Raw genomic sequence first — 40,471 nt, forward strand, 5'->3', positions numbered from 1 at the left:
AGCGGGTGAGTATGAACTGGAGCGTTTTATATTTAATTGCACCTAACTACTTAGCTTTGATTAAAATCATTTTTAATTAGAATCATTTTTATTTGCAGTTCAAGGTTTTATCATTTAACGTTTTATAAACTAATCGCACAACCATGAATTTGTTAATTCAGTCTAGGCTTAGAAACGGATATGAGTGAACGGAAATAGATTAAGACCGTCCCTTATACTGCACTAATTCAGAACTTAATGTTCTTTATTTTTCATAGCAATCATGACGATTTCTCCCATTCTCAAAAGCACTACCCAAACGATTCTCCACCCTTTAGAGCCGCTCACGGTTGAAGAAGTTCAGACCGCCGTGACGATCGTTCGCACACAACAAAATCTTGGATCGTCCTTTCGGTTTCCTACAGTCGTGTTGCACGAGCCGCCCAAATCGGTTGTCCTTAACTATGTCGCAGGCGATCCGATTCAGCGATCGGCGTTTTTGATTTTGCTCGACAATCAGACGGGCGCGACCTATGAAGCAATTGTTAGTCTCAGCGATCGCCAAGTCACCTCCTGGGAGCAAATTCCCGATGTGCAGCCCAACATTATGGCGGATGAATTGGGCGAGTGTGAGGCTGTGGTCAAAGCTCATCCAGAGTTTCAGGCAGCGCTACAAAAACGGGGCATTACTGACCTTGATTTAGTCGTCGTTGACCCCTGGGCGATCGGCAATTTTGGCTTTGCAGAAGAAGTTGGGATTCGGCTTTCTCGCTGTTTGTGCTATCTGCGGGCAACGCCAAACGGTAACTTTTATGCGCGTCCAATTGATAATCTAGTTCCCGTCGTTGACCTCAACAAAATGCAGGTCTTGAAGATAGAAGATTTGGGTGTTTTGCCCGTACCGCCAGAGGCGAGTGAGTATGCGCGATCGTTTATTCCCAAGTTTCGAGATGATATTAAACCGCTGCAAATTACGCAGCCAGAAGGGCCGAGTTTTGAAGTGAATGGGCATCGAATTCGCTGGCAAAAATGGCAATTTCGGATTGGGTTTACACCTCGTGAAGGGTTAGTTCTCTACACAGTTGGCTATGAAGACCAAGGCAAACTTCGTCCGATTCTCTATCGGGCTTCGATGGCTGAAATGGTAGTTCCGTATGGCGATCCACGGGTACAACACTTTCGTAAAAATGCCTTTGATCTGGGCGAACACGGGGTCGGAATGTTGGCAAATTCTCTCAAATTAGGGTGTGATTGTTTAGGCGAAATCCATTACTTTGATGCAGTGCTCACCAATAGTCGAGGAGAAGTCGCCGTCACCGAAAATGCAGTTTGTCTACACGAAGAAGACTACGGCATTCTCTGGAAACATACCGACTGGAGACTTGGAGAATCTGAAGTGCGGCGATCGCGTCGTCTCGTGATTTCGTTCATCGCCACCGTAGACAATTACGAATACGGTTTTTTCTGGTATTTCTATCAAGATGGCACAATCCAATACGAAGTTAAGCTCACTGGAATCTTACTTTGTGCAACGCTAGGAGACACGCCAAAATATGGTACTTTAGTCGCTCCCAAACTCAATGCGCTCAACCATCAGCACTTTTTTAGTATGCGATTGGATATGGACATTGACGGACAAAATAACTCAGTCTACGAAGTCAACAGTCAGGCTGAACCGATGGGAGAAATGAATCCCTACGGCAATGCTTTTTACGCAGAATCGACATTGCTAGAAACCGAACAATCTGCACAGCGAATTGTTGATCCGTTGAGCGCTCGCTACTGGAAAATTACCAATCCCAATATTCAAAACCGATTGGGTCAAAACGTCGGCTACAAGCTGATTCCAGGTGAAAACGTGTTGCCCTTTGCCCATCCCGATTCGCCCATTCTCAAGCGGGCCGGTTTCATGACCAAACACCTCTGGGTCACGCCCTATCACGCTGACGAACTCTACTCCGCTGGCAAGTATCCCAACCAACACGCAGGCGGCGAAGGATTGCCCCAATGGACACAGGCAAATCGATCGCTCACCAACACCGATGTCGTCGTCTGGTACACTTTTGGTCACCATCACATTCCCCGACCCGAAGACTTTCCGGTGATGCCGACTGCTTACAGTGGTTTTATGCTCAAGCCGATCGGATTCTTTACAGCCAGTCCCGCGATGGATGTGCCGCCCTCTCCCTCAAACCACGGCTGCCATTCAGACTAAGCAACCCAAAAAAAGAAGACAAAAAAAGGAGACAACTAACGGCAGGAAAGCAGTGAAACATTCCTATCATCAATGTCTCCGATCGGTCTGCATCCCGTGACGGACGCAAGAGAGTGATTAGCTGTTGACTGTTGTTCTTAAGAGATGGCGATCAAATTTCAGCTACCCGCTGTCGATCGCCTGATCCCTTTCAGAACACTTCCACGATAAGCGCCCCCCTCAACAAACTCCATTACCCCCAAGGGTACGATTTCCCAGCCAAAAAACTTCTAGCGTTGTGAATCAGGGGATGAATTGCCCCAAAGCGGAGGGAAGCCCAGTGCTCAAAGTCCCCCAATTTTGGGGGATTTAGGGGGCGAAAAGATTGACACTCCTCACAGATTCATCCCTCCAATCAGCAACGCCAAACTTCTTCATCCCTCATCCCTCATCCCTCCCTCCCATCTACCTCCAGAGAGTGACGAAATGAGTGAGCATGTGAAGAAGACTTAAGCCAGGTGTGAGTGAAACTCAGAATCCGACGGCTAATTTAATTGCCCAAGAATACGATAAGGATGTCTCAATATGGCTGATTCGACTCAAACGGTTGATTTAGATTCTACGATCGCCGCCCTACAAGGTGGATTGACTTCTCTTCCTCCCGAAGCGGCTGTGGGTGCGATCGAAAGTTGGCAACAACAGCTACAAGGAACCGAAATCGCTGAAACTCTTGGCGAACTCAAACAAGCTCTGACGGCGGGTGGCGGTGCCTCGATCAGTGAAATCCTGGCTGATCTCGGTTCTCAGACTTCATCAGCAGCCGGAAGTGCCAGCGGAGATGCAGCGTCTAAACTTCAACAACTTGGACAACTATTGTCTCAGGCAGGAAGTTCTATTTCATAGTTTTAGTGATGTTGAGTTTACAACTTTGGCATTACTTGAAGTATTTCTTTAAGGTTGAAGGCAGCGATCGGTTTGCTCACGTTTGGCAGGCGAACGCTGCTTTCTAGCGGTCACAAAATTAACGTTTGCTTGGTGAATTCTTTCGCCTTGGTGCTCAAATCTTCTGCCCTCAAGCTGCCAATTTGAGGGGCTTTTAGAAAAGCGTTTCGCTTGGAGCTTGCGAGTAGACAATAACAGAGAAGTCTTTTATTGAAACCCGAAGATTTAGTACAGAAAAATTGCACCCGTACTTTCGACTCTCATTGTTGTTGCATCAGCGCTCAAATCGGTCGTGGTGTCTAGGGTGACTTCGAGAGACTCTTTGGCGTTGCTCATTGGAGTGGGAGTAACTTTTAATAAGCCTGCATCTTGACGATCGAGCGTCAGCGTAACGGGAGTTCTCAATTTTTGCAGCAGCACTGTTGAACGCCCTGCCAAAGTCCGAGGTTTGGTGTCTCCAATGACCTGATAGCTGATGGTCGCATAGGTGTTGTTCTTTAAAAGGACAGTCACTCGATCGCTCGTCAGGGCAATTCTTGCTTGAGGAATAAACTGCTGCTCTGGAGAAGGCGTTGTCAGACTGGGATCTGGCTTCTGACTAGCTGGATTTGTAGGTGCCGACAGAGAAGGCCCGATCCCCTGCGGATAACTCAGCAAGATCGCTCCCATCAGCAGCACGCTTCTACCAATCAGCCCCTGCAATGAGGATCGAGTGATTTGAGTAAACATCATGACCTCTTCGATAAAATCGTTAAAAACAGCATCATCCTGGCGGAGTTTATTAAACTCTACCTCTATCGCATGACACTGTGTAGGCGAGATGAGTGCCCTTCTCCCAGCGCTACTTTTAACGAAAAGTCAGAACAAATCGGGCTTGTCTAGGAAGATGGCTCACAGATTTCTTCGATCGCCAACGGCTGGATCAATTCTGCGGCCAGATCGACTAGGGCATCTCGCCGAAACCGAACCACTCGTGAAGATGAACTTTGATGATGTCCAGTGGTCGAAACCGACAGATTGATATTGGTGAGATCAGATTCAATGTGTTTGACCTTGCAGATCTGCATCTTGTTATTGCAGTAAGCAACAATGCGATCGCCTGTTTGGATGTCCGACGCTTGAATTTTCAATTGCAACTCAGCCTCATCAAAGGGATTTAATTTGTTTTGCGATATCAGGTTGGGTAGGTTTGAGAGAAATCACAGACTGCCCCGAAGCCCGATATCCTACTTTTTCTACTCAAGGTATTGTTAGAATACCACAGAAATTCAATTCCGTCTCTACCAAACCCTAGATTCTTTGTCAATGGTGAATTGTACTCAATTATTAGCTATCACCGAAAATTGGGAAAGAGTAGACAAAATCGCCAATCTGAGTACTCAAAAGCTGACGATAGTCTCTTCGACGAATCGTGATAGAGATCACCTTATAGTGTGACTGGGATCGCTAAAAGTATTGGCACCGCCAGACATACTGTAAAGGACTCAACTTTAGCCGAGTCATCAACAGGGAACACACGACTGGCCGACAGATTTCTTACGAAGACTGTCGGTTTTTTATTGCTTAGTAGCGTTGGTCACTAGTTAAGATTGAGAATCTAGTGGCTTGTCAAAAGGGCGACGTTAGATAGACGTTAGATATTGGACAGGGGACGTTGGACTTCAGACTTTGATTCTTGAGCTAGATCAGGTCTAAAGTCTAAACTTTAGATTGATGGCAAGCGTGTGTTAGAGAAGACCGTGAGAATGATGATCTGTGAAAAAGAACAGACTGTAGCTGCTTTTTATCAGTTTGTGCGGCTGCCTGATTTTGCTGAAAAAAGAGCGCCTTTGCTGTCATATTGTCTGGCGCAGGAGTTGAAGGGCACGATTCTTTTGGCGCAGGAAGGGATTAATGGCACGATCGCAGGATCTCAAGCGGCGATCGCAGCAGTTTTGCAATTTCTCAAAGCTGACCCTCGACTCGCTGATTTAGAAGTCAAACAGTCTGTGACGACATCGCAGCCCTTCGATCGCATGAAGGTCAAACTCAAAAAAGAGATCGTCACGTTGGGAATGCCGCAGATCGATCCCACTGAGCAAACCGGAGCCTATGTAAAGCCGCAGGATTGGAACGATTTGATCTCAGATCCAGAAGTGACGGTGATCGATGTTCGCAATCAGCTTGAGATCAAGATTGGCAGTTTTGAGCGGGCGATCGATCCCAAAACGACATCTTTTCGAGAATTTCCTCAGTATGTGAAGCAGCTTGATCCCAACCAACACAAAAAGGTGGCTCTATTTTGCACGGGGGGAATTCGTTGTGAAAAAGCGTCTGCTCTTATGTTGTCTCAGGGATTTGAGGAGGTCTATCACCTGCAAGGCGGCATTCTCAAGTATCTAGAAGCGGTGCCTCCCGAAAAAAGCCTTTGGCATGGAGAGTGTTTTGTGTTTGATCAGCGGGTGGCGGTCGCGGAAGGGGTGACGGATGGAACTCATAAGATGTGTCGCGCCTGTGGGCATCCGATTTCTCAGGTTGACAAGGCTTCTGCTGACTATGAGATGGGCGTTTCTTGTCCTGATTGCGTCGATCGCGCCACTCCCTAGAAAGTGAAATTAACGTAAATTTGGGCGTTGCTGAATCAGGGGATAGATTGCCCCAAAGCGGCGGGAACCCCAAGGTCAAAGTCCCCCAATTTTGGGGGATTTAGGGGGCGAAAAGATAGACACTTCCCACAGAGTCATCCCTCCAATCAGCAACGCCTAAATTTGAGGAGGTTTTCTCGCTTCGTTGCGTAGAACTTTTGCCTCCCAAGCTGCCAATTTTGGGGGACTTCCGGACTTTCAAACTCAACGATGCGGATTCAGCATCAAGATTCGACGATTTACAAAGTGGCGACATCCCCTCTACTGATCTACTGAGACTGAACGATCGCCCCAAACTTCTACTCAAAAGCTTCAGGAGCAGCGCTGTAAAAACTGCTTTGATATTTCCAACGGTAATAGAGCATCGGAAGAATCCCGATCGCAATCGCGCCAATACTTAGATAAACAACAGTACTCTCAAATTGAGTCAGTTGATAAATACCAACGACTAACAAAAAAATCGCTGACGTGAATGGATAAATGCCCTTCATCAACAACGTTTGAAAGTTTTGGCGCAGTTGCCGACGATAGTACCAGGTGCAGGCAAATCCTGTCATCGCGTAATAAAAAGCCACCTGAACACCGATCGTTTGGATCAACCCCGCCATCAACTCATTAATCGTCGAGATCGAACTTGATGCCACTAACAAACTCAGCGCCAGCAAACTGATCACAAACGTTCCTAGCCAGGGGGTTTGAAAGGTTGGGTGAATCTCCTCAAAGCGGCGACTGATCACCCGATCGCGCGCCATCGAAAACAGCGTTCTAGAACATTGAGTGAGCTGAGTCTCGATCGTGCCCACCGTACTCACCAAAACGGCTAAAACCGCAATATTTCCCCAGGGACGCGGCAGCACTATATCGCCCAAAACGCCCAAAAGATTTGCCCCCGCTTTCTCAATCTGATCGGGTGTCATGCCCACCTGCACCAAAACTTGAAACACTTGAAACAGCAGAAACACGCCCACCATCCCGATTACACCACTGTAACCCGGCGTAGAATTTGAGTTTTGCGTTTCTTCAGACACATTAGAGGAGACATCCCAGCCAAAATAGTAAAATGTCGCCACCAGCATTCCAGCCATAAACGTTTCAAGGTTACCAAACTGCGTTGGAGCAAACCAACTCCAGGAAAATGGATTCACGGGATTGGCTGAGAATTTGACTAATGCCCCGATCGCCAGTGCTATTAGACTGATCACTTCAATCCCGGTCATGATTTTCTGAAATCGAGCCGCCAGACTCACGCCCATCACGGTAATGGTCGCTATACTGATTAGCCAAAAACTGCCGACGATCGTCGCTAACACAACATTTTCTGAAAGCGCTGTCGAAAACAATCCCAGCGTGGCTACTCCGATCGGGACGGCTGCGGCCGCCATAAAAATCGTACTTAAACTGAGAAACGTCCAGCCTGACAAAAAGCCAAGAGACGGTTTGAGCGTGCGACCGACCCAGGCATAGGAGGCCCCTGCATCCGATCGCCACTGGTTGAGATACATAAAAGCAAACGAGATGCCAAACATCGGAATCGCCGCATAGAGCAATGCGCCTGGGCCAGCCAGCCCGACAGCCGCAACGAGCGTGGCCGTAGTCGCATTTAATGAATAGGAGGGAGCCGATCCTGCAACGGCAAGCGTTACCGTATCGACCATCGAAAGGGCATTGTGCTTTAACGCTTTTGACGGACTAATGGAGGCTTCGATCGTCATGTAGGTAGTCCCTTTAGTTTTACAGTCTGGAATGCTAGAATTTCCTCGCCTCAGCGCTGAGGGCATTCAATTCTTTCTCTATAGCGTTACAGAGATGGGAATGGGTAAATAGTATTCTTCATTACATAAATGTGAACGGCTCGATCGAGCAGAATTCATCGCTGCAATTGATTAAACAAATTTCTAAGGGATTGTAAGAGACATTTCTAGAGATTAATTTTTGTGTGTCTGCCCTAAACGCTCAATCGCCTGTCTAGACTGGATGCACACTCCCTTCTACTTCAACACAATATGACTTCTGAGAACCGCTTGAGCCTAGACTCAACTGCTTTTTTGGTGTGTGGATTGGGCGGACTGGGACAGTATTGTGCGATCGTGCTTAAAGAATTTGGCATCCAGGTTCATGCAATTGATCGGGTCGATCGTAGCGATTGGGATATTCCTGATTTGTCGGCGGCGATCGATCAGTTGGTCATCGGGGATTGTTGTCAGCCCAAAATTTTGGAGCAGGCTAAGATTCAGCAGTGTCGGGCGATTTTGTTGGTGACGAGTAATGAGCGGGTCAATATTCAGGCGGCGTTTGCGGCGAGGGCGGTCAATCCTGACATCAGGCTAATCGTCCGCTCAGATCAGCAAAATCTCAATCAGTTGCTGGGTGAACGGCTGGGAAATTTTGTGGCGTTTGAGGCGACTCAGCTTCCGGCTGCGGCCTTTGCGCTGGCAGCTTTGGGCGGAGAAACTCGCGGATTTTTTAATTTAGAAGGTCAACTGCTGCGAGTAGTGCGGGTGCAAATCGATCGCCATCATCGCTGGTGCGATCGCGCTCAACTACAAGAACTCAACACCTCAACTCGTCGAATTTTAGCTCATACGCGCAGTGGTAATCAGCCTGCCAAAGGCTTTTATAAATGGGAATCCGACACGAGAATTACAGAAGGCGATACGGTGGTATATGTCGAAGCGATGGCAGAAAAGATAATTCCAGGAATGCAGGCTTCTAAGCAGCGATCGAGGCTGAGAGAATGGAGCGATCGCCTCAGTTGGAAAACACTCAAACCCTGGCTACAACAATTTTGGGCAGATATTCAACAAACCCCCACTCAACAGGTTGCACTACTTTCTGGAATCACAATGTTCAGCTTATTTCTGATTGGTGCGCTGTTGTATAAACTTCAATATCCAGATCTCAATTTACAAGATGCCCTTAATGTATCTCTAGTTCTGATCCTCGGTGGTTATGACAACTTATTTGGGCAACTCAAATTAGCGTTCCCGGTTCCAGTTTGGTTACATCTATTTAGCGTTGGCTTAACTGTAATCGGAACTGTCTTTGTCGGAATTCTCTATGCGTTGCTGACCGAGCGGGTTCTGGTTTCTAGATTTCAGTTTCTCAAGCGTCGTCCTCCTGTACCAAAAGCGGATCACGTTGTCTTGGTTGGGTTTGGGCGAGTGGGGCAACGGGTGGCAAAGCTGCTGCAAGATCTCAAACAGCCGATCGTCGGAATTCACAGCACCTCGCTGGAGACGAGCGTTTTACCCCAAATGCCGCTCATTGTCGGCAATCTAACGACGACTCTCAATCGTGCGAATCTGATGTCCGCCAAAAGCATCATTGCGGTGACTGACGACGAAGTAACTAACTTAGAAATCGGACTGATGGCCTATGCAGCCAATCCGACATTAAATCTGGTGATCCGCACGTTTGATCCTTTGTTTAGCGACAATGTAGCGCGGCTATTGCCCCATGCGAGAGTGTTGGGCGCGTATGCACTGGCGGCCGAAGCCTTTGCAGCGGCAGCATTTGGCGAAAATGTGATCAATCTATTTCGGCTTAACAATCAGACGATGTTAGTCACAGAATATCGAGTAGAGGCGGGCGATACGCTGACTGGATTGCTATTAGCCGAAGTCGCGTATGGCTATGAAGTCGTGCCAATTTTGCATCAAAAAAGAATGCAGAATTTTGCGAAACTCATGCCGCCTGATGATACGCATCTAGAAGAAGGCGATCGCTTAATTATTTTGGCAACACTAGACGGATTGCAGCGCATCGAGCGGAGCGCCCTAAAGCCGCGTCACTGGTTTGTGCAGGTAGAAAAAGCTTTCTCATCTGAGGCGGTGTTTGATGGCGGGGTCGCGATCGCTCGGATTTCTGGCTGTGAGATTGGACTGGCACGATCGCGCATGGCTCACTTACCCGGACTGTTTGACTATCCGCTTTACAAACATCAAGCCCAACGGCTCGTCAGCGAACTAAGTAAGGCTCAAGTTTTGGCTCATCTCGTTCACCAGAGACCAGATTAACGCGAATTTGATGGAAGTTGTTCGCTTCGTTGCTGAGATCTTCTGCCCCCCACCCCCCCAATTCTGCTGCCGTGTACACACAAGTCGATCAGTCTGTCATCGCTGAAATCCTTCGCCCCCTAAATCCCCCAAAAATGGGGGACTTTGAGCCGTCGTCATGGCTTTAAACTTTGGAAATCTTTCCTTTGTCAAAGTCCCCCAACATGGGGGATTTAGGGGGCTGAAGCCGACTGAAACGAAGCGACAACGACTTGTGTGTACACGGTAGCAATTCTGGGGGTTTAAGAGAAGAACTCTGGTTCAAAGTCCCCTACAAGTGGGGGATTTAGGAGGCGTTCCCGGATCTACAAGCGAAGAGTTCATCAAACTAACATGGATTTAGGGAGGCGTTCTTGAGTCTGTAAGCGAAGAGTTTATCGAACTAATGCTCAAACAATCGGCTCTCAACGCTTTGCCAGCGCAAACTTCCAAAAATTAGCAACCGCCTCTCGTGGAAAAAACCGCGGCCAGTTGACCAACACCTGATTGAGTGGATTACCCGGAACGACGATCGCTTCTCGCTTTTCCAACGCATCCAGCGCATCTCGGACGACTGTTTTGGTGGGTGTATAGGTTCGAGAAACCAGGTCGATCAGATAAGAAGGAAAGCCTGCTTCGGCAAAAAACTTCGTTTCACTTGGGCCGGGACACACACCCAAAACGGTGACTCCATAGCGACGATTTTCGGCAGAGAGCGACTCGCTAAAGCTGAGAATAAAGGCTTTAGTCGCCGCATAAATCGAGAAGTAAGGCATCGACTGAAAGCCCGCAACAGAAGATAGGTTAATAATTCCGCCCGATCGCCGTTGGCGCATTCCCTGCAAAAATCGATGAGTCAGATCCACCAATGCCAGAATGTTGAGTTGAATGATCTTGAGTTGAAGATCGCGATCGCTTTCGGCAAAATCACCATAGTCGCCAATTCCGGCATTGTTGATCAGCAAATCGATGCTGTGTCCCTGTTGCTGAACGGTGTCAAATACGATCGCCGCTGCATCCGGTTCCGTCAAGTCTTGAGCAATAATTTGAACTTGAATTTGATATTGCAGTTGTAGCGAGTCTGCCAATGATTGCAGCTTATCTTGCGATCGGGCTACTAGAATCAGATTCGTCCCGCGAGAGGCGAGTTCTTGAGCAAAGGCGGCTCCGATTCCGGCTGAGGCTCCGGTGATGAGGGCGGTGGGCATGGGGGATGAGGGATGAGGGATGAGGGATGAGGGATCAAACGGGAGCGGGGTTCTAATGTGAATTTGATAGAAGGTTTTCGCTTCGTTGTTGGGTGCTTCTGCCCAATCCTCAATTTTGGGGGACTTCTAGATAAGAATTCCAGTTCAAAGTCCCTCACTTGCGGGGAGTTTGGGGGGGGCAGAAGCTTGACATTGAAGCGAAAAACTTCGTCGAATTCACGTCAAATAGGATTGCTATCGCTGCGAGTAGAAGACAGCGAGTAGAAGATGGTTATTGAGCGATCGGGACGGTCTGACGTTGGGCCACTAGAGAGCGATCGTAGTGTGCTAGAAAATCGGCGGGACTGTCGTAAATCTCCAGGGCACCTGCTAACTGAGAATCGTCAAAGTCACCCGTGCGGAAGGCAATTACCTGCACGCCTGCTTTATTTGCGGATTCGATGTCATAGGGCGTATCGCCAAACATGATGACTTGCTGGGGCTGTAGGTGTCCTTTGTCGAGAGCCGCCTGCACGAGATCGGGCGCGGGTTTTGAGGATTCGGTGTCGCTGGCAGTGGTGGCAGGTTCTTGCGTGAGTAGGTCGTCAACCTGGGCTGCTTTGAGTAAAACCGAAAGTTCTTCACTGGTCGCAGAACTCGCTACAACGAGTTGAAATCCTTCTTGTTTGAGTTTGAGCACAAAGTCTCGTGAGCCAGGAGTCGGAGGCAAAGTAGCACCAAACTTGTTGATGATGAGTTCTTTACGGCGATCGGCGATCTGTTTGCCAATGCCTTCTTTTCCAGACAGTTCAGAAACCATGCGGGGCACAACTTGATCGCCACCCATTCCAATCAAAGGGCGCACGCTTTCAAACGCAACTTCGTAGCCATAGTCCGCAAACGATTCGACCCAGGCTTGAGCGTGAGCATCGTTGCTAATCACCAGTGTGCCATCAATGTCGAGCAAGATGCCTTTGACCATTGCATCCGAAGTAGCATTTTGACTGGAATTAAGAGACGAGTCTAGTTGAGAAAGTCCATTACTTACTGTTTCTTGAGTTTTGGCAGCGAGATTAGAAGCGCCTTGTTGAATGCTTTCTCCAGCATCCTCAACGTCTTGAGCAATCTCTTTTCTGGCTTTGTCTGCTTGGGTGGCGAGACGATCGATCGCTTGATTTAACGACGGCAGCGATTTACTTTGATTGCGAGTTGCATAGTAGCCCAACCCCGCAGATTTTGAATTTTGAACTGAGGCACTCAACGCCCCCAAAACTCCACCCAAAAGCGCACCCAAAACGCCTCCAGCCATTGCACCAAGTGTTCCGCCGATCGCGCTGACACCGACAACTCCAACCGCAGGATGTACAGAGGGTGCATTCACTTCTTTGAGGGCAGCATTAGCATTGTGATTGGCAGACTGAGCAATTTGTTCACTTGTATTTGTCATAATCAACCCCCGAATGATTAACGTCGCCTCATTCTAGAAAGTGCAACTCTCGGTGATGTCTGCTTTAAGGGCTATCTTTAGTTAAACGTTAGTAACTTAAGAACGGTGGGAGATGCTAACCACTCTTTATTCGACTTCCAGATTGAATTGATTAGTGATCGCATTCAGCACAATTGCTTCCTGAGACGAGATTTCTCCGCTGCTTTCAGCAATACGACGACATTGGGCAAGTAAGGGAATGGCAAAATCGCGGTTAAGTTGTTGTAGTAGCTTGTCTAATGGCTCAGGTGATTGAATGTTCGTCGCGATCGCTTCTAGAGAATGAGGTTCTAGTTGCAGGGTTTTGAGTTCGGGGAGAACGCTGTCCCAGGTTTTTTGAGGATAACTAGCTAAGATCATATGAACTAGAATCTGATCCATTACTGCTTGTTGAGCGATCGCAACATTCATATATTGTTCGCTCTCTTGCTGGATGGCTTTTAGGGTTTCAGCATTGGGTTCTTCAGTGGCTTCTCTCAACTTGGCTTCATAAAATCGACAAGCCGCATAGCCCAGTGAATATATCATCGTGGCATTGGTGCCCGCTCCGATCGCTGCGCCTGCTAGGGGAATGTTTCTCAGAAAGCCAAAACCTGCTCTGAGGGCATTGCTACCACCGAGCGCTAATCCAAAGATTGCTAATACTTCTCCTTTACGGTTTGGGTCACGCAGATCTAAGCCATAAGCGGCGGCGATTTCATATAACATTTCAGTCTGAATTGCGGTAGTAGCGGCCAGATCGATCGCCAATAGCGCCACTGCAAATCCCGGTAACATACTGGTGAGAAAGCCTGTTCTTCCGGCGTTGATGGCTTTTTTTACCATAATCCGGTGAGCAATCTGGCTAGGAGATTCTTGAGGATGCTGTTGTTGAAGTTGTTTGACTTCAGATTCGGCTCTGTCAAAATCGACGCGATCGGTCATGCCAATTAGCCAATCTAATCTCAGCACCCCAACAATTTTTTGCACGATCGGGTTTCTCAAAAAGGGAATATTGCCCACCAAAGACAGGGCTTCTCCGGCTCCTCGCGTCAGGTTGCTAATCCATTGAGTCGGCTTTTGGGTCAGGGTTTTACCAATCTCGACGGTTGTACTGACGATCGCCATTCCCGCTTGAAAGGTTATTAGCCCGGCGATCGAACCTAGTAGGTTAGCCTGCTGCGAACGGGTCTCTAATGCATGAGGTTCTTCTTTTGAGCGACTTGGATCAGATTTGACCATTGTGATAACTCCTCGTTGCGATGATGGCACTCTATTGAATTGATGAGTTGTAGTAGAGAAAGTAGCCCCTCGACTGTGCTGCCGTGTACACACAAGTCGATCGATCTGTCATTGCTGAGATCCTTCGCCCCCTAAATCCCCCAAAAATGGGGGACTTTGAGCCGTCGTCATGGCTTTGAACTTTGGAAATCTTTCCTTGGTCAAAGTCCCCCAGACTGGGGGATTTAGGGGGCTGAAGCCGCCTGAAACGAAGCGACAACGACTTGTGTGTACACCGTAGCTCGACTGTGAGAGGCTGTTTCGAGGGGCTTCTAGCTGTTCTTGTCGGTGCCTAATACTTCATTGATATCACCCACAATCTCACGCTTAAAGTTCCTCACTTTTTGAGACAGTTCTTGACGTTGAGAAGCAGTCAATAGATAACGATAGACAAACCAGCCTGTGTAAATGATTCCAACTAGCTCAAACAGTGGGGACAGAATTGGAACACTGGTAGCAACTGTCAAAATCGCACCCAACAAGGTGAGAAGTAGATTCAGGGCTACGATCGCCAGCAATGTCCAACCAATTGCTTTCAAGATCGGCCAATAGGGCTTTAGAACAGAAGAACTGTAGCCGATCGGGTCATCAAAAAACGCTGAAATTCTTGCTTTGTCTCTCAGCCACTCTTCGGTGGGAGGGGCAGTAACGGTTTTGTTTTCGATCACTAAAGGATCGCCTGTTGGCAGATCAATCACTGTGGTTTGGGTCGTGACTTCAGGCAATCCTGTGGTTTCGGTCGTCTCGGTTGACATGATGGAATCTCCTAATTTAGAAATCTGGACTGAACGGGACATTTCTAACCTCCCAAAAGCAGAAGGTCGAGTTAAGAATTTTGCAGCTACTTCCTGAAGGTACTCAACCAGAGGGATGACCTCATCTTGCTTAAGAGACAAGCCACCTCTCTCGATCGTCGTATTTTCTCAAGTAAAACTAGACAGACAACTTTAGATCGCAGTGAGTTGCTAAAGGAAATCGATCGCGTCAATTTCTAGTTCTCAAGAAGCCAGTGATCTAAAAGCTTTATTAGACGTGTTGCTTAATAAAAGGCTTTGCAGGCAAGCGCAAAGCGCATTTCCTCTCCCTATCGTAGTTAAGCCACCTCCAAGTAGAAGTTCCACAACCCAGCCGCCGTGAGCATCAGGTGATCATCGAATTCAGGCACACGATTTCTATAGATGTCCGATACCGCACCGTAGCGCTTCATCCCCGCATGGGACTGTTCACAGACGACTCGTTGACGGCTAAACTCTCGGTTGTGCTGTTTTTGAGCCTCGCTGAGTTCTTTGCCTCTGGGTTTTTTGTGCGGCAGATGGACGTTGACAAACTCATTTTGCAATCCCTGAAATCCCAAATCTGCTTCGATTCTGACTGCATCGGGAATCTTGTCCACCCAGTCTGCTTCATCCAGTTGTCGCTTGTCATGGATCTTTCCGGGTTGCGCTTTCGTGAGCAAAATCACTCGCTTTTTTCGCGTGCTGCCCGTGATGTGTTTACGGGTATGCCGTCGTTTCTTGCCCGAATAATGCGCTTTCTGATTCTGAGTTTCCTGAGGGCGCTGCACGGGACGCTCTGTGCCGTCCAAAATCACTTCTTTCACATCGCGATAGCGCTCCAGAAACTGCTCCATACTTTCCAGCTTGCGCTCCGGCAAGACCATCTTTTTGCCTAAAGCCGTCTCTAAGATCTCCTGTAACCGATGCACCCAGCGATTGCTGCGTCCTCTCTCTAGGTCAAATAACCACCCTAAAACATCAAACGTGGGGTAAGTCTTGAAATAGAATAGGCTGAAGAACAGCTTGGCTTCCACACTCCCCAGTCGGGCTTTGCGCCCCCTCCTCTCGCTCGTTTCCGGGGCTTGGGGTCGTGTTGCAGCGCTGCTTGATACCCCTCGTCGAAGACCGGGCACAACTCGTCAAACGCCTTGCGATTGAGTCCGGTTAGCGACCTCAATAGGCGATCATTGTCTAACGCTCGACTAATGTTGAACATCGTCTGCTTCTGCTCCTGAGGTATCACTAATCTACCTTATAAAGCAACAGGTCTAGCGTAGTTTGCTGTATGGTCATCCACCTAAGTTTATCTATCTTCAGGTGAATGGCACTTACTTAAGGTCAATCAACGAGCTAGACTAGCTTTGAGAATTGAGCGAGGCTGCTTCATCAGGGGGAAGGCTTTCGTTCTGCGTTTTCTAACTCTAGGTTCATTGTCAAGTGGAGACTGGTCGCCCTGCACTGGCTAACCAACTGATCACCCGACTCACCGCGTTGCGACAACGCTTGTCGCTGTCGAACACCGGGGATAGAAATGCCCACAGCGTCACGAACGGATTAAACAGACGATCCCGATAGCTCACGGTCTCTTCGACCAAGACCCTGGCTATCACAGATTCAGGCAGGATCTGTTGAAACGGTAAACCGACCCTGTTGGCGAATGTTTGCTTGAGAATTTCAGCAGAGTTTGGCATAGTGGAGCTAGTTATTTTAGTCACTCCCAGCCTGTGACCTCAAAAAGACCAGGGTTGGAGCTTTTTCTTGCTCTATTTTCTCAAAACCCCGACCCTTAAGTAAGTGCCATTCGTTTGAGGTTAGCTTTATGACAACGAATCGAGCTTCAATCTGGTCGCTTCTTTGGCAAATGATTACTTATGCTCGATCGCTGTATTGGACAGACACCATTCTCTGGCTATTAATTGCTGGACTGCCTGCTGTACCCGGTGTGATCATTCGCGAATTCTTCAACACATTGACGCGCCAATCTGCTTTCTCCTTTTCTCCCTGGGTATGGATTGCGATATTACTTGCAACAGGTCTAGCGCAGATTGTTGTTATTTTCAGCGGACGAATTACAAAAACGCAGCATCGTTTCACAATGAATAGTTTAATTCAGCGCAATCTTTTGTCGAAATTGCTAAATCGTCCCGGTGCTGAAGCTTTAACCACGACTGGCGAAAACACAATCTCACCCGGAGAAGTAATCAGCTTTTTTCGAGAAGATGCGAGTCAGATTGAAGATAATGTTGTGGGTACAAATGAAGTTTTAGGTGAAGGCATTTTTGCCATTGGTTCGTTGCTGTTGCTCTTCAGTGTAAATGCCACGATTACGCTGTTTGTATTTTTGCCCCTGGCGCTCATTGCGGTGATTCTGCATCAAGTTAGCGATCGCATTAAACGTTACCGTCGCGCCAGCCGTCAAGCGACACAGCAAGTAACCGGAATGGTAGGAGAAATGTTTACGGCAGTGCAAGCGATTCAAGTAGCTGGAGCCGAAACCAGTATGTTAAGCCATTTTCGACAATTGTGTGATCGCCGTCGTCAAGTGATCGTCAAAGATCAACTACTCAATGCAATTTTAAGTTCTAGCTTCGATAATCTTGTGAGCTTAGGAACGGGTGCAATCCTCTTCTTTGCGGCTCAATCCATGCAGAATAGTCAAACGTTGAGCGTTGGAGACTTTGCGCTATTTGTATATTACTTAGCGTATGTCACCTATTTTCTGGGGTTTTTAGGCGAGTTTATCGCGCTCTCAAAACAAAGCGAAGTGTCTTTTGAACGGATGCAAGCCTTGGTGAATGCAGAGGCGCAAACGCTCGTTGCCCATCATCCGCTCTATCTGCCAAGGTTGACTGGGCGAACTCCTCAACTACCTATCATTCAGCAGGAAACAATCTGCGATCGCTTTGAAGAATTGCAGGCGTTCAATTTGACCTATCATTATCCAAACAGCGATTCTGGCGTTACTAATCTCTCTCTCCAGCTTCAACGCGGTAGTTTTACAGTGATTACTGGATCAGTCGGATCTGGTAAAACGACGCTATTGCAGGTTCTTTTGGGACTATTACCTCTGCAATCGGGAGAAATCCTTTGGAACGGACAGAAGATTGCTGATCCGGCTCAGTTCTTTGTTCCGTCTCAGAGTGCTTACACGCCACAAGTTCCCCAACTGTTTAGTACAACGCTGCGAGAAAATATTCTGCTTGGGCTACAGAAGAGCGATGAGGAAGTCCGAAATGCGATCGCGCTTGCAATGTTCGATCGAGACTTAGCAATGATGCCCGATGGACTCGATACCCAGATTGGCTCTAGAGGAATGCGGCTTTCTGGCGGACAAATTCAGCGAGTTGCTGCGGCTCGAATGCTGATTCGTCAACCGGAACTCTTAGTCTTTGATGATCTGTCGAGTGCTTTGGATGTTGAAACAGAACAAAAGCTTTGGTCGAAGCTATTTCAGCTTAGTTCGCAGTCTTGGACACCTACGTTTCTTGTAGTCTCTCATCGGCGAGCAGTTCTTCAACGGGCTGATCGTATTCTTCTACTAAACAAAGGCAGGCTTGAACTAGAGGGAACTTTTGAAGACTTGCCTCTAGCCTATACTGAGATTCAATAATTGAGAATGAGTTTCATCTATGATACGATGCTCCTATTCATTTTACAGTGCCAATTGTAGAGAATGGCAATTACTCTTTCGCAGCAAGATTACTGGGAACTCATTTGCTCTGAAGTAGAGGCTCCACAAATGTTGTCAAATTTCGACTGCACTTGGAAATATTGTGGTGAGCTTGGAGCGGGCTATTACCGAGAGATTCAGATTCGAGATGGCGTGGAGTTAGCGATCGCGGAAGATTACTTTCGTGAGGAACTTAAAGTAGTTACCTGCGATCGAGAACATCCTCTAGAACTGAGCTATACGCTGATTGGAAGCGCCGCATCTAATTTAGACGCTGCCAATGCGGGTCAATATATTTTTTGTGGGAGCGGCATGGCTCCCGGTGAAGCACTGCAAATTGCAGAAAATCAACGTAATCTGAGAGTAACACTCCATATTGATCCGGCTGTTTTTTGCCAATGGATGTCAAGTCTGACGAAGCAAATTCCGGTCGAAATTGAGAATTGGTTGAAACCCGCTGACCAACCCTACTACACCCAAGTTAGCCAGACGACAACTGCAATGCAAGCTACACTTCAGCAGATTTTGCAGTGTCCATTTCAGGGATTGACTCAGCAGATGTATCTAGAAGGCAAAGTCTGGGAACTGATTGCATTGCACTTTGCCCAGACTGCCAAAACGGATCTAGATCGTGTGCCCAAACCGTTAAGACCAGATGACATTGAGCGAATTCACTATGCTAAAGAAGTGCTAGTTGCTCGGTTAGACGAGCCGCCCTCTTTGATTGAGTTAGCTCGGTTGGTCGGGATCAATGACTGTAAGCTTAAAGTAGGCTTTCGTCAGGTGTTTGGTACAACAGTCTTTGGCTATTTACAGGACTATCGAATGGAGCGATCGCGGCAGTTGCTAGAGTCCGGAGATCTCAGCATTGCAGAGGCGGCGAGAGCAGTTGGATTGGTGAATCGCAGCCACTTCGCGATCGCGTTTCGCAAGAAGTTTGGGGTCAATCCCAGAGATTACCGTCAATCGGTTTTGAATCGATGCAATGTAAGTTAAAACTCCGTTCACCGTTCAAAAAATTCCGTTCACCGTTCACGCGATCGCAGAATGCTCACGATTATTCGGTATGCTTCTGAGAATATTTCCTAAGTATTAGGCGGCGAGTGGAGGAGTGATGGCAAGTTATCGATCGATCGTTTTAGTAGGAATCAGCGTTTTATTAGCAACACCCTGCATTGCGGCAGAGTTTGAAGCGGATCAGCCCGTTATTTCTCAAGCGGAGCATTCTGCACCAGCTAAGACTGCTGATCCTCACATTTCAACTGTAAACGATCGGCAGCGTCCTGCTACTACTGTCAAAGAGTGGAAAGCACAGATCCAAGCACAACAGATTCAAGCACAGCAAATTCAAGCGCAACAGATGGAGGTTGAAGAACCCGATGAAGAAGTGGTAGTCACGGGTGAAGAAGAGCCTCGCTATCGGGTTCCTCGATCGAACACAGGAACAAGAACAGATACGCCTGTGCGTGACATTCCTCAATCGATTCAGATTGTGCCCCGACAGGTATTGCAAGACCGAGGCATTAATACAGTTGGTGATGCGCTTGAGAATGTGAGTGGTGTTGTTCAACGAGACGCAACCGGAAGCATTTTCGGGGATTTATTCACCATTCGGGGCTTTTTGATTCAATCGGGCATTACTAGTAATGTGTTTCGAGATGGCGTTCCTTATGTGGTTCCAGGAAGACTGACCACGGATGATATTGAGCAAGTAGAAGTTCTCAAAGGTCCAGCCTCAATTCTATTCGGCGCAGGACAACCGGGAGGGGTGATCAATCTTGTTTCTAAAAAGCCGCTGCCCAATCCTTACTACAATGCTGAATTGACTATCGGAAGCTTTGACACTTATCGCGGCGCGATCGATTTCTCTGGTCCGTTCGATGAGCAGAAACGCTCTGGTTATCGATTCAATCTAAGCTACGAGAAGTACGATAGCTACCGAGATTTTGTCAGTGGGAATCGCCTTTCAATTTCACCCGTTGTTTCTGCTGCGCTTGGGAAAAACACAACTTTAAGCGTCTATGCCCAGTTGAGTCGTGAGAGTGAGACAGCGGATGAAGGCATTCCGGTGATTGGCGATCGCATTCCAGATGTGCCGCGCGGTCGTTTTTTGGGAGAAGACTTTGCAGAAATTAGCAGTACAACCTTTAATGTTGGATACGCTCTAGAGCATAAGCTTAACCCAAATTGGACACTGCGCCAGAACAGTCAATATCTATTTTTCGAGTTCGATCGATACTATCCTACCCTAGATGGAATTGATGAAGCTACGGGCGATGTTAGCCGCACAGCCTACGCCACTTCAGGCAAGTACCATCGTTTTACAACCAATGCAGATATTGTAGGTAAGTTCTCCACAGGCAGCATTCAACATACCCTACTATTTGGTGCTGAGTATCGCTATGGAGCCGAAAATCCTGCTTTTCAGTTCTCCACAGCTTACGACCCGATCAATCTGTTTAATCCTGTCTATGCCCGTCGCCCTTACGATCGCGCTTTTGAATTTTTTCGAGATGATAATTTTTCGACCTTTGCACTGTACTTGCAAGATCAAATCGCGCTCTCTTCCAATCTGAAATTCGTTGCAGGCGTGAGATATGACACAACTCGACAATTTCGCACCACTCAAGACCTCGGCTTCGATCGCGAAGAATTTGAGCAAACTGACTCTGCTTGGAGTCCGCGGCTCGGAATTATCTATCAACCGATTCCAGCAATCTCGCTTTATGCCTCTTATTCCCGCTCCTTTGCTCCTGCCTTTGGCGCTCGACGGAATCTAGATGAGACAACCTTTGAACCCGAAACCGGGCGGCAGTTTGAGGTCGGAGTTAAGACTGATTTGTCTGATCGTCTAAGCTTAACGATCGCTGCTTATAATCTGCGGAAGCAAAATGTTGAAACTCCTGATCCGAGTGATCCAGATTTCACACTTCAAACGGGAGAGCAAACTAGCCGAGGAATTGAAGTTGATCTAGCAGGTAGAGTTCTGCCAGGTTGGAATATTATTGCTTCCTACGCTTATACGGATGCTGTTGTGAGCCAGGACAATTTTTTCCCGGTTGGCAATCGTTTGTCTGAGGTTCCGTATCATCAAGCAAGTCTGTTCACAACCTATGAAGTTCAGCGAGGTACACTCAAAGGGTTAGGGCTGGGACTCGGTTTTTATTATATGGGCGATCGACAAGGAGATTTAAGCAATACTTATGAGCTTCCTGGGTATCTGCGGACAGATGCGCTGCTCTATTACAAGCAAAATAACTGGAGAGCGCAGCTAAATTTCCGCAATCTGTTCAATCGAGAATACTTTGTGTCAAACTTTGGCGATCGCTTCGTCACCCCAAGCGCACCGTTTAGCGTTTCTGGAAGCTTATCAATCCAATTCTAAGCTATGCGCCGATTGATCTTTGTACTGTTGATGTTGTTCACACTGGGGCAAACTGTAGGCTGCCATGCGACTGTTCGCCCAGTGGTTCAAACCGCTTGCTATGAGGTGAAACACGCAGTTGGTTCAACCTGTGTCCCCCGCACGATTCAGCGATTAGTCACACTGGATTCAGTTTCTTTTGAAGATGCGATCGCGCTCGGCTTCAAACCTGTCGGCACCGTTCTAGCAGAGCAATCCACCCCTTACCTGGACAACCAACAGCTTGCTGCGACCAACATTGGGCAAATGGGTACACCTAACTTAGAGAGAATCCTAGCATTACACCCTGATCTCATCGTTGGGCTGGACTACCACAAAGATATCTACGCTCAGCTATCACAAATTGCGCCAACTTTACTGTTAGAGTTTGGGCATAGTGGAGAATGGAAGTCATCCTTTCAGAACTTTAGTGATGCCTTGAATCGAAGCGCGATCGCACAACAAATCATGCAAGCTTACAGCGATCGCTTGCAAACCTTTAGAAGTCGCCTCAAGTCAGCACGCCCTAAAATATCGGTTGTCAGAATGTATCCTGATAGCCTTAGTCTCTACTTACGCGATTCTTTTGCTGGAGTGATCCTCAATGATGCAGGACTCGATCGACCACCATCTCAAAACCTATCTGCTTCAGAGGCACAAGCCATATTTGGCAATGATATTCAAGCGATCGTTAGTGTAGAACTCATTGAGCAAGCAGATGGAGATATTCTGTTTGTGTGGACATCTGAAAACACAGCGGCAGCAGATGAAACTGCCCAGAAAAAACTAATAGAACTGCGCTCAAGTCGCCTCTGGAAAGGGTTGAAGGCTGTACAAAATAATCAAGTTTACCAGGTTCCTAATTACTGGATCGGGAGCGGTCCACTCGCTGCAAATGCCGTAATTGATGATCTATTCAGGTATATTCCTTAAACCTGTAAACATCAGAACGCCCCATAGCCCGATCGCAATCATACTCAATGCACAAGCTGTATAAATCAAGGCAAAACCTGATCCAGGGCTTGCACCAAAGATCCACTTGATCAATCCTGTTGAAGAAATCATTGCAGGTTCAACAATGCGATCTGCTTTAGCAGATATCTCTGCGAGATCGCCTAACGGGCCCGCCACGAGTGCTGCGATCGCTGATAAACATTGAGCTAAAAACGAATTTGCCGCAAACACTCTTCCTTGGGCTTCGGGGCTAACTTTTGCCATCCAAATCGCAGTTTCGGAGCTATCCATTAACGGAAAGTTAAACGAAGAGCAGAATTGAGCAGGAAGCCACACTTGAGGAACTCGCCCTAAGCCTACAGTCATTTTGCTCAACCCTGCGCCAATGATTCCACTGAATACTCCTCGAATTGGCTGTTTGAAACCTCCCCAAATGCTAATCACGATCGCGCCTGTCACGCCACCAATTCCCGCTGCTGTCCCAATCTGCCCCAGGACTGCGGCACTTCCGTTGGTTCTTGCCAAAACCATTGGAGTGTAGAGCGTTTCACCCAGATCATGCACAAACCAGAAGGGAAGTATTAAAACTAGCAGGTTGCGTAGAGGAGCATGGGCGAGAAGGAAGTGAAAGCCAAACATCAGATCTCGTCGGAAATTGAACCTAGCCGACTGTTCAGGCATTTCGGGTTGAGGAATTCTGCGAGTAAGGAGTGTTGCGATCGCGACAAGAAAAGTCAAGCTATCAATTCCTAAAATGCCTCCCACTCCAATGATCGGATAAAGACTCGCTGCGAATGCTGGCGCTAAAATCAACGAGCCATAATGTAATGCTGATCCCATACTACTAGCACGGGTGTAGTGTTGCTGAGGAACAAGTGAGCTAATTGAAGCAGAGTAAGAAAGCTCTTGAAGCTGGCTAAAAACGCTAGTAACCGCAGTCGTTAGATATAAGTGCCAGATTTGCAGATTGTGAGTCAAATATAGAAATAACAATAGCAAGCTGGAAAGAGCCGCGATCGTATCGCCTAAGACCATCAGGCGTTTGCGGTTAAAGCGATCGACAATCACACCAGACACTAAACTAATCGCAATTCGAGGAACTTGAAAAAAGAAGCCAACTAGTGCTAACGAGGTTGCAGAACCCGTCGTCTCCCATGTCCAAAGTTCGAGAGCAAATCCGCTCATGTAAGTGCCGATCGTTGAAACAAGCTGACCGAACCAAAGAATGATAAAAGTACGCATTGCATTTTGGTAGGGTTAATCAACTATTCTGTTTCTGGACTAAATGCTTCAGCACATCATCAAGAATTGCGTTCGCTGAAAGAATATTTCCAAAAACCCAATAGCCTGAATCAACAAAGTAGACACGCTGATTTCTCACTGCCTTTAATGTTTGCCACAAAGGGTTATTTGCATAAATCTGAAAGTTCTTTTCAGCACCCGGATCAAGTGCAACAAAGATTGCATCAGCATCAAGCCAGTCTACTTGCTCTAAACTAACCATGACATAAGTTTCATCTGTTCCTTTCAGTTGACGCTGAATCGTAGGAATAGAAACAAGCTTTAGTTCTTCAATCACGCTTCCAGGGAAAGAGACATGGTTCATAAACTGTGTGAACTCAAGTGTTGTATAAAATCGCATGATAGAAACTTTAGTATCACCAAGCTTCTGCTCAACAACGGCGCTTAAGTTTTTTATTCTTTGTTGATACGCATCTAATATTGTTTCAACCTCTTGTTTTTCATTCAAAACTTCTCCGAATTGCCGTAGAATCCTCTTCCATTCAGCATGACTAAAATCCATTGAAATCGTAGGTGCAATTTCTGAAAACAATTTATAGTTTTGAGGCTCCATATACATTCCAACGATTAAATCAGGATTTAGCTGCACTATTTTTTCAAGATTTGGTTGTCCCTCTTTTCCTAAATCGACGATCGTATCAATCTTGCCATTCAGGATGAGTGTTTTATTACCCGTTCGATTCGCTCTTGTTGTAGCGATCGGCTTTATTCCCAATGCCACTAATATCTCTAAACTGTCTTGATCCATTGCGATGATTCGTTGTGGATCAAGTGGAATGCAACTTTTGCCTAATTCATGCTGAACCATTCGACAATTCGATGATCCAGCCTCTTGCAATGGTTGACTCAGTAGCACACCGCAACTCTGAATCAAAACTACGATCAGAGTCCCGACTAAAAATAGTTTGATCCGCTGCCACCAAGATTTATGAACCATTGTCATTGCTCTCAAACAACCTCCTAAAACGTCCAAGAAAGCGTTCCTCTAACGGTGAAAGGCGCACCATAAAACACTCGCAGAGGACTTTCTGCTGTCTCAAAATAGCTGATATTAAATAAATTCTCAATGTTCAATCCAATTCGATAGTTATCTCGACGATAAAACAAGGAAGCATCGGTACGAGTGTAGCTAGGAACTTCAAAAGAATTGTCTAAATCACCTTGGCGCTGCCCTACGTAGAAGATACCAAGCCCGAAGCCTAACCCTCTTAGCGAACCCGTTTGAACTTCGTAGGTTGTCCATAAACTTACAGCGTGTTCTGGAACGTTATTGATGCGATTTCCGATCGCTAAAGTATTGTCTTCTGTAATCCGAGCATCCGTGTAAGCATATCCAGCCGCAATCTTCCATCCAGGTAGAATTTCACCTGCAATGTCAAGTTCAATCCCGCGACTTCTTTGTTCTCCGGTCTGGATTGAGAAATTTGGGTCAGCGGGGTCAGCCGTCAGAACATTGGAACGAGTAATTTGGTAGAACGCTAGAGTTGTAGACAATCGACGATCGAGCCAATCTGCTTTTACTCCGACTTCGTATTGTGTTCCTCGCTCCGGTTGGAAAAGTTGATTATCCAATGCTGTGCCAACACTTTGCAGAAAGGAACGGCTATAGCTGGCGTATAACGAGAGTGAATCAGTCGGCTGATAAACTAAGCCAACTCGCGGACTGAAAGCTTCGTCTTGTTGAAAGGATTCAGTTCCATCCGCAAACTCAAGCTTTTGTCTCACAATGTCAAACCGTCCACCCAGTAATAGTTTCAGATTTGGCAATAGTTCGATTTGATCTTGTAGATAAATGCCAAGGGAATCCGAGGTGAAAGGTTCTCTAGGGAATGTATCAAGTAAGGTTGCTGACTGTCTGTACACGGGGTTGAAGATGTCGATCGGGGCTAAGGCAAACTGTTGTAAACTCGCTCCAGAGACATCTCGGTTGAGATCAAAACCAAACAACAGCTTATGGGCAACGCTACCTGTTCTGAAGGTTCCAACGACATTCGTATCGAGGATGTAGTTGTTCTGAAACTGGTCTTTTGTGCTGAATAAGCCACGCTCTAAAGTGCGATCGTCATCGAGTAAAGCCGAGGGAAACAGAGAGTTTTGAGGAACTTTCTGGAATGTAGCTCGGAACGCATTGCGTAATTGCCAGTCGGAACTCAATTGATGTTCTAGCGTGTAACCGAAGCGCAGCGTGTAGCGATCGTTTTGATCCAGTTCATCCTCCGGTTCACCGATAAATCGATTTCGCGGCAGCCGCCCATTGTTATTTGGGAGAACGGTGCCCCTAGCAGGCAAGCCCCGCGCGTTCGGCTGTTCAGAAAGGGTGTATTCACCCTCAAAAGTGAGCTTCGTTGCTGGACTAATTTGCCAGGTGAGACTAGGGGCAATCACAAAATTGCGGCGATCGAAGAAGTCAATAAACGTTCCAGTCGTAGAACCTCCTGCAATCAAGCGATAGAGTACGGTTTTAGAATCATTCAGCGGCCCTGTAAAGTCTAGAAACCCTCCATAGGTATCAAAATTACCGATCGATGCCTCAATTGTGTAGCGAGACGTAGACAACGGCTTTTTCGTGACGATGTTTACTGTACCTCCCGGACCACCCTGACTAAACAGCGCTCCTGCCGGACCTTTTAGCACTTCAATTTGTTCAATGTTGGGAACAGCAATCCGGTTCGTAATATTAGTATCATCCCGTAATCCATTCCGAATGATGTTACGCCCTGTAAAACCACGAATCGTGACTCCTTCAAATGCAGAGTAAGATGGATTGTCCGGTGTGACTCCTGCAACCGTTTGCAGCGCTTCATTCACACTTTGTACCTGACGATCGCGCAGCAGTTCTTGAGGAACAACTTGAATCGAGAAAGGTAAGTCCCGAATCGGTGTGTCTGTTCTACTTCCGGTTGTGGAGCTAGGGACACGGTATCCACGCTGACCTTCTCCCGTCACAACAACCTCTTCATCCGGCTCTTCCTGCTCCAGGTTAAGGCTGTAGGCAGCATTTCCCACTCTCAAGGTTACTTCTTGCTTTGGTAGAGCATTATTTCCGATAACACTGACTCGAATGCGGCTTGCATCTTGTTGTACAACCTGAACAGCCGAGATTCCTTCAGACGGATTTTCTGCTCTGAATGCTGGTGCATCGGGCAATGACAGAACAGCGTTAGGGATGTCTGCGATTAGGCTGTTGCCTTCGGTGCGGAATTGGGTAGTGTCGATCGCTAAAGGCTTACCATCAGCCGTAGTTAGCGTAATTTCTAACCCCGTAGTAGTTCGATCGACCCTCACTTCTGTTACTTTGATCGTCTCTGCCTCGATTTGTGCCATCCACTCCTTCAGGCTGGTGGCAGGTCGATTGCTCCGCAAGCTTCCAAGGGAACCAAGGGCGCGAATCCCAGACACTTGGGAATTATTTTGAATTTCTGCTGCCCAACTTGCTTGAGTCGTGAGTACTGATGTCAAGCCTAAAAACCAGAGCGCGAATGTTTGATCCATCTCCCCATCCTCTACACCAAATCTTGAGAAGCTTTTCATTCCATCAATTAGGAAATCTTCTCAACTGCAATGTTTTGAATATTACGATGAATCAACAGTCTGCCACTTTGCCGAAACGGAATTTTTGTTTGCTCAAACGGAACTTTTTTGATGTTGCAGTGTTTTTGGACTCACTCCGAAGGTTTTGCGAAAGGCAGTACTAAAAGCACAAAGATTTCTGTAACCCACTTTACGAGCCACCTCTGTCACGCTCCATTGACGATCGAGAAGCAGCGATCGCGCTTGTTCCATTCGGTGCTGATGCAGATAGCCAAATATAGTTGTACCAAAAACTTGTTTAAATCCACGTTTTAGCGAACAGTCATTCAGTCCGACTTGTCGTGCTAAAGCCAGCAACGATGGGGGATTGTCCAACTGTTGCAACAGAATTTCTTTTGCATGATGAATCTGATCGATATCTTTACTTCGTGGAACAGTCGATCGCGCAATTGAGGCATCACTCGAACAAGCTTGATCGATCCACAATGCTAAAACTTCGATCGATTTACTCTCCAGATACATCTGCTTGACCATGCCTTGATAGGGACAACCTAGCATTTGCTGGAGGGCAAGTTGCATCGCGGGTGTAATCGTGTGAACAGGTGAAAAGGGAATTGCTTCATCTCCGTCTAGCATTTGCTGGATTTCAGGCGGTAAACTCTCTATTTGATCACCGATGAGAGTCCGAAATTGCTCTAGTTCTAGATGGATATCAACTTCTATCGTCATTGTGCGGGATAGTCCTTGAAATTGCCCTCCCGGTGAAATTGAACCCGCGAGGAGATGCTGACCTTGATTGAGTTGTACTCCATTCGGAAGTTGAAGCCCTGATGAAAGAGTAAACATCCATTCCAGACAGCCAATGTCTCCGGGTGGTATGCAAGCAACAATCAAATCATCTTTAAATTGGTAATGATGAAAGGTTAAGTCAATGCCATTTCGTAACTCAATGTCTCGCTTATACCCTTTGCCTAACATTTGCGGACATTCAGCTATACGATCGCTCTTATCTTCTGGGTCAACTTGTCGTGCCTGTTGACGGCTCACCTGCCAAAAGTCCTCACAAGTTTCGTCAGACAGTACACTTGTCATATCGGAATGGTTTGCTAAAAGGGATAGTCAAGGCACCTTATCACAACTGAGAATTGATATCAATAGATTATTTCCTTACCCGTGCAAAATATTCAGCAAAAAATCCGTTTAGGAGCCAAAAAACTCCCGATAGCCGCCAAAATCATCTTCTCTATCAAATCGCTCCACGGTAAACTATGCTGTAATCTTTTTTGGCTCTTGAGATTAGTGCGACGATGCAGAACTCCCTTCAACAATACAAACTGCTGCTCGCTGACTATCTCAAGCCTCAATGGAAGCCCGTTTTGGCATTAACGATCGCACTTCTTACCAGCATCGCGCTCCAGATTATCAATCCGCAAATCTTAGGATACTTCATCGATACAGCCGTTCAGGGTGGCTCACAGCAAGCCTTACTTACCGCAACGATCGCGTTTATTACGATTGCGCTTCTAACTCAAGCAGCTACGATCACTGCAACTTACCTGAGCGAAATTGTTGCCTGGACTGCGACTAATGCTCTTCGCGTTGATCTGGCAGCTCATTGTTTACGCTTAGACCTAAGCTTCCATAAAGCTCATACACCTGGCGAGCTATTAGAAAAAATTGATGGTGATGTCAATTTACTGTCTAAATTTTTCTCTGAGTTAGTCATTCACATATTAGGAAATGGCGTTCTTCTTTTCGGAATTCTAATTGCTCTCTGTTTCGAGAACTCTTTAGCAGGAGTCAGCTTAACTGCTTTTGCTATCATTGCCCTAACTGTGTTACTTGCACAAAGAGCAATGGCGATCGCACCTTGGGCAGAGTACCGCCAGATCAGTGCTGAGTATTATGGAACAATCGGCGAACACATCGCTGGACGAGAAGATCTTCGAGCAAATGGCTCAACCAGCTATGTCATGATTCGCTTTTATAAATTGCTGCAACGTTGGCTTCCGGTTTACCAAAAAGCCAGGTTTGCCAGTACTATTCTGTGGTTTACCAGTGTGGGATTGTTCACGATTGGAAATGCGATCGCGCTCTTCCTCTGTGCCTATCTCTGGTCTAAAAATGCGATTACGATTGGGACTGCTTATCTCATCTTTCACTACACGAACCTTTTAGCACAGCCGATCGAGCGAATTCGAGAAGAACTCGAACAACTGCAACAAGTAGAAGCGAGTATTCAACGCATTTATGAGCTACGAAACACACAATCAGCGTTAAGCGATCAAGGACAAGCCCTTTTACATTCTGGTGCTTGTGCTGTTTCTTTTGAGCAAGTGTACTTTCAATATGAGCCTAAGAACTGGACACTGCACAATCTATCGTTTTACCTTCCAGCAGGTCAAACACTTGGAATACTAGGACACACAGGCAGCGGCAAAAGTACGATCGCTCGTTTACTACTACGGCTCTATGAAATTCAAGCGGGTGAAATTCGCTTAGGGAACTGTGCGATCGCAGATCTTTCACTCTCAGACTTACGATCGCGAGTTGGGCTAGTAACGCAAGATGTCCAGCTATTTCAAGCCAGTGTGCGCGATAATCTCACCTTTTTTAACGCTCGCATTCCAGAGACTTCCATCTTAGAAACACTGGAGGAGCTAGGATTAGCACAATGGCTGCGATCGCTTCCCAATGGGCTTGATACTCAATTGGGAGCAGATAGCAATGGTCTATCCGCTGGACAGGCACAGTTACTTGCATTGGTGCGCGTCTTTTTGAAAAATCCTAGCTTGGCGATTCTGGATGAAGCTTCTTCTCGGTTAGACCCACAAACCGAACAATTAATTGAAGGAGCAATTGATAGGCTGCTTGCAAAGCGAACAGGAATGATCATTGCTCATCGTTTGCAGACTTTACAACGAGTCGATCAGATTCTAATTCTAGAGCAGGGAAAAATTGTGGAATATGGCGATCGTAAAACCTTGACGAATCAACTTGATTCACGATTCTCACAGTTGCTTAGGAATGAGAATTAAATAACTTCGACAATTGTAGAGTCTATCGCCATCCATTCCCACTCAATTCCCACCTCTTGGGCATACTGGTTTAACCCTATTTCCCACATCGCTAAAAACACCCCTTGCTCCACCCATTCACTGAAGCGGTCATAGACTGTGCTAGCGGCTCCTAAACTGCGCGGCAGCGCCTTCCACTGACAGCCCGTTCGCAGCACATAAAAGATGGCATCTAAGGCGGCGCGATTCTCCATTCTCGGTCGTCCGCCTCTGGGCTTAGGACGCTCGGCCGGAATCGCACTTTTAATGCGTTCCCAGACTTCATCGGGCAGGCGGAAAGCAGGGTCGATCTCGGTGACAGTCATGGGAATAAAACCTCTGAAACTCGCTGCCCTTCAGTCTCTCACAAATTCTGCTGTTTTCGGATAAGCTCTTATTGTACTGCTTGTACTGCACAAATTGTACTGCTTGTACTGCACAAAGAAATTACAGCAGATTTCTAGTTAGTGAAGCACAGTTAAATCGACAAGAAGCCCGATCCTCCGGGAGTTTTAATCACTTATTTTTGTACTTTATCTATTTGCAAAGTGCCGTAGGGTAATTGTTTATCCTAATTCCCTAGCGCTGTGTTGACAAGTTGCTATTTCTAAAGATTCCTCAAACTAGCGTGTTATCTGCTGAACTTCGGCTAGTGGTAGGTCGAGCGCTTCAGCAATCTGCTCCACGCTAAGTCCAAGTTGTAGCAATCGCGGCACAGTTTCTAATTTTACGGCTCGTTGTGCTGCGTTACCTAGCTTTGCATCATCAATATCAATAGGTGTAGCAATTTCTTCGTCAAGCGGTTCAACATCCTCAATTTTACTTTCAGTAGTTTGAGAAGACGGATAAAAATTGATGCTTCCAACCTGAACTGGATTACCAAAAATATTGGAATTTGTAGCGCTTACTCTCTCAATTGCAGCCCGAACATTTGACCTATCTAAATCTTCTCCCAACGCTTTAGAAAGAATTTGCCAAAGTTCGTAAGCTTCGTCTTTTGCGTGTCCTGATGTGCAATTGTACTCTTTTGCAATCTCTGTGTACTTCTGCCCATTGAGTACTCCTTTCAAAATTGATACTTGCAAGGTATCGAGATGCTTTCCAGTTTGAGCAAAAACCAGTTCGTCCACGTATTTCAGCACGTCTTGCACGTTCATACTAAGGTGTTTAAGTCATTCAACACTTGCTCTTTCAAGCATTATCCGTCATAGTCCGCCTACTATACACTTTCTTAAGAAAATAACAGCCTTTTTCCGTCTTTTTCCGTCTTTTAAGTATTTTAATTTACTTGTAATTTCAGTGATACTCCGTACAGAGGCGCTTAATTCCAGAGCTTCCATCTACGCTTCTGCTCGGTAACAATCCAATCTTTAGGAGTACATTCCCATGAACCTTAGACGGACGAGCTTCGTGTTTGCAGGAGTCTTCCTTGCTACATCATCTTCTATCTTCTTTGGCTCGAAGCCCAGCATAAGTGCTAATCCTTCGTACTCCAATGCTGTTCACACATCGGTTGAACCGAGTCAGAAGGGAATCTTGTTGGCTCAAAACTTTCCACTTCGTGGCAAGCAGTTCGATGAGTTAAGCGACCATCGCCGAATGGATACTAGCATTACGATCTCAAACAATGGTCGTATTGATGGCGTGACCCGCACCTGGACAGCTCACAAGTACAAAGGCTATACAGGTTCTGTTGTTGTTACCATTACCGATCGTGCTGGAAATATTTTGCATGTTACTAAACCGGAAGTGTATGGTGTGAATTGTCGTCGCTGTCCCGGACCAAGCGACCGAACTGTGCAATGGGCACAGGCGATGCCAGCAAATCTAGTCAGCCAAGTTGGAGGCTATGCAATTTTTCATGCCCCCAGCCATAGACCTCGTTTTCTGGATTGGTTTAGAGATGGAAGTGAGGCGGCGAAACGAGTTGGAGAGGCTTATAAGTCATTCAACTAGATTTTGTCTGTCTAGCTCTAGCTACCGTTGATTATTTACGCGATCGCTCCCTTCCACTCGCGGGCGATCGCTTTGTCTTGGACAAGCAGGCGATCGTCCGATGCGTTTCGTAAATGCTGCGAAGAGACTAATGGTGCAAAAAGTGTCCGAGATGCCCAACAGCGTGACCAATGCTAGCGCCAACGGCGTTACAGCTTGCTTCACTGGTAGTCTGGCAGGCGATCTCCCCTGAAAGCCCATTTCCGATCGCATCGATCGGGCCTCCAAGATCTAAACCGTTATCCTGGATGGGCAGATTTGCAGGATTGGCGCGATCGACTCGCCAGTTAGGAACTTTTCTGATGTCGTTGTAGAGATGAATGGCTGCCCAAATTAACAGTGCGGCTAGAACGATCGTGATTAAAGTTCCCATCATTTTTCCTCGCAGTGGTTCTTCCTATTCTAGATACTTAAACCGCAGCTTGAGTTCCAGATATCATCCCACGGTTGTCCACCCGTTTCGAGTCCGCACAGACCGCTGGTGGCTTTGAGAATTAATTCGTTACTCCAGCGATTTCTCAGCTCTAACGTGAGGTTTCCTAACATGGTGTCGCGGCAGGCAAAGCGCAAACCTTGGGCAGTTGGGGCACGTAGCGGCGTTCCGGGTAGGTCGGTGGTGCCTGTGAGGGTGACGGTGTACAGGGCGTTTTTTGCCTCCATTTTCCAGTAGCCCCAGGGCTGAATGTCCCAACTGACTTGAGCATTCCAGGGCACAAATTCGTAGAATTTTTCTTGGTAATGAATGCCGATCATCGCGACTGATTCCATCCACCACAGTACGCCCCGTCTGCCGCCACCCGCCGTTAGTGCCAAATCAGGCTCATTCTCAAAACTGTTGCAGTTGAGCCAAAACCACCTTTGCGGAAAGGCTCCGCCCCAATTCTTTTCACCATACGCCGGAGCGTTGACAAATTCATACCGCTTCCCATTCCAATCGATCCAACCTGTGGCTAACCCATGCGCCATGAGAATCTGCCAGCCCGGTTCAAAGATTTGCAGCGACGACAAAAACCCCGCCGTTGACTGCTGCAAATGGGCCGAACTGGCCCATCCATACACAGGCTGAATTTCATACTGCCACTCCGCAGAGTTGCCGTTGGGTTCGTGAAGCTTGCCTTGATGCCAAGTGGCCGTCGCCTGATAGCCTTCCTGAACGCGGCGATCGAACCGCTCCCGCTCCAAATATTCAGGCTGACTCAGATCCGTTTTGCCCCAGTGACCCAACCCCAGCGCGTCTTTCCAGGCCCAAAATCGAGTCACATCAGGAAAGGTACGACAGAGATACTCATCGTCTGCACCCAAAATTTGCGCCGCCCCGCCACTGTAAGACAGATTGCCTGTAGGGTCTTCGATCGAATACATAAACGCAAACGTCTGACCACAGTCTGGCAGCGTCACCCGGTAATACCAACCCTCAAAAAAATTGCGGCTACTCCCATCCCAGTGATAGCCACTATGAGGGGTCTGTAAAGGATGAAATCGGTTCATAGTAAGGACATTCTTTGCAAGGGCCAAATGGATTTACCGCACAGCGAAGATGAGCCGATCGCGCATTAAATCGACAGGTAAAATCTCCAATCAGAGACCCCATGCCTTCGATATGGCGATGATCTGCCGGGAGTGCCAAAATCCGCTGAAGTTGACGCTGTTCTGCCGCTCTCATGGCAGCCCGTAGCCGGATCTGTGCCCGCGCCTCCGCTCGACGCAAGAAGATAAAAGACAGTAATGGGGGAGCAAGCCCGATCGCCAAAACCAAAATGATCTCAAACATAAGACCATTGTGCAAAATTCTCACGGTTTCTGTCAGGTCGGGATGTCAAAAAAACCGAATCTTCTGCGATCGTGCAGGCTCTAGGCCAGTGTGGGGACTCGATCGTAGTCGTCTCGATGGGCTTGTATTGCATCCCAAATGTCTACTTTTTGCTGGAGATTGAGCCAAAGCTGAGGCCCATTTCCCAAAGCTTTCCCGATCCGAATAGACATGTCTACTGTAATGGGTCTTCGACCTTGGACAATTTCGTTAACAGTCCGCCGAGAGACACCCAGCACCTCAGAAAAGGCGGTTTGAGTCATTCCAAGATCTTCTAGAACATCTGCAATGACTTCGCCAGGATGGACAGGTCTAACTTGTCTCCCGTGAATCATATTTTCTAAATCTTTCACAACCTTACCTCTATGCTTGGAGTGATTTTTTCAGCCTCGTCTTCTGGTCAGTGATAATCTTCAAGATCCACGTCATATGCATCACCATCCTCAAAGCTGAAAGTAACTCGCCAGTTACCTGAAACCTTGATTGACCAGATTCCTTGCCTCTCACCTTTGAGCGTGTGTAAATCGTAGCCGGGTATTCTGATGTCTTCTATGATTGTGGCTGCATCGATTACTTCAAGTCTTGTTCTAATCCTTTTCTCAAGCTCTGTTGGAAGACCTCTCGCACTACCTTCTTTCAGCAGCTTTTCTAAAGCCTTATTTCTAAAGGTTTCTATCATGCAATCAGTTCATCCCAACCTATCCCCAGCAACCACAGTAATTAACTATGTAACTTATAAGATTACAATAAAAATGTAATGCTACAAGTTACAGATGTCAAGCTTCAAGTTGGGAAGGCGAGTCATCCGATCGAACCCTCTCAGACAACTACCCTTGGTGTCACAAATCAGTGCGATCGCCCCCACAGACCCTATTCAAGATGCAAAATGAGAGGAGAAATCGAGGAAAGCTGCCATGACTCAAGACACTGCGAAAGTGGGCATTTCGTTCCAGTCCCTTTTAGAAGCGGTTTCATCCCTGGACGTGCCTGAAAAGCGGAAGCTGTGGGAACTTCTGGAGTCCGAGCTTTTTCAGGATGAGGAGGATTCCCCGGAGGATATGGCTGAGATTGAGGTGGCTCGTGCTGATTACAAAGCGGGTCACTACACCACGTTTGATGAGTATGCAGCTCAACGGGCAAATCGATCGACGTGATCTACAGTCTGATCACACCCAAAGCAGTGCAAAAACAGCTAGATGCTCTGCCTGATGAGGTTTACGATCGAGTTGCCGCCAAAATTCAGCTACTTCTCCGATCCAGGTTTGGGTTTGTAGGTGGAGGCGACGTGGAGTTCTCTAAGCTGCTTGTCATCGACGCTGGAAGGTGCGCTAGTGAGCAGACACCGAGCCTGCTGCGTTTTGGGAAAGGCGATCACATCCCGAATCGATTCTTCGCCAGAAAGCAACATCACCCAGCGATCGAGTCCATACGCAATGCCGCCGTGGGGAGGCGTGCCGTACTCAAAAGCTTCGAGCAGGAAACCAAACTTGTTTTGGGCCTCGGCTTCCGAAAGTCCGATCGCGGCAAACACTTGCGCCTGCATTTCGGGTTGATAAATCCGCACGCTGCCGCCGCCTGCTTCTAGCCCGTTGTAAACCAGATCGTAAGCCAGGGCACGAGCCGTTTTCAGGTCAGCCAAGTCTTCAGGATTGGGAGCGGTGAAGGGGTGGTGCAGTGCCTCTAGTCGCTTTTCGTCGGCGTTCCACTCAAACATGGGGAAGTCTGTCACCCAGAGCAGGTTGAGCTTGTCGGGATCGATCAGGCCCAGTTCTTTACCGAGACATTGACGCAGGCGATCGAGGGTCTTATTCACTGTTGCGCCATCTCCTGCACCAAACAATAATAGATGTCCTGGTTTTGCGCCTGTGCGGGTCAAGAGTTCTTGTTTTTGGGCGTCGGTGAGGTTGTCTTTGATGGCTCCGATCGTGTCAATCTCGCCGTCATCTCGAACCCGAATGTAAGCCAGCCCTTTTGCGCCCATGTCGGCTGCTTCTTTAAACAGATCGCCACCGGGCTTGATTCGCACGTTAGAAATTGCGTCGTTGCCGTTGGGAATGGGCAAAATTTTCACCATGCCGCCTTTGGCAACCGTATCTGAAAAGACTTTGAAGCCAGAATCTTTGACGATATCGGAGACTTCGACCAGTTCTAAGTCAAAGCGGGTGTCGGGTTTGTCGCTGCCGTAGCGAGACATCGCATCTGCGTAAGTCAAACGGGGAAAGGGACGCGGAATTTCGACTCCTTTCAGGGTTTTGAGAATGTGACAAATTAAGCCTTCATTCAGGTTGAGAATTTCTTCCTGGGACATGAAGCTCATTTCCATGTCTAGCTGAGTAAATTCGGGCTGACGTTCGGCTCTCAAATCTTCATCTCGAAAGCATCGGGCGATTTGGTAGTAGCGATCGAACCCTGACACCATGAGAAGCTGCTTAAACAACTGAGGCGACTGAGGCAGCGCGTACCATTCACTCGGATTCACCCGCGACGGAACGAGATAGTCTCTGGCACCTTCGGGAGTCGATCGCGTCAAAATCGGAGTTTCTACTTCGATAAAGCCTTCCTGATCTTCGAGATAGCGCCGCATCGTCTGGATAAGTTTGTGGCGCAGCATCAGATTTTTGCTCATCCGCTCTCGACGCAGATCCAGGTAGCGATACTTTAGCCGCAATTCTTCCCGCACGGTTTCGGTATCTGCCGCAGAAACCTGGAAGGGCAACTGTTTGCGAACGGCGTTGAGAATTTCAATTTCGTCAGCGTAGATTTCAATTTCGCCTGTGGAAAGTTTGGGATTCAGCGATTCATCCGGACGCTTGGTGACGCGACCCACAATTTTGATCACATATTCGTTTCTCAGATCGCCTGCCTGTTGGTGAGATCCGGGTGTGCGTTCGGGATCGCTGACAATTTGCACGGTGCCAGAGCGATCGCGCAAATCTACAAAAATTACATACCCATGATCACGACGACGATCAACCCAGCCATAAAGGGTGACGGTTTCTCCAATGTGGGTGGCGCGAAGATCGCCGCAGTAATAGGTACGCATAGGGAAGGATGAGGGATGAGGGATGAAATGAGACTGATGAATTTAAGTCTAACGATCGTCAGTCCTGAGCGCCTTAGCTTGACCAGGTTTTCTGACAAATCGTGAAAACTTTCTCATTATGCCGCAGTTGGGTGACGCTTACGAGACGGGAGGTGGGATCGAATGGCGATCGGTTCTTTTGTCCTGGCAATGCGAGGTAAGGTTGAAGTGATGGCGATCGTGACTCAGGCTGTTAGACCAAATTTTCGTTTTTGTTACGATGAAGTTTGAAATCCTCATGCCACTCGGCTTTACAGTCAGAACATCAGAGGAGTACTGGCAGCGTTTAATCACCAAGCATCCTGATCTTGAGGAATTAGAAGAGTTAGTTCAGTTTGCTCTTGCCTCGCCCGATGAGGTTAGGCGTAGCCAGAGAGATGCAGAAGTGCTGCTGTTTTATCGGGTTCGTCGAGCAGAAAGGTGGGTGGTTGCGGTGGCGAGGCGGTTAAATGGAGATGGGTTTCTCATCACGGCATATCAGACTGATGCGATCAAGGAAGGTGAGACTGTATGGCTCAAATAAAGGTGTTTTACGAACCTGAGACTGAATTGTTGAGTGTGTTTTGGCAGGCTCCCAGAAAAAATCAAATTGCTACAGAACTGGGGGATGGCGTGATTTTGCTCAAGGATGGAACGAGCGGGGAGCCGATCGGGTTAGAGGTGCTGTCTTATCGTCCTGGAGACGATCGTTTTGATGCAGTCAGTGTTGAGTTAGGTCAGTCGAATCAAATGCAGCCATCTACCTAATATTGGTATGCAACTTGTCTGGACGCAACACGCAGAAGAACGACAGCAGCAATGGGAGCAACGACTTGGGATCAGTCGCTCAGAGGTTGAATGCATAAATGAGAATGCAATACAGCGCCGAGGCTGATGTTTTAATTTTGATTCTGCGAGAACCGCTCCCAGCCAATGCCATTTCTGAGCCGGGTGGTGTGATTGTGAGCTACGACGAAGCCGGAGAACCTGTCAGCATCGAGTTTCTTAACGCTTCAAAACGGCAGTTAATTCGCCCTGGAGAAACTACACTGCCGATTCAGATGTAGAGGAAACCAGCAGGGCGCTAGGGTCGGTTATCGGGTTCGCAATAGTTGCACAAAGGTGTCGCTGACGGTGTGATCTTTGGTGTCGGCGGCGTATTGAATCAGGCGTTCGCGCAGGTCTTGGGCATCGGTGAGGGGAAGCAGGGTGGCAAGCAGGAAGTAAACGCCTCGAAAACGCGGATCGCTCATGTGATCGAGCAGACGGTTTTGGGCTTGGGGTGAATCTCCGAGGAAGGTTTGCACGATGAAGAATTCCATGATCTTGTCGTGGCGAAAGTACCATTCGTGCTGTGCTTCGCCTTTGGCATCTCTCCATTGGCGACTGACGACCATTTTGTATTTTTCGTCTTCCATGCTGACCAGTTCTTGATAAAACTCGTCGGCGGGGAGGGCTTTTTCGTCGTTGAGGCGGAGCTGGTAGACGGCTTCAGAGAATTTCTTAAGCGGAAAGTCTTGATTCCAGTGTTGTTGATAGTCTGCTGCCATCAGGGTGTATTGCTGCTCTTGGAGTCGCAGAAGGTTGGGCTGTTTGCCGAGGGCGATCGTTTGGGCAACAACACTAAGATCCATCGGGTTAGACAGGGTGCGCTGAATGGCGGCGAGTTCTTCTGGCGATTGCTGATTGTTCAACACGTCATCGAGATAGGTGCAGCAGGCGTGCGTATATTTGTCTGCAAAATTGGGAGCGACGGTTCCTTCGGAGTTGCGCTCTGCGCTAATCGCCTCCCTCGACAGCAAGAAGTCTTGAATCTGATCGCTGCGAAGCGGTTGCAGTTGATAGATTTTGGCGGTGGAAGGGGGCAGCCACTCTAGCGGCTGAGTGGTCATGATGATGTTGCCTTTGAAGAAGTGTTCGACAAATTGGGTGATTTTGGCGCGGGTGTCTGCGGTGACTTCGTTGATTCCGTCGATGCAGAGGTCGATCGCGCCACTGTAGATCAGGTTTTTGAGGAATTCGGCATCTTGCGCCTGTCCGTGGAGTTTGGTTTGGATGGCTTCGATCACGCCGTTCTCACATTTGCGGGCGGGCAAGAAGACGACGGTGCGCTTTGAGTGCTTGACGAGGTGGCGCAAAAACATCGATTTGCCAAGTCCGGAGTCGCCTTCGAGAACGATTTGCCCTTGGATGGCAGGAATGGCGGTGGTGAGTGCAACTCCCTCTTTGGCATCCAGAGGCTTTACGTCTGATGTTGGAAAGTAGGCGACGGGGTTGAAGCGATCGACTCCCGAATCTGCCAGCAGAGAGAATTTGAAGGGTTCAAAGAGTTTGCGGCGCAGGAAAGGAACCCAAGTGAGCAGAAAGCCGACGTAGCCCACGCCGAGAATGCGACGCACCCAAGGATTCCAGAAGAAGATTGCCTGAACCTGGGGGAATCTGGGATAGGCGAAGATCAGGGCAAGCCAAAACAACAGGTGAGCGGCAAGAGTATTTCTGGCGTTGCTGAACCATTGCCAAACCGTGAGCGATTCAATGGCGACCTTGACAGAAGCAGCGTTGCTTGGACTGACAGCCTTGAGATTTTGATAATGAGTCGTCAGGAGGGTAATGTCTCCAGGTTGCCATTTAACCTTTGTGGCAGCATCGGAGATCACTGAGGCAAGGCTGTTAAGAAGGTTGGGGAGGTCTTTGCTGGGTTCCCAGGCTTTGGCGAAGACATTCAGGGTTTTTATCCCTTCATTGTGATCGAGTTGAGTGGGAACGCTGCCGGGTTGCGGTTTGCCCATCCATTTCAGGAGCGTTTTGGCTTCATCACTGCCGCCACTCAAGACATAGACCCAAAACCGCCACTGTTGCGCTGCTTCTGAATTCTCATACTCAGCACCATCAAGGATAATCAACGTTTGATTAAAGCAATACTTCGGACAAATTTTGAGCAGATTTTCAGGTTCAAACCCTGATTCGCTCGTGGGACAGGATCTTATTTTCAAAGTCAGGAATAGAGCCAACTTTGAAAAATAGCTCAATGCTGGAACTGTACTTCCTGAAAGCCTTTTGGAGTCGTTCAAAAAACTGTCCGGACTATTGTTAAAGTCAAGTTGGCTAATCTTTGCCAATGCCTCAGCCGCACTGCCTCGAACATTGGAGTCCTGGGTCTTATCTTGGATGAAATTGAGGATGTCCGGGATGAAGGGTTTGGCAGCG

At 47.6% G+C, this 40,471-nt stretch carries 35 protein-coding genes and 1 pseudogene; 14 read left to right on the top strand and 22 right to left on the bottom strand.

Annotated features, from left to right (window positions below):
* The first annotated feature begins 262 nt into the window (after positions 1–262).
* Entirely contained in the window at positions 263–2,194 is a 1,932-nt protein-coding gene (locus tag ACKFKH_RS29055; protein ID WP_446861853.1) for a primary-amine oxidase, read from the top strand.
* A 564-nt stretch (positions 2,195–2,758) separates the two neighbouring features.
* Positions 2,759–3,076: a hypothetical protein gene (locus tag ACKFKH_RS29060; RefSeq protein ID WP_446861854.1), complete on the top strand. Its 318-nt coding sequence runs from the start codon at positions 2,759–2,761 to the stop codon at positions 3,074–3,076.
* Between the two features lie 264 nt (positions 3,077–3,340).
* On the opposite strand, the gene ACKFKH_RS29065 is transcribed toward ACKFKH_RS29060, so the two are convergent.
* Both ACKFKH_RS29065 and ACKFKH_RS29070 read right to left on the bottom strand, forming a co-directional pair.
* Positions 3,341–3,844 carry a hypothetical protein gene (locus ACKFKH_RS29065; protein WP_446861855.1) on the bottom strand — a complete coding sequence of 168 codons (504 nt, stop codon included), beginning with the start codon at positions 3,842–3,844 and terminating at the stop codon, positions 3,341–3,343.
* A 149-nt stretch (positions 3,845–3,993) separates the two neighbouring features.
* A complete protein-coding gene (locus tag ACKFKH_RS29070) occupies positions 3,994–4,251 on the bottom strand; it encodes a hypothetical protein (protein ID WP_446861856.1) in 258 nt (85 codons plus the stop codon).
* 609 nt (positions 4,252–4,860) lie between these two features.
* On the opposite strand from ACKFKH_RS29070, the gene trhO reads away from it, so the two are divergent.
* Positions 4,861–5,700, top strand: coding sequence for an oxygen-dependent tRNA uridine(34) hydroxylase TrhO (gene trhO, locus ACKFKH_RS29075; protein WP_446861887.1), 840 nt, complete (start codon positions 4,861–4,863; stop codon positions 5,698–5,700).
* Positions 5,701–6,038: 338 nt separating this feature from the next.
* On the opposite strand, the gene ACKFKH_RS29080 is transcribed toward trhO, so the two are convergent.
* Positions 6,039–7,517, bottom strand: a complete 1,479-nt coding sequence (locus ACKFKH_RS29080) for an APC family permease (RefSeq protein ID WP_446861857.1) — start codon at positions 7,515–7,517, stop codon at positions 6,039–6,041.
* Positions 7,518–7,742: 225 nt separating this feature from the next.
* Here ACKFKH_RS29080 and ACKFKH_RS29085 point away from each other — a divergent pair, with 225 nt between their 5' ends.
* Positions 7,743–9,755: a potassium channel family protein gene (locus tag ACKFKH_RS29085; protein WP_446861858.1), complete on the top strand. Its 2,013-nt coding sequence runs from the start codon at positions 7,743–7,745 to the stop codon at positions 9,753–9,755.
* 443 nt (positions 9,756–10,198) lie between these two features.
* Here ACKFKH_RS29085 and ACKFKH_RS29090 read toward each other — a convergent pair whose 3' ends face one another.
* From ACKFKH_RS29090 to ACKFKH_RS29115, 6 genes are all read right to left on the bottom strand, one after another.
* A complete protein-coding gene (locus ACKFKH_RS29090; protein ID WP_446861859.1) occupies positions 10,199–10,981 on the bottom strand; it encodes an SDR family NAD(P)-dependent oxidoreductase in 783 nt (260 codons plus the stop codon).
* A gap of 271 nt (positions 10,982–11,252) precedes the next feature.
* The gene (locus ACKFKH_RS29095; RefSeq protein WP_446861860.1) at positions 11,253–12,407 is read right to left on the bottom strand and encodes an HAD family hydrolase; all 1,155 of its coding nucleotides are present in this window, start codon (positions 12,405–12,407) and stop codon (positions 11,253–11,255) included.
* Between the two features lie 126 nt (positions 12,408–12,533).
* Positions 12,534–13,667 carry a YcjF family protein gene (locus ACKFKH_RS29100; RefSeq protein WP_446861861.1) on the bottom strand — a complete coding sequence of 378 codons (1,134 nt, stop codon included), beginning with the start codon at positions 13,665–13,667 and terminating at the stop codon, positions 12,534–12,536.
* Positions 13,668–13,978: 311 nt separating this feature from the next.
* A complete protein-coding gene (locus tag ACKFKH_RS29105; protein ID WP_446861862.1) occupies positions 13,979–14,461 on the bottom strand; it encodes a CAAD domain-containing protein in 483 nt (160 codons plus the stop codon).
* A gap of 338 nt (positions 14,462–14,799) precedes the next feature.
* Complete coding sequence (locus ACKFKH_RS29110) at positions 14,800–15,516, bottom strand: transposase family protein (RefSeq protein WP_446861863.1); 717 nt, start codon at positions 15,514–15,516, stop codon at positions 14,800–14,802.
* A gap of 399 nt (positions 15,517–15,915) precedes the next feature.
* Positions 15,916–16,173, bottom strand: a complete 258-nt coding sequence (locus ACKFKH_RS29115; RefSeq protein WP_446861864.1) for a hypothetical protein — start codon at positions 16,171–16,173, stop codon at positions 15,916–15,918.
* 128 nt (positions 16,174–16,301) lie between these two features.
* Here ACKFKH_RS29115 and ACKFKH_RS29120 point away from each other — a divergent pair, with 128 nt between their 5' ends.
* From ACKFKH_RS29120 to ACKFKH_RS29135, 4 genes are all read left to right on the top strand, one after another.
* Positions 16,302–18,092: an ABC transporter ATP-binding protein gene (locus ACKFKH_RS29120; RefSeq protein ID WP_446861865.1), complete on the top strand. Its 1,791-nt coding sequence runs from the start codon at positions 16,302–16,304 to the stop codon at positions 18,090–18,092.
* Positions 18,093–18,155: 63 nt separating this feature from the next.
* On the top strand, positions 18,156–19,148 hold the full coding sequence (locus ACKFKH_RS29125) for a helix-turn-helix domain-containing protein (protein WP_446861866.1): 993 nt from the start codon (positions 18,156–18,158) through the stop codon (positions 19,146–19,148).
* A gap of 118 nt (positions 19,149–19,266) precedes the next feature.
* Positions 19,267–21,537 (top strand): TonB-dependent siderophore receptor, encoded by a 2,271-nt coding sequence (locus tag ACKFKH_RS29130; protein WP_446861867.1) that lies wholly within the window; start codon positions 19,267–19,269, stop codon positions 21,535–21,537.
* A 3-nt stretch (positions 21,538–21,540) separates the two neighbouring features.
* Positions 21,541–22,488 (top strand): iron-siderophore ABC transporter substrate-binding protein, encoded by a 948-nt coding sequence (locus ACKFKH_RS29135; RefSeq protein WP_446861868.1) that lies wholly within the window; start codon positions 21,541–21,543, stop codon positions 22,486–22,488.
* On the opposite strand, the gene ACKFKH_RS29140 is transcribed toward ACKFKH_RS29135, so the two are convergent.
* The 4 genes from ACKFKH_RS29140 to ACKFKH_RS29155 form a co-directional block, all read right to left on the bottom strand.
* Positions 22,468–23,751, bottom strand: a complete 1,284-nt coding sequence (locus tag ACKFKH_RS29140) for an MFS transporter (protein WP_446861869.1) — start codon at positions 23,749–23,751, stop codon at positions 22,468–22,470. The two genes, ACKFKH_RS29135 and ACKFKH_RS29140, sit on opposite strands and share 21 nt — an antisense overlap.
* 19 nt (positions 23,752–23,770) lie before the next feature.
* Positions 23,771–24,748, bottom strand: coding sequence for an iron-siderophore ABC transporter substrate-binding protein (locus tag ACKFKH_RS29145; protein WP_446861870.1), 978 nt, complete (start codon positions 24,746–24,748; stop codon positions 23,771–23,773).
* Between the two features lie 23 nt (positions 24,749–24,771).
* Complete coding sequence (locus ACKFKH_RS29150; protein ID WP_446861871.1) at positions 24,772–27,303, bottom strand: TonB-dependent siderophore receptor; 2,532 nt, start codon at positions 27,301–27,303, stop codon at positions 24,772–24,774.
* 132 nt (positions 27,304–27,435) lie between these two features.
* Complete coding sequence (locus ACKFKH_RS29155) at positions 27,436–28,434, bottom strand: helix-turn-helix transcriptional regulator (RefSeq protein ID WP_446861872.1); 999 nt, start codon at positions 28,432–28,434, stop codon at positions 27,436–27,438.
* 215 nt (positions 28,435–28,649) lie between these two features.
* On the opposite strand from ACKFKH_RS29155, the gene ACKFKH_RS29160 reads away from it, so the two are divergent.
* Positions 28,650–30,380, top strand: coding sequence for an ABC transporter ATP-binding protein (locus tag ACKFKH_RS29160; RefSeq protein WP_446861873.1), 1,731 nt, complete (start codon positions 28,650–28,652; stop codon positions 30,378–30,380).
* 5 nt (positions 30,381–30,385) lie between these two features.
* Here the strand turns inward: ACKFKH_RS29160 and ACKFKH_RS29165 are convergent.
* Positions 30,386–30,724, bottom strand: a pseudogene (locus ACKFKH_RS29165) (IS5 family transposase); the annotation flags it as partial.
* 297 nt (positions 30,725–31,021) lie between these two features.
* On the bottom strand, positions 31,022–31,549 hold the full coding sequence (locus ACKFKH_RS29170) for a hypothetical protein (RefSeq protein WP_446861874.1): 528 nt from the start codon (positions 31,547–31,549) through the stop codon (positions 31,022–31,024).
* A gap of 235 nt (positions 31,550–31,784) precedes the next feature.
* On the opposite strand from ACKFKH_RS29170, the gene ACKFKH_RS29175 reads away from it, so the two are divergent.
* Entirely contained in the window at positions 31,785–32,354 is a 570-nt protein-coding gene (locus tag ACKFKH_RS29175) for a hypothetical protein (protein WP_446861875.1), read from the top strand.
* A gap of 127 nt (positions 32,355–32,481) precedes the next feature.
* Here ACKFKH_RS29175 and ACKFKH_RS29180 read toward each other — a convergent pair whose 3' ends face one another.
* The 5 genes from ACKFKH_RS29180 to ACKFKH_RS29200 form a co-directional block, all read right to left on the bottom strand.
* Positions 32,482–32,766 (bottom strand): hypothetical protein, encoded by a 285-nt coding sequence (locus tag ACKFKH_RS29180; RefSeq protein ID WP_446861876.1) that lies wholly within the window; start codon positions 32,764–32,766, stop codon positions 32,482–32,484.
* Positions 32,767–32,795: 29 nt separating this feature from the next.
* Positions 32,796–33,881, bottom strand: a complete 1,086-nt coding sequence (locus ACKFKH_RS29185) for a tocopherol cyclase family protein (protein ID WP_446861877.1) — start codon at positions 33,879–33,881, stop codon at positions 32,796–32,798.
* Positions 33,847–34,164, bottom strand: a complete 318-nt coding sequence (locus tag ACKFKH_RS29190) for a DUF6464 family protein (RefSeq protein ID WP_446861878.1) — start codon at positions 34,162–34,164, stop codon at positions 33,847–33,849. The genes ACKFKH_RS29185 and ACKFKH_RS29190 overlap by 35 nt, the downstream gene beginning before the upstream one ends.
* Positions 34,165–34,244: 80 nt before the next feature.
* On the bottom strand, positions 34,245–34,556 hold the full coding sequence (locus tag ACKFKH_RS29195) for a HigA family addiction module antitoxin (RefSeq protein WP_446861879.1): 312 nt from the start codon (positions 34,554–34,556) through the stop codon (positions 34,245–34,247).
* Positions 34,557–34,603: 47 nt separating this feature from the next.
* Complete coding sequence (locus ACKFKH_RS29200; protein WP_446861880.1) at positions 34,604–34,882, bottom strand: type II toxin-antitoxin system RelE/ParE family toxin; 279 nt, start codon at positions 34,880–34,882, stop codon at positions 34,604–34,606.
* Positions 34,883–35,117: 235 nt separating this feature from the next.
* Between ACKFKH_RS29200 and ACKFKH_RS29205 the strand changes: the two genes are divergently transcribed.
* Entirely contained in the window at positions 35,118–35,357 is a 240-nt protein-coding gene (locus ACKFKH_RS29205; protein WP_446861881.1) for a hypothetical protein, read from the top strand.
* Between the two features lie 89 nt (positions 35,358–35,446).
* On the opposite strand, the gene aspS is transcribed toward ACKFKH_RS29205, so the two are convergent.
* Positions 35,447–37,246, bottom strand: a complete 1,800-nt coding sequence (aspS, locus tag ACKFKH_RS29210) for an aspartate--tRNA ligase (RefSeq protein WP_446861882.1) — start codon at positions 37,244–37,246, stop codon at positions 35,447–35,449.
* A 259-nt stretch (positions 37,247–37,505) separates the two neighbouring features.
* On the opposite strand from aspS, the gene ACKFKH_RS29215 reads away from it, so the two are divergent.
* The 3 genes from ACKFKH_RS29215 to ACKFKH_RS29225 all read left to right on the top strand — a co-directional run bounded on the left by ACKFKH_RS29215 (position 37,506) and on the right by ACKFKH_RS29225 (position 38,331).
* A complete protein-coding gene (locus tag ACKFKH_RS29215) occupies positions 37,506–37,808 on the top strand; it encodes a hypothetical protein (protein WP_446861883.1) in 303 nt (100 codons plus the stop codon).
* The gene (locus ACKFKH_RS29220) at positions 37,796–38,032 is read left to right on the top strand and encodes a hypothetical protein (protein ID WP_446861884.1); all 237 of its coding nucleotides are present in this window, start codon (positions 37,796–37,798) and stop codon (positions 38,030–38,032) included. The genes ACKFKH_RS29215 and ACKFKH_RS29220 overlap by 13 nt, the downstream gene beginning before the upstream one ends.
* A gap of 98 nt (positions 38,033–38,130) precedes the next feature.
* Entirely contained in the window at positions 38,131–38,331 is a 201-nt protein-coding gene (locus tag ACKFKH_RS29225) for a DUF2283 domain-containing protein (protein ID WP_446861885.1), read from the top strand.
* Positions 38,332–38,358: 27 nt separating this feature from the next.
* Here ACKFKH_RS29225 and ACKFKH_RS29230 read toward each other — a convergent pair.
* The coding region (locus ACKFKH_RS29230; protein ID WP_446861886.1) for a hypothetical protein at positions 38,359–40,471 on the bottom strand (2,113 nt) is incomplete at its 5' end.

It is taken from the genome of Phormidesmis sp. 146-20 (assembly GCF_052939475.1).

Bases quoted from the DNA above. Each gene is read 5' to 3' on its own strand.
- ACKFKH_RS29055 (WP_446861853.1), top strand. From the start codon at position 263: ATGACGATTTCTCCCATTCTCAAAAGCACTACCCAAACGATTCTCCAC.
- ACKFKH_RS29060 (WP_446861854.1), top strand. From the start codon at position 2,759: ATGGCTGATTCGACTCAAACGGTTGATTTAGATTCTACGATCGCCGCC.
- ACKFKH_RS29065 (WP_446861855.1), bottom strand. From the start codon at position 3,844: ATGTTTACTCAAATCACTCGATCCTCATTGCAGGGGCTGATTGGTAGA.
- trhO (WP_446861887.1), top strand. From the start codon at position 4,861: ATGATGATCTGTGAAAAAGAACAGACTGTAGCTGCTTTTTATCAGTTT.
- ACKFKH_RS29080 (WP_446861857.1), bottom strand. From the start codon at position 7,517: ATGCCCTCAGCGCTGAGGCGAGGAAATTCTAGCATTCCAGACTGTAAA.
- ACKFKH_RS29085 (WP_446861858.1), top strand. From the start codon at position 7,743: ATGACTTCTGAGAACCGCTTGAGCCTAGACTCAACTGCTTTTTTGGTG.
- ACKFKH_RS29090 (WP_446861859.1), bottom strand. From the start codon at position 10,981: ATGCCCACCGCCCTCATCACCGGAGCCTCAGCCGGAATCGGAGCCGCC.
- ACKFKH_RS29095 (WP_446861860.1), bottom strand. From the start codon at position 12,407: ATGACAAATACAAGTGAACAAATTGCTCAGTCTGCCAATCACAATGCT.
- ACKFKH_RS29100 (WP_446861861.1), bottom strand. From the start codon at position 13,667: ATGGTCAAATCTGATCCAAGTCGCTCAAAAGAAGAACCTCATGCATTA.
- ACKFKH_RS29105 (WP_446861862.1), bottom strand. From the start codon at position 14,461: ATGTCAACCGAGACGACCGAAACCACAGGATTGCCTGAAGTCACGACC.
- ACKFKH_RS29115 (WP_446861864.1), bottom strand. From the start codon at position 16,173: ATGCCAAACTCTGCTGAAATTCTCAAGCAAACATTCGCCAACAGGGTC.
- ACKFKH_RS29120 (WP_446861865.1), top strand. From the start codon at position 16,302: ATGACAACGAATCGAGCTTCAATCTGGTCGCTTCTTTGGCAAATGATT.
- ACKFKH_RS29125 (WP_446861866.1), top strand. From the start codon at position 18,156: ATGGCAATTACTCTTTCGCAGCAAGATTACTGGGAACTCATTTGCTCT.
- ACKFKH_RS29130 (WP_446861867.1), top strand. From the start codon at position 19,267: ATGGCAAGTTATCGATCGATCGTTTTAGTAGGAATCAGCGTTTTATTA.
- ACKFKH_RS29135 (WP_446861868.1), top strand. From the start codon at position 21,541: ATGCGCCGATTGATCTTTGTACTGTTGATGTTGTTCACACTGGGGCAA.
- ACKFKH_RS29140 (WP_446861869.1), bottom strand. From the start codon at position 23,751: ATGCGTACTTTTATCATTCTTTGGTTCGGTCAGCTTGTTTCAACGATC.
- ACKFKH_RS29145 (WP_446861870.1), bottom strand. From the start codon at position 24,748: ATGGTTCATAAATCTTGGTGGCAGCGGATCAAACTATTTTTAGTCGGG.
- ACKFKH_RS29150 (WP_446861871.1), bottom strand. From the start codon at position 27,303: ATGGATCAAACATTCGCGCTCTGGTTTTTAGGCTTGACATCAGTACTC.
- ACKFKH_RS29155 (WP_446861872.1), bottom strand. From the start codon at position 28,434: ATGACAAGTGTACTGTCTGACGAAACTTGTGAGGACTTTTGGCAGGTG.
- ACKFKH_RS29160 (WP_446861873.1), top strand. From the start codon at position 28,650: ATGCAGAACTCCCTTCAACAATACAAACTGCTGCTCGCTGACTATCTC.
- ACKFKH_RS29175 (WP_446861875.1), top strand. From the start codon at position 31,785: ATGAACCTTAGACGGACGAGCTTCGTGTTTGCAGGAGTCTTCCTTGCT.
- ACKFKH_RS29180 (WP_446861876.1), bottom strand. From the start codon at position 32,766: ATGGGAACTTTAATCACGATCGTTCTAGCCGCACTGTTAATTTGGGCA.
- ACKFKH_RS29185 (WP_446861877.1), bottom strand. From the start codon at position 33,881: ATGAACCGATTTCATCCTTTACAGACCCCTCATAGTGGCTATCACTGG.
- ACKFKH_RS29190 (WP_446861878.1), bottom strand. From the start codon at position 34,164: ATGTTTGAGATCATTTTGGTTTTGGCGATCGGGCTTGCTCCCCCATTA.
- ACKFKH_RS29200 (WP_446861880.1), bottom strand. From the start codon at position 34,882: ATGATAGAAACCTTTAGAAATAAGGCTTTAGAAAAGCTGCTGAAAGAA.
- ACKFKH_RS29205 (WP_446861881.1), top strand. From the start codon at position 35,118: ATGACTCAAGACACTGCGAAAGTGGGCATTTCGTTCCAGTCCCTTTTA.
- aspS (WP_446861882.1), bottom strand. From the start codon at position 37,246: ATGCGTACCTATTACTGCGGCGATCTTCGCGCCACCCACATTGGAGAA.
- ACKFKH_RS29215 (WP_446861883.1), top strand. From the start codon at position 37,506: ATGAAGTTTGAAATCCTCATGCCACTCGGCTTTACAGTCAGAACATCA.
- ACKFKH_RS29220 (WP_446861884.1), top strand. From the start codon at position 37,796: ATGGCTCAAATAAAGGTGTTTTACGAACCTGAGACTGAATTGTTGAGT.
- ACKFKH_RS29225 (WP_446861885.1), top strand. From the start codon at position 38,131: ATGAGAATGCAATACAGCGCCGAGGCTGATGTTTTAATTTTGATTCTG.